This window comes from Streptomyces sp. NPDC088747 (genome assembly GCF_044751025.1).
GTDB lineage: Bacteria > Actinomycetota > Actinomycetes > Streptomycetales > Streptomycetaceae > Streptomyces.
In genome coordinates this window covers 172,043-213,162 of the sequence record NZ_JBIVKZ010000019.1, presented here as the reverse complement: position 1 = coordinate 213,162, position 41,120 = coordinate 172,043, and the positions used below count along the sequence as shown (strand labels likewise).

General features: G+C 71.4%; 32 protein-coding genes (1 of these 32 cut by a window edge). 12 read left to right on the top strand and 20 right to left on the bottom strand.

Annotation, left to right across the window (positions count from 1 at the left end; genetic code table 11):
- Positions 1 to 417 precede the first annotated feature (417 nt).
- Both ACIP79_RS35110 and ACIP79_RS35105 read left to right on the top strand, forming a co-directional pair.
- Positions 418 to 2,469 (top strand): phosphocholine-specific phospholipase C, encoded by a 2,052-nt coding sequence (locus tag ACIP79_RS35110; protein ID WP_401230066.1) that lies wholly within the window; start codon positions 418 to 420, stop codon positions 2,467 to 2,469.
- Positions 2,470 to 2,558: 89 nt separating this feature from the next.
- Complete coding sequence (locus ACIP79_RS35105; RefSeq protein WP_401230063.1) at positions 2,559 to 3,311, top strand: LURP-one-related/scramblase family protein; 753 nt, start codon at positions 2,559 to 2,561, stop codon at positions 3,309 to 3,311.
- A gap of 62 nt (positions 3,312 to 3,373) precedes the next feature.
- On the opposite strand, the gene ACIP79_RS35100 is transcribed toward ACIP79_RS35105, so the two are convergent.
- Positions 3,374 to 4,324 (bottom strand): DMT family transporter, encoded by a 951-nt coding sequence (locus ACIP79_RS35100; RefSeq protein ID WP_401230061.1) that lies wholly within the window; start codon positions 4,322 to 4,324, stop codon positions 3,374 to 3,376.
- Positions 4,321 to 5,130, bottom strand: a complete 810-nt coding sequence (locus tag ACIP79_RS35095; protein ID WP_401230058.1) for a phosphatase PAP2 family protein — start codon at positions 5,128 to 5,130, stop codon at positions 4,321 to 4,323. Before ACIP79_RS35095 ends, ACIP79_RS35100 begins: the two co-directional genes overlap by 4 nt.
- A 240-nt stretch (positions 5,131 to 5,370) precedes the next feature.
- Here ACIP79_RS35095 and ACIP79_RS35090 point away from each other — a divergent pair, with 240 nt between their 5' ends.
- Complete coding sequence (locus tag ACIP79_RS35090; protein WP_401230056.1) at positions 5,371 to 5,985, top strand: TetR/AcrR family transcriptional regulator C-terminal ligand-binding domain-containing protein; 615 nt, start codon at positions 5,371 to 5,373, stop codon at positions 5,983 to 5,985.
- A 242-nt stretch (positions 5,986 to 6,227) separates the two neighbouring features.
- Here ACIP79_RS35090 and ACIP79_RS35085 read toward each other — a convergent pair whose 3' ends face one another.
- The 3 genes from ACIP79_RS35085 to ACIP79_RS35075 are packed head-to-tail and all read right to left on the bottom strand — an operon-like array spanning position 6,228 to position 9,769.
- On the bottom strand, positions 6,228 to 7,220 hold the full coding sequence (locus ACIP79_RS35085; protein WP_401230053.1) for a DUF2510 domain-containing protein: 993 nt from the start codon (positions 7,218 to 7,220) through the stop codon (positions 6,228 to 6,230).
- Positions 7,221 to 7,275: 55 nt separating this feature from the next.
- Entirely contained in the window at positions 7,276 to 8,430 is a 1,155-nt protein-coding gene (locus tag ACIP79_RS35080; RefSeq protein ID WP_401230051.1) for an anhydro-N-acetylmuramic acid kinase, read from the bottom strand.
- A gap of 4 nt (positions 8,431 to 8,434) precedes the next feature.
- Entirely contained in the window at positions 8,435 to 9,769 is a 1,335-nt protein-coding gene (locus ACIP79_RS35075; protein ID WP_401230048.1) for an MFS transporter, read from the bottom strand.
- A 259-nt stretch (positions 9,770 to 10,028) separates the two neighbouring features.
- Here ACIP79_RS35075 and ACIP79_RS35070 point away from each other — a divergent pair, with 259 nt between their 5' ends.
- On the top strand, positions 10,029 to 12,698 hold the full coding sequence (locus ACIP79_RS35070; RefSeq protein ID WP_401230045.1) for an ATP-binding protein: 2,670 nt from the start codon (positions 10,029 to 10,031) through the stop codon (positions 12,696 to 12,698).
- Positions 12,699 to 12,785: 87 nt separating this feature from the next.
- Here ACIP79_RS35070 and pcaD read toward each other — a convergent pair whose 3' ends face one another.
- The 7 genes from pcaD to ACIP79_RS35035 are packed head-to-tail and all read right to left on the bottom strand — an operon-like array spanning position 12,786 to position 19,243.
- The gene (pcaD, locus tag ACIP79_RS35065) at positions 12,786 to 13,934 is read right to left on the bottom strand and encodes a 3-oxoadipate enol-lactonase (protein ID WP_401230043.1); all 1,149 of its coding nucleotides are present in this window, start codon (positions 13,932 to 13,934) and stop codon (positions 12,786 to 12,788) included.
- The gene (gene pcaB, locus ACIP79_RS35060) at positions 13,931 to 15,259 is read right to left on the bottom strand and encodes a 3-carboxy-cis,cis-muconate cycloisomerase (RefSeq protein ID WP_401230040.1); all 1,329 of its coding nucleotides are present in this window, start codon (positions 15,257 to 15,259) and stop codon (positions 13,931 to 13,933) included. Before pcaB ends, pcaD begins: the two co-directional genes overlap by 4 nt.
- Positions 15,256 to 15,819: a protocatechuate 3,4-dioxygenase subunit alpha gene (gene pcaG, locus ACIP79_RS35055; RefSeq protein WP_387187264.1), complete on the bottom strand. Its 564-nt coding sequence runs from the start codon at positions 15,817 to 15,819 to the stop codon at positions 15,256 to 15,258. Before pcaG ends, pcaB begins: the two co-directional genes overlap by 4 nt.
- Before the next feature lie 2 nt (positions 15,820 to 15,821).
- Positions 15,822 to 16,592, bottom strand: a complete 771-nt coding sequence (gene pcaH, locus ACIP79_RS35050; RefSeq protein ID WP_401230037.1) for a protocatechuate 3,4-dioxygenase subunit beta — start codon at positions 16,590 to 16,592, stop codon at positions 15,822 to 15,824.
- Positions 16,593 to 16,602: 10 nt separating this feature from the next.
- On the bottom strand, positions 16,603 to 17,805 hold the full coding sequence (locus ACIP79_RS35045) for a thiolase family protein (RefSeq protein WP_401230035.1): 1,203 nt from the start codon (positions 17,803 to 17,805) through the stop codon (positions 16,603 to 16,605).
- Positions 17,802 to 18,461, bottom strand: a complete 660-nt coding sequence (locus tag ACIP79_RS35040; RefSeq protein WP_387187261.1) for a CoA transferase subunit B — start codon at positions 18,459 to 18,461, stop codon at positions 17,802 to 17,804. The genes ACIP79_RS35045 and ACIP79_RS35040 overlap by 4 nt, the downstream gene beginning before the upstream one ends.
- Positions 18,461 to 19,243 carry a CoA transferase subunit A gene (locus tag ACIP79_RS35035; protein ID WP_401230031.1) on the bottom strand — a complete coding sequence of 261 codons (783 nt, stop codon included), beginning with the start codon at positions 19,241 to 19,243 and terminating at the stop codon, positions 18,461 to 18,463. Before ACIP79_RS35035 ends, ACIP79_RS35040 begins: the two co-directional genes overlap by 1 nt.
- Before the next feature lie 250 nt (positions 19,244 to 19,493).
- Between ACIP79_RS35035 and ACIP79_RS35030 the strand changes: the two genes are divergently transcribed.
- Positions 19,494 to 19,958, top strand: coding sequence for a MarR family winged helix-turn-helix transcriptional regulator (locus ACIP79_RS35030; protein WP_401230029.1), 465 nt, complete (start codon positions 19,494 to 19,496; stop codon positions 19,956 to 19,958).
- A gap of 110 nt (positions 19,959 to 20,068) precedes the next feature.
- Here the strand turns inward: ACIP79_RS35030 and ACIP79_RS35025 are convergent, their stop codons facing one another.
- Entirely contained in the window at positions 20,069 to 21,070 is a 1,002-nt protein-coding gene (locus ACIP79_RS35025; protein WP_401230027.1) for a DUF3048 domain-containing protein, read from the bottom strand.
- Between the two features lie 169 nt (positions 21,071 to 21,239).
- The gene (locus ACIP79_RS35020; RefSeq protein ID WP_401230024.1) at positions 21,240 to 22,310 is read right to left on the bottom strand and encodes an ATP-dependent DNA ligase; all 1,071 of its coding nucleotides are present in this window, start codon (positions 22,308 to 22,310) and stop codon (positions 21,240 to 21,242) included.
- Between the two features lie 74 nt (positions 22,311 to 22,384).
- Here ACIP79_RS35020 and ligD point away from each other — a divergent pair, with 74 nt between their 5' ends.
- Positions 22,385 to 23,401 (top strand): non-homologous end-joining DNA ligase, encoded by a 1,017-nt coding sequence (gene ligD, locus ACIP79_RS35015; RefSeq protein ID WP_401230022.1) that lies wholly within the window; start codon positions 22,385 to 22,387, stop codon positions 23,399 to 23,401.
- Between the two features lie 143 nt (positions 23,402 to 23,544).
- Here ligD and ACIP79_RS35010 read toward each other — a convergent pair whose 3' ends face one another.
- Positions 23,545 to 25,761, bottom strand: coding sequence for an OmpL47-type beta-barrel domain-containing protein (locus ACIP79_RS35010; protein ID WP_401230019.1), 2,217 nt, complete (start codon positions 25,759 to 25,761; stop codon positions 23,545 to 23,547).
- The gene (locus tag ACIP79_RS35005; RefSeq protein WP_401230016.1) at positions 25,761 to 28,280 is read right to left on the bottom strand and encodes a ThuA domain-containing protein; all 2,520 of its coding nucleotides are present in this window, start codon (positions 28,278 to 28,280) and stop codon (positions 25,761 to 25,763) included. The genes ACIP79_RS35010 and ACIP79_RS35005 overlap by 1 nt, the downstream gene beginning before the upstream one ends.
- 186 nt (positions 28,281 to 28,466) lie before the next feature.
- Here ACIP79_RS35005 and ACIP79_RS35000 point away from each other — a divergent pair, with 186 nt between their 5' ends.
- The gene (locus tag ACIP79_RS35000; RefSeq protein ID WP_401230013.1) at positions 28,467 to 29,432 is read left to right on the top strand and encodes a multicopper oxidase domain-containing protein; all 966 of its coding nucleotides are present in this window, start codon (positions 28,467 to 28,469) and stop codon (positions 29,430 to 29,432) included.
- On the opposite strand, the gene ACIP79_RS34995 is transcribed toward ACIP79_RS35000, so the two are convergent.
- Positions 29,429 to 30,238, bottom strand: coding sequence for a hypothetical protein (locus ACIP79_RS34995; protein ID WP_401230010.1), 810 nt, complete (start codon positions 30,236 to 30,238; stop codon positions 29,429 to 29,431). The genes ACIP79_RS35000 and ACIP79_RS34995 overlap by 4 nt on opposite strands.
- 214 nt (positions 30,239 to 30,452) lie before the next feature.
- Here ACIP79_RS34995 and ACIP79_RS34990 point away from each other — a divergent pair, with 214 nt between their 5' ends.
- The 4 genes from ACIP79_RS34990 (at position 30,453) to ACIP79_RS34975 (ending at position 36,753) form a co-directional block, all read left to right on the top strand.
- Positions 30,453 to 31,499 carry a LacI family DNA-binding transcriptional regulator gene (locus ACIP79_RS34990; protein WP_401230007.1) on the top strand — a complete coding sequence of 349 codons (1,047 nt, stop codon included), beginning with the start codon at positions 30,453 to 30,455 and terminating at the stop codon, positions 31,497 to 31,499.
- A gap of 293 nt (positions 31,500 to 31,792) precedes the next feature.
- Positions 31,793 to 32,584 (top strand): VOC family protein, encoded by a 792-nt coding sequence (locus ACIP79_RS34985; RefSeq protein WP_401230004.1) that lies wholly within the window; start codon positions 31,793 to 31,795, stop codon positions 32,582 to 32,584.
- A 224-nt stretch (positions 32,585 to 32,808) separates the two neighbouring features.
- Positions 32,809 to 33,075, top strand: a complete 267-nt coding sequence (locus tag ACIP79_RS34980) for a WhiB family transcriptional regulator (protein WP_401230003.1) — start codon at positions 32,809 to 32,811, stop codon at positions 33,073 to 33,075.
- A gap of 96 nt (positions 33,076 to 33,171) precedes the next feature.
- Positions 33,172 to 36,753 carry a hypothetical protein gene (locus tag ACIP79_RS34975; RefSeq protein WP_401230000.1) on the top strand — a complete coding sequence of 1,194 codons (3,582 nt, stop codon included), beginning with the start codon at positions 33,172 to 33,174 and terminating at the stop codon, positions 36,751 to 36,753.
- A 155-nt stretch (positions 36,754 to 36,908) separates the two neighbouring features.
- Here ACIP79_RS34975 and ACIP79_RS34970 read toward each other — a convergent pair whose 3' ends face one another.
- The 3 genes from ACIP79_RS34970 to ACIP79_RS34960 form a co-directional block, all read right to left on the bottom strand.
- Positions 36,909 to 37,886, bottom strand: coding sequence for an acyl-ACP desaturase (locus tag ACIP79_RS34970; protein WP_401229997.1), 978 nt, complete (start codon positions 37,884 to 37,886; stop codon positions 36,909 to 36,911).
- Positions 37,887 to 38,129: 243 nt separating this feature from the next.
- Positions 38,130 to 38,906: a dimethylargininase gene (gene ddaH, locus ACIP79_RS34965; RefSeq protein WP_401229994.1), complete on the bottom strand. Its 777-nt coding sequence runs from the start codon at positions 38,904 to 38,906 to the stop codon at positions 38,130 to 38,132.
- A 152-nt stretch (positions 38,907 to 39,058) separates the two neighbouring features.
- The gene (locus ACIP79_RS34960; RefSeq protein ID WP_401229992.1) at positions 39,059 to 40,693 is read right to left on the bottom strand and encodes an ABC-F family ATP-binding cassette domain-containing protein; all 1,635 of its coding nucleotides are present in this window, start codon (positions 40,691 to 40,693) and stop codon (positions 39,059 to 39,061) included.
- A 374-nt stretch (positions 40,694 to 41,067) separates the two neighbouring features.
- Between ACIP79_RS34960 and ACIP79_RS34955 the strand changes: the two genes are divergently transcribed.
- A protein-coding gene (locus ACIP79_RS34955; protein WP_401229989.1) for a GPP34 family phosphoprotein crosses the window boundary here: on the top strand, positions 41,068 to 41,120 show its 5' portion. Its footprint extends 628 nt past the window's final position; only the first 53 of its 681 coding nucleotides appear in the window; the start codon lies at positions 41,068 to 41,070; the stop codon falls past the right edge of the window.

Here is a 41,120-nt window from a genome sequence, read left to right as displayed (position 1 = left end):
GACCGCAAACCACCAGCCCCGTCACCGCCCAAGCCACAATCCGAAACAGAACACGACTCAAGTGGCGACGGGAGAACTCAAAACCAGCTCACTAGAGGGCCGCGCGCGGTCGCGGGGAACATCGCCCGGATGCCGGACCGTGGGATCGGACACCCGCGGTGACCGGGGCGGAATCCGGCGCGCGGCCCGAGCCCGCGTGACGGGCTTTTTTGCCCGGCGTTGGTTGCGGGAGCGGGGGTCGGCGTTCCGTTCACGGCCGTTCGCCGCACGTACCGCCGAGATTCACACGGGGGTCTCGGGACCCTTCCTTGCCGTTCGGTGCACTTGGAACACTCCAGTCGCACGTCCAGTGGTATCCGGCCCGCCCGGTCATTCCGTACTTCCGTTGCTTTCGTCAGGACAAGAGGTCACCCAGCCATGCCCCAAGTGAATCGGCGCCGCTTCCTCCAGCTCGCCGGCGGTACCGCGGCGATCACCGCGCTGAACAGCAGCATCGAGCGGGCCGCGGCACTGCCCGCGAACCACCGCTCCGGGACCATCGACGACGTCGAGCACATCGTCGTCCTGATGCAGGAGAACCGTTCTTTCGACCACTACTTCGGCTCGCTCAGGGGTGTCCGCGGTTTCGGTGACCCGGTTCCGGCCAAGCCGGCGGGCGACAAGTCGGTCTGGTACCAGTCGGACGGCACCAAGGACGTGCTCCCCTTCCGTCCCGACGCCGACGACCTGGGCATGCAGTTCATCCAGGACCTCCCGCACGGCTGGAGCGACGGCCACGCCGCCTTCAACAAGGGCAAGTACGACAAGTGGGTGCCCAACAAGTCGTCGACGACGATGGCGTACCTGACGCGTGAGGACATCCCGTTCCACTACGCGCTGGCCGACGCGTTCACCATCTGCGACGCCTACCACTGTTCGTTCATCGGCTCGACCGACCCGAACCGCTATTACATGTGGACGGGCTACACGGGCAACGACGGTGTCGGCGGCGGCCCGGTCCTCGGCAACGACGAGGTCGGCTACGACTGGACGACGTACCCCGAGCGCCTCGAAGCGGCCGGTGTCTCCTGGAAGATCTACCAGGACGTCGGCGACGGTCTGGACGCGAACGGCTCCTGGGGCTGGATCTCGGACGCCTATCGCGGCAACTACGGCGACAACTCCCTGCTGTACTTCAACAAGTACCGGAACGCGAGGCCCGGCGACCCGCTCTACGACAAGGCCCGCACCGGCACCGACGCCCGCAAGGGCGAGGGCTTCTTCGACCAGCTGAAGGCCGACGTCAAGGCGAAGAAGCTGCCGAAGATCTCCTGGATCGTCGCGCCCGAGGCCTTCACCGAGCACCCCAACTGGCCCGCGAACTACGGCGCCTGGTACATCTCCCAGGTCCTGGACGCGCTCACCTCGAACCCGGAGGTGTGGGGAAAGACCGCCCTGTTCATCACGTACGACGAGAATGACGGCTTCTTCGACCACCTCGTACCGCCGTTCCCGCCGCAGTCCGCCGCCCAGGGCAGGTCCACGGTCGACGTCGGCCCGGACCTCTACGCGGGCGACGCGAGCCGCACGGCCGGACCGTACGGATTCGGCCAGCGGGTGCCGATGCTCGTCGTCTCGCCCTGGAGCAAGGGCGGTTACGTCTGCTCCGAGACGCTCGACCACACCTCGATCGTCCGGTTCATGGAGCGCCGCTTCGGCGTGCACGAGCCCAACATCTCGCCCTGGCGGCGTGCGATCAGCGGCGACCTCAGCTCGGCCTTCGACTTCGCCCGCAAGGACACCAGGCCGGTCGCGCTGCCGGACACCGACGGCTACGAGCCGCAGGACGGCGACCGCCACCCCGACTACGTGCCGACGCCGCCCGCGAACCCCGCGCTGCCCAAGCAGGAGCGCGGCACGCGTCCGGCCCGTCCGCTCAAGTACAAGCCGCTCGTGGACGGTTCGGCGGACCCGGCGGCCGGAAAGTTCACGCTCACCTTCGGCTCGGGTGCCAAGGTCGGCGCCGCCTTCCTCGTCACGTCCGGCAACCGCACCGACGGCCCCTGGACCTACACGACCGAGGCGGGCCGCAAGGTCTCGGACACCTGGAACTCGGCGTACTCCAACGGCTCGTACGACCTGACGGTGCACGGCCCGAACGGCTTCCTGCGCACCTTCAAGGGCCCCGGCAAGAAGGCCGGACCCGAGGTCACCGCGCGGCACACCGGGGGTGACATCGAGCTGACCTTCACCAACGAGGGCCACGGCACGGTCGAGTTGAAGGTGAGCGACGGCTACGGCGGCCGGCCGAAGTCGTTCAGGGTGCGGCCGGGGGCTACCGTGCGGCACACCTTCGCACTGCGGGCCAGCAAGCGGTGGTACGACCTGACCGTCGTCTCCGACGCGGACGCGGGCTTCCTCCGCCGGTTCGCCGGACACGTGGAGAACGGCGAGCCCGGCGTCAGCGACCCGGCGATCGTGACCCACTGACGGACCGGTGGCCAGGCCTGCCCGCGGGACCCGCGAAGGCCTGGCCGACCGCCGGTTGATTTCCGGCCATCTCACGATAGTGTGCCTCGGTGAACACACATTCGAACACTCCCGCAGGCGGGCCCTCGGGCCCGAACGGGACGCCGCAGACGTACGCCCAGCAGCCCGCCGCGGGTGCCGACCCGCGCGTGCAGCGCCAGGTACAGCGGCAGGCAGGGGTCACGGCGGGCGGCGCGGGCGGCGGCACCCTGTTCACCGAGCCGGTGCTCGTGGTGAACCAGAAGGCCAAGCTCATCGAGCTGACCAACGAGTACAAGGTCATGGACCAGCAGGGCAACCAGCTCGGCTCGGTCGTCCAGGTCGGACAGAGCGCGCTGAGGAAGATCCTGCGCTTCGTCGCCAGCTTCGACCAGTTCATGACCCACAAGCTGGAGATCCGTGACGCCGGCGGTCAGCCGCAGCTCCTGCTGACCCGCCCCCGGAAGTTCCTGAAGTCGCGGGTCCTGGTGGCGCGTCCGGACGGCTCACCGGTCGGCGAGATCGTGCAGCAGAACATGGTCGGGAAGATCAACTTCGCGATCAACGCCGGTGGTCAGCAGGTCGGCGCGATCAAGGCGGAGAACTGGCGCGCCTGGAACTTCGCGATCGTCGACCAGTCAGGCAACGAGGTCGCACGGATCACCAAGACCTGGGAGGGCCTCGCCAAGACGATGTTCACCAGTGCGGACAACTACGTCCTCCAGATCCACTTCCAGCTCCCCGAGCCGCTGTTGAGCCTGGTCGTCGCGACGGCACTGACCGTCGACACGGCCCTCAAGCAGGACTCCCGCGGACTGGGCTGACGCGAGGCGACGGGAAAGGGCGGCCGCGGACAACTCCGCGGCCGCCCTTTCCCGTGACCGCCCTACAGGGCCGTGAGATGACCCGGGTTCGGCTGCTGCGGCAGCAACGAGGGTTCGTACGCCGCCGATTCGGGGGTGAGTGCCAGTACCGCTGCGACCGGATGCTCCTCGTGGTCGTCGGCCAGGAGCGGGATTTCCGGCACCGAGCGCGACAGCGTCACCACGCCCCACGCCGCGATCGCCGCTCCCGCCGCCGCGAGGAGCACGCCCGCCGCGCCGCCCTGAAGACGTTCGCCGAGCAGGGACAGGCCGACCACCGCCGCGGCCAGCGGATTGGCGAGCGTCACGACGGCCAGTGGCGCGCCGAGCCCGCCCCGGTACGCGGTCTGCGACAGCAGCAGGCCGCCCATCGCGAAGGCCGCCACCAACAGGGCCACCACGATCACCTGCGCGCTCAGCAGCGAGTCCGAGCGGTCGGTCGCGGCCACCGTCACCGTCTGGGTGAGCGCCGAGGCGACCCCGGAGGCGAAACCGGAGGCGGTCGCGTGCCGCAGCCCTGGCCGGGTGCCCCGCCGCGCGAGAGCGCCGATCAGCACGGCCGTCGCACCGGCCACGCCCACCGCCTGCGGCACGCTCAGCACCGTCTCGGGCGCCGGCCCGGACGCCGTGACGAGCAGCGCCGCCAGGCCGGCCAGGGTGAGCGCGGTGCCGCGCCACTCGACCGCGCTGACCCGCCGCCCGGCGACCCGCGCCCCCAGCGGCACCGCCGCCACCAGGGTCAGCGCGCCGAGCGGCTGCACCAGCGTGAGGGGCCCGTACTTGAGCGCGGCGACGTGCAGCAGCGCGGCACCCGCGTTCAGCGCGACCGACCACCACCAGGCCCCGCTGCCGAGCAGTCGCAGCGCGCCCGACTCCGAACCCCGGGACGCCAGCCGTTCCTGCGCCACGGCCGCGGCGGCGTACGCGACGGCCGAGAACAGCGACAGGACGACGGCGAGGACGGTGGCGTTCATCGGCCGGCTCCGACCAGCTCGGGTATGTCCCGTACGGAGTCGTCGGCGCGTTCGTGGGCGCGCCCCGCCGTCGTCGTGGTCCGGTGCGGCAGGTGGATCACCGCGAGGGCGATCCCGAGCAGCGCGGCGGCCACGATCGCGTCGAGCCAGTAGTGGTTCGCCGTGCCGACGATCACCAGCAGGGTGACCAGCGGATGCAGCAGCCACAGCACGCGCCAGCGGGAGCGGGTGGCGGCGATCAGGCCGATCGCGACCATCAGGGCCCAGCCGAAGTGCAGCGAGGGCATCGCCGCGAACTGGTTCGCCACCGCGTCGGTCGCCGGGTGGGCCCCGTACACCGTGGGGCCGTACGCCTGTCCGGTGTCCACCAGACCCGCCGCCTTCAGCAGGCGCGGCGGCGCGAGCGGGAAGAAGAGGTGCCCCACCAGGGCGGCGCCGGTGACCACCGCGAGCACCCGGCGCGCCCACACGTAGTGGGCCGGACGCTTGAGGTACAGCCAGATCAGGAAGGCCACGGTGGCCGGGAAGTGGACGGTCGCGTAATAGGTGTTGGCGACGTGCACGAGGGTGTCGCTGTGCAGCAGCGCGCCCTGTACGGCGCCCTCGCCCGGCAGGTGGAGGGTGCGCTCCCAGTCCCACACCCGGTCCGCGTTGCGGAAGGCCTCGGCGGTGTGGCCCGCGGCCAGCTGCCGGCCGATCTTGTAGATGAGGAAGAGCCCGACGACGAGCAGGAGCTCGCGCAGCAGCGGCGGGCGGGCGGTCTTCGGTTCGGTCTCTGGTTCTGCAGGCTCGGTACGGGAATCCATCCCCCGGCCCCCTTGCTGACGGTCTCGCGTGGGGTGGTGCGTGGTGAGCCCAGGACAAGGTCCACTCCGTGCCTGTCCACTCGACGGGGGAGTGGGTCCTGTCCAAGGCTCATCGATACGCCAGTGTACCGATACGCTGCCGTACCGGTACACTGGCGTATCGATTAGACTGTGTGAGGCGGACCACCGAATCCTGCTGGACGCCGAACCGTGCCGAACCGATCGAGCGAGGAGAAGAGCATGACGTCGCAGGCCGCGGACGGACCGGAGACGGTCGTCGCCTCGCGCCGCTCCAAGATCACGCCCGAGCGTGAGCGGGAGTTCTACGACGCCGTGATCGAACAGCTACGCGAGTGCGGCTACGACGCCTTCACCATGGAGGGCGTGGCGGCGAGCACCCGGTGCAGCAAGTCCACGCTCTACCGGCAGTGGAAGACGAAGCCCCAGTTCGTGGCGGCGGCGCTGCGCGCCAACCGCTGCCCGCGGTTCATGGGCATCGACACCGGCTCGCTCGCCGGTGACCTCCGCGCGGCGGCGCACGCCGCGGGCGTCTGGTCGGGCCGGGACACACAACTGCTCCAGGCGCTCGGCCACACGGTGATGGCGGACAAGGAGCTCCAGCAGGCGCTGCGCGAAGCGCTCATCGAGCCCGAGGTCGCCGCGCTCAAGGGGATGATCGAGCGCGCGGTCGACCGGGGCGAGATCGCGGCCGATCACCCGGCGCTCGAGTTCATTCCGGCGCAGGTCATCGGCGTGATGCGGGTCCGCCCCGTACTGGAGGGGCGGTACGCCGACTCGGCGTATCTCACACAGTTCGTGGAGGCCGTGGTGATTCCGGCCCTCGGCCTCACCTGAGACTCAGGCCGCCGTCCGTGGGATGACCGGACGTCGGCCTGCGCGCGCCGCACCGTGGGGACGGGGGCGGCGCGAACCCTCGGCCGGGTGAGGTGCCTCTTGAGCGGAGAGGCACCTCACCCGGCCGAACAGTTTCCGTTCCGTGTCCGGCGCGATCCGCCGGACCCCACGGACTGGCCGTCGCCCGGAGCGCGGCGGACGGGAGTGTGACGACACCCCCCTGGACACCCCCCGGACGGCCCCTAGACGCCTTGTCCGCTGCCGCTCCCCGAGGCCACCTTGATGCCCTTGGTGATCTCGTCGATCACGTCCTGCTTCTCGCTGGCGTCGACGCCGAAACGGATCACGACGAGCTGCCCGGTGTTGAGCGGGGAGGGGAAGGCGAGCGACTCGACGTAGCCGTCCTCGCCCTTGCTGGTGACGGCCTTCCAGCGGACCAGGTAGCCCTTCTGCCCGGCCACCGTGACCGCCTTGGAGGCGAGCACCTCGTGCGAGGTGATCTCGCCGTAGGACTTGCCGCCGTAGGACTCCTCCGCGTTCTTGGAGATGTCCTCCTTCGCCGCCGCCTCGGCCGTGGTGGCCTTCAGTTCGAGCGCCAGCGCCGGGGCGGAGTACAGCCCGCCCGCGGTGCAGGTCGCCGTGGTGTCGCCGGGGCACTTGTAGGAGTCGTCCGAGGTCACCGCCGCGCCCACCGAGATGGACGAGCCGGTCCAGCCGTCGGGCACCGGGATGCTGATGCCGTTGACAGGGTCGGTGGCGAAACCGTCCTCGGTCTCCGGCTGCCCGGACTGACCCGGCGCCGGTGTCTGCCCGCCGGAGTCGCCGCCCGAACCACCGCCGGGGCCTCCGCTGGGGGCACCGGACGGACCGCCCTGGAACCCGCCGGGGCCCTGGGAGTTGGCGGTGTCGTCGCTCGCGCCGTCGTCCTTGGTCAGCGCGTACACCCCGCCTCCGATGCCCGCCAGGACCGCGATCGCCACGGCGACGGCTATGCCCGTGCGCAGCCCGCGCCGCGGCGGAGCCATCGGGTGGGCCGGATACGGTCCGTAGGCCGGCGGATAGGCCGGATACGGTCCTGAGTCCGTCGGGTGCCCCGGGGGACCCCACACGGCGGCCTGCCCGACGGGCCGGGTCTGGTCCGTCCAGGTCTTGCCGTCCCACCAGCGCTCGGCTGCGGGACTGTCATCTGTCTGCCCGGGGTCGGGATACCAGCCGGGAGGAGTCACCTGCGTCATGGTGCCCACCGTATGAGGCCCGGGTGAAAGACGGATGAGAGGGGGCGGGGAAGGTTCATTCCAGCAGGAGGCGATGAGGTGCTCGGTCGGCGCGCGATGGCAGTCGCAGACCGTCCCGGCCCGGGGTGACCGACCCGAGCACGCTGGGATGCCGGGCGCCGGTGCTCGCCGGTTCGGTGCCCGCGAGCCCGTGCAGGGTCAGGAACCCCAGCACGGCGAAGGCGTACGCCTCCTTGGCGGCCGAGGGCAGGCCCAGCGCGTCGGAGGTGCGCAGGGTGACGCCGGGGAGCTCCGCGGCGAGCATCGCCATGAGCGCCGGATTGCGGGTGCCGCCGCCGGAGGCGATCACCTCGGTGGCCGCGACCGTGCGTACGGCGTCGGCGACCGTGCGGGCGCTCAGCGCGGTGAGCGTCGCGATGACGTCCTCGGCGGTCAGCGTCCCGAACCCGGCCAGCGCGTCGCGCAGATAGCCGAGGTGGAACAGCTCCTTGCCGGTGGTCCTGGGGACGGGCAGCCGGTAGTACGGCTCCGCGAGCAGCCGGCCCAGCAGCGGGCCGTGGACGGTGCCACGGGCGGCGAGGGCGCCGTCCACGTCGTGGTCGAGGCGGCCACCGCTGAAGCCCCGCGCCGCCGCGTCCAGGAGCGCGCACGCCGGGCCCGTGTCGAAGGCGGTGCCGTCAGGCGCGGTGAGGTTGGCGATCCCTCCCAGGTTCAGCGCCACCGGTGTCCCCGGTCTGCCACGCAGCCACAGCAGGTCGAACAGGCTGACCAGGGGCGCGCCCTGGCCTCCGGCGGCGATGTCACGCGGGCGGAAGTCGGCGACCACGGGCAGCCCCGTCGCCTCGGCGATCCAGGCGGGCTGCCCGAGCTGGAGGGTCCCGTGCACCTGTCCGTCCGTCACCCAGTGGTAGACGGTCTGGCCGTGAGAGGCGACCAACTCGCCTTTCGCATCGCACAGTTCATGGTCCGCCCGGACGGCCGCCGCCGCGAAGGACTGCCCGATCCGGGTGTCGAGGCGGCACACCTCCGCCAGGCTCGTCGCGGCCGGAGGCATGGCCGCCGCCAGCGTCTCGCGCAGTTCGGGGGCGTACGGCGCACTGACGAGCCCCAACGGCCGCAGTACGAGGGTCTCCTCGTCGAGGGTCAGGTCGGCCGCCGCCGCGTCGATGGCGTCGTACGACGTGCCGGACATCAGGCCGATCACCCGCACGATCTCAACTCCTCTGTGCCTGTCGCCCTTCGGGGGGCCCGTGGGTCTGTCGTCCGTTGGGGAGCGTGGCCAGCGCGAGGGCGCTGACGGCGCAGGTCGCCGCCGCGTAGTACGCGGGGATGTCCACGCTGCCCGTCCGTTCGATCGTCTCGGTGATGATGAGCCCCGCGCAGCCCGAGAACACCGCATTGGACAGGGCGTAGGCGAGTCCCAGGCCTGTGTGGCGGACGCTCGTGGGGAACATCTCCGAGAGCATCGCGGGACCGGGCCCCGCCATCAGGCCGACCACGGCGCCCGCCAGGAACACGGCGGCCCCTTTCGTCGCCGTCGAAGTCCCGCTGTCCTGAACGGTGTTGAGCAGCGGGACCGCCAGTACGGCGACCAGGACGGCCCCCGCCAGCATCACCGGGCGCCGTCCGATCCGGTCGCTGAGCAGCCCCGCCGGGATGATCGTGGCCGCGAAGCCGAGGTTGGCGACGACCGTGGCCAGCAGCGCCTGCTGGAAGGTCGCGCCCAGGCTGTTCTGGAGATACGCGGGGAGCACGACGAGGAAGGTGTACCCGGCCGCCGCCCAGCCCATGACGCGTCCGGCGCCGAGGGTGATCGCCCGCGTCAACTCCCGTGCGCTCGGCCGCACTTGCTCCTGTTCTCGCCCTCGCTCCCTCTCGAAGGCGGGTGTCTCGTCCAGCCGCATCCGCAGCCACAGGGCGCCCAGGCCGAGCGGCAGGGTCAGCAGGAAGGGGAGCCGCCAGCCCCACTCGTGCAGCTGGTGTGCGCTGAGCGCCGTGGCCAGCAGCGCCGCCACCCCCGCTCCGGCCAGCAGTCCGAGCGCCACGGTGAACGACTGCCAGGACCCGTAGAGGCCGCGCCGGCCCGGTGGCGCGAACTCCGTCATCACCGAGACCGCGCCGCCGAACTCCCCGCCCGCGGAGAGCCCTTGGAGCACCCGGAGAAAGGTGAGCAGCCACGGGGCGAGGGCGCCGACGGTGGCGTACGTGGGCAGCAGGCCGATCAGGGTCGTGGCGGCGGTCATCAGGACGATCACCAGGACCAGCACCGGACGGCGTCCGATCCGGTCGCCGAGCCGGCCGAACAGCGCGGCGCCCACGGGCCGGAAGAAGAACGCGAGTGCGAAGGACGCATACGTCTTCACCAGAGCCTCGGCCTCGCCGCCGCCCTCCGGAGTGAAGAACCGCGCCGCGATGACGGTCGCGAAATAGCCGTAGACCCCGAACTCGTACCACTCGATGAAGTTGCCCACCGAGCCGGCCGCCAGAGCTCTCCGGGACTGGCGGGGAGGGGAGGCGCGCAGGTCAAGGTCGTGCGCGGGGGCGCTCATGCCGGTTCCTCCTGGGGGGTGCCGGGGCGGGACCTGCCCGGCCGGCGGCGGAAGCCGATGTTGGAAAGTTAGTTTCAGTTCGTGGGTGCTTGGGTGTCAATAACTTTCACCCGGGCTGGTGGGAGCACCGGCGCGTCGCCTCCGGAACCGCGCCGTCACCCGTCTCGGCAACAGCTGCCCGGACCCGCCGACATGGCGGCTTCAGGAGGGCTAGGCTCGTTACCTGTACGTCGTTTGGGCGACCTGGGGAGGTAGCGGGATGACGGAGGCGCGGCCAGGAGTGGCCGCCTCGGCTCCCCTGTGGGAGCGCGACGCGGAAGTCGCCACGCTCGAACGGGCGATCGGCGCCCTGCGCGCCGACTCCGCTTCCTCGGGAAACCTGCTGATGTTCAGCGGCGACGCGGGCCTCGGCAAGACCGCGCTCCTCGCGGAAGCGCGCCGGATCGCGGAGAGCACCGGCTGCGCGGTGTGGTCGGCACGGGGCGGCGAGACCGTCACCTCCGTGCCCTTCAACGTCGTACGGCAGCTCCTGCAACCCGTCCTGGTCTCGCTGCTGCCCGAGGAGGCGCGCGAGTACCTGGGCGACTGGTACGACATCGCCGGACCCGCGCTCGGCATAACGGACCCCGGCGACCGGCAGCCCGACCCGCAGGGCGTCTGCGACGGCCTGGTCGCGGCCGTGCGGCGGCTGGCCAAGCGCGAGTGGCCGCTCGTGCTCCTCATCGACGACGCGCACTGGGCCGACCAGGAAACCCTGCGCTGGCTGGCCGCGTTCGCCGAGCGCCTCGACGACCTGTCCGTCCTCGTCGTGGTGGCCCGGCGCATCGGCGGACTGAGCGGACCGAGCGCCGGCTACCTCGACACCATCGCCGCCGCGGGCCGCCCGATCGCCACCCTGAGCGCGCTGACCCCGGCGGCGGCCGAGGGACTCACCCGCGCCACCATCGGGGAGCACGCCGACGCGCCGTTCTGCCGCGAGGTGTGGGCGGTCACCGGCGGCAACCCGTACGAGACTGTCGAACTGCTCGCCAAGGTGCAGGACAGCGGCCTCGACCCGGTCGAGGCGTCGGCCGCCGAACTGCGCGCCCTGAACCGCTCGGCCCGCGGCCGCGGACTCGTCGCCCGCCTCGAAGGACTCGGCATCGACGCGACGCGGTTCGCCTGGGCGGCGGCGATCCTCGGCACGGGGATCTCCCTCGACCTCGCGGCCCACCTCGCCGGGATGCCCGTCGAGGAGGCACAGGGCTGCGCCGAACTCCTCGGCCAGGCCCGCATCCTGACCAGGACCCCGCAGGTCAACGGCCGGGTGGGCGAGGGCGACCTGGAGTTCGTGCACCCGCTCATCGCCAGCGCCGTCTACCGCTCGATCCCGGACGCCCTGCGCACCGCGATGCACGGCCAGGCCGCCTGGGCGGTCACCGACTCCGGGCGCGGCGCCGCGGCAGCCTCCCGGCACCTCCTCGAAGTGCACCCGGACGACGACCCCGAACTCGTCGAGCAGATGCGCGAGGCCGCCCGCGAACACCTCGCCGTCGGCGCCCCCGACGCCGCCAGGCGCTGCCTGGAACGCGCGCTGGCCGAACCCCCGCTTCCCGACGTCCACGCGCGCGTGCTCTACGAACTGGGCTGCGCCACCCTCCTGACCGCGCCCGCCACGACGATCAGTCATCTGCGGGCCGCGCTCGACAGGACCGGCCTCGAAGGCGACCTGCGCGTGGACGCGGTCTTCCGTCTCTCCCAGGCGCTCCTGCACAACAACCAGCTGGAAGAGGCCGTCCGCACCGTCGACCGCGAGGCGGCGCGGCTCGACGCGGGCCCCGCCCGGATGCGGCTCCAGGCCGTGCACTACATGTGGGAGGGCATCCACGCCGGCGAGGAGGAGACCGCGGGACGCTCCAACGGTCTCGCCGAACTCGTCAAGACCTGCACGGGCCGCGACAACTCCGAGCGGGCGCTGCTCATACTGCGCGGCTTCGACGCGATGACCCGCGGCGAGAGCGCCGAGGAGGTCGCGGAACTCTGCGACCGGGCGCTCGTCAACGGCCGCCTCGCACCGGGACTGGGCTGGACCGACACCGAGTGGGGCGTCGAACTCCTCCTGATGCTGGGCAGCGCGTACACCTACGCCGACCGGCTCGACCGCGCCGAGAGCCTCTTCAGCGAGGCCCTGCACGCCTACACGAAGGCCGGCTGGAGCGGCGGCCACCTCGCCCTGGCCAACGCCTACCTCGGACTCGCGCACCGCAGACGCGGCCGCCTCACCGACGCGGAGACCTACCAGCGCGAATCACTGCGCCTCGCCGAGCGGGTCGGGCGCGGGCTGCCCCTGTACTGGTCCGCGACCTGCGGGCTCATCGACACGCTGCTCGCCCGCGGTCATGTCGTGGAGGCCGAGGAGATCGCCGACCAGTACGGCTTCGCCCCGCCCTACCCGTCCACGATCGTCCTCCCCGACACCCGCTCCGTACGCGGCCGTCTGCTGCTCGCCGCCGGCCGTACGAAGGAGGGCATCAACGAACTGGAGGCGGCGGAGAAGGCCGCCGCCACCCGCGGTCACCACAACACGGTGCTCGCTCCCTGGGCCGTCGACCTCGCGCGCGCCCTCGCCACGGAGGATCCGGCACGCGCCGCGGCGCTGGCCGCCGACGCCCGCCGTCAGGCCGAGCGGTTCGGCACGGACACCGCCATCGGTGAGGCTCTGCGCTGCGCGGCGGCCCTGGAGTCGGGCCAGCGCGCGGTACGGCTCGCCGCCCAGGCGGTCGCCTATCTGGAGGCCTCCCCCTGCCAGTACGAACACGCGGCGGCCCGCGTCGAGTACGGCATCGCCTCCCGTTCGGTGGCCGAGCTCAACAAGGGCCTGACGCTGGCCCGTTCGTGCGGCGCCGACGGGGTGGTGGCACAGGCGGAGCGGGCGCTGGGCGGCTTCTAGGCCCTCTGCCCGGCCGCCCCGTGCCGCTCGGGCCCGGCCCGCGCTCGGGCTCCCGTCCACGGCCCCCGCCTGCGCTCGGGCTCCCGCCTACGAGCCGGTCTCGTCCTCCTCGGTCAGTACGCGCTGGGCCACCGCGAAGGCCGAGTTGGCCGCCGGGACGCCGCAGTACACGGCGGTCTGGAGCAGCACCGCGCCGATCTCCTCGGGGGTGAGTCCGTTGCGGCGGGCGGCGCGGATGTGCATGGCGAGTTCGTCGTAGTGGCCGTGGGCGACCAGGGCGGTGAGTGTGATCATGCTGCGCTCACGGCGGGCGAGTGTCGGGTCCGTCCAGATCTCGCCCCAGGCGTAGCGGGAGATGAAGTCCTGGAAGCGCGCGGTGAAGGGCGTCTGGCGGGCCTGCGCGCGGTCCACATGGGCGTCGCCGAGCACCTGGCGGCGTGCCTCCATGCCGCGTGGCGCGTACCCGTCGAAGTGGGCGCGCAGCGCCGTGAGTACGGCCTCCGGGCGCTCGGCCGGCGCCAGGTGCGAGGCTCCGGCGAGTTCGGTGAGCGTGGCGCCGGGCACCGCGTCCGCGATCTCCCGCAGATGCGCGGGCGGTGTCGCGGGATCCTCCCGGCCGGCGATCAGCAGGGTCGGCGCGCCGATGGCGGACAGCCGGTCGCGGAGGTCGAACGCGGCCAGCGCGTCGCAACAGGCCGCATACCCCTCCGGGTCGGCGGTCCGGTGGTCCTCGACGAGCTCCGGCACGGTGAAACCGGGCGTGAACCAGCGGGAGTTCGCGCTGTCGGCGAGCGCGCCGAGACCCTCGCGGCGTACGGTGGCGGCCCGCTCCTCCCACGGCTTGGAGCCGTTGAAGTGGGCCGAGGAACAGATGACGGCAAGGGACGACACCCGCTCCGGGTGGTGCACGGCCAGGTGCAGACCCACCGCGCCGCCCAACGAGACGCCCGCGTAGGCGAATTGGTCGATCCCGAGCGAGTCGGCGAGGGCCAGGACCAGGGTCGCCAGGTCGGCGACGGTGGCGCCGGGTCCGATCAGGTCCGCCGGGGAGCCGCCGTGGCCCGGCAGGTCCCAGCGGATCACCCGGTGTGTCACGGACAGTTCGGGGGCGATCTTGTCCCACAGCGCGGTCGACGTGCCGAGCGAGGGACCGAGCAGCAGCGGGGGAGCGGTGACCGGCCCTTCGGCCCGGTGGTGCGGCAGTTTGCCGGTGGGAAAGGTCGGCTGGGTGGTCAACGTCGCTCCAGGGCACGGTCGGTGAGGGCTCCGGCGGAGCCCGTGTAGTGGGCGGGGTCGGTGAGATCCACGAGGTCGAGATCCTTGAGCTCCGGCTCGGCACGGAGCAGCTCCAGGAGCGGCCGGTTCTCGGCGACCGCCCGTTTCGCGGCGGCCGTCAGCAACTCCTTGGCGCGGGCCCGCCCGAGCACGGGAGTGAGCGCGGCGGCCAGCCGCTCGGAGACGATCAGCCCATGGGTGAGGCCGAGATGCCCGCGCATCGCGTCGGCGTCCACCCGCAGCCCCTCGGCCAGTTCCGCGGCGTCCCGGGCGGCCCCGCCGACGAGCCGCAGCAGCTCCCGCAATGGCTCCCACTCGGCGTGCCAGGCCCCGGCCGGCCGCTCGTCCTCGGCCGCCATCGACCCGTACAGCGTGGCCGCGAGAAACGGCGCGCGCCGGGCGGCAGCCGCGACGAGGGTGGCCCGTACGGGGTTGGCCTTGTGCGGCATCGCGGACGAACCGCCGCCCGTGCCCTCCGCGACCTCCGCGATCTCGGTACGGGCGAGGGTGAGCACGTCCACCGCCGTCTTCCCCAGCGCCCCCGCGGTGAAGGCCAGCGCACCGGCCAGGTCACCGACCGGCGTACGCAGGGTGTGCCAGGGCAACCCGGGCTCGGCGAGGCCGAGTTCACGCGCGTACGCCGCGACGAGAGCCTGGGGGTCCCGCGCGCCGAAGGCGGTGAACGCCGCCAAGGTGCCCGCGGCGCCGCCCAGTTGAGCGGGCAGCGTGCCCCGTACGGCCGCGATCCGGTCCCTGGCGTCCAGTACCAGCGACCGCCATCCGGCCGCCTTCAGCCCGAAGGTCGTCGGCACGGCGTGCTGGGTCAGCGTCCGGCCCGGCATCACGGTGCCCCGGTGCTCCGCCGCGAGCCGGGCCAACGCCCGCGCCGTACGGTCGAGTTCCTCCAGGACCAGGTCCAGCGTGCGGGCGGCGACCAGCATGGTGGCCGAGTCCATGATGTCCTGGCTGGTCGCACCCCGGTGGACGTACGCCCCGTGCTCCTCGCCGACCGCCTTCGTCAGGTCCGCGACCAGCGGGATCACCGGATTGCCGCCGTCACGGGCGCGCAGCGCGATCGACCCGAGGTCGAAGCCGGCGATGTCGGCGGCAGCGTCCACCGCCGCGGCCGCCTGAGCCGGAGCCAGCCCGAGCGACGCCTGGGCGCGGGTCAGCGCGGCCTCCGCGTCGAGCAGCGCGTGCAGATACGCGGTGTCGCTCGTCGCGGCGGACGCCGGGGAGCTTGCCCACCCGGGGGCGAGCAGGGCTTCGGATTCACCGAATGTCACTGGAACTCCAGGAAGACCGTTTCGCCTTCGCCCTGAAGGCGGATGTCGAAACGGTACGTCCGGTTCGTCCCCTCGGCGGCGATCAGCGTGGCGCGCCGGTCGGCCGGAAGCGAGTCGAGCAGCGGGTCGGCGCCGTCGCCGAGGTACGCGCGGGTGAAGAGGTGGTCGGTCAGGCCGCGGGCGAACACGCACACGCTGATGTACGGCCGGCCGGAGCCGCCCGGCGGCAGGGTCGAGAGCGTGTAGTGCCCGTCGGCGTCGGTGGGCACCCGCCCGAAACCGGTGAAGTCGGTGCCGTTGCGGCCGAGGAAGCCGCCCGTGGACGGATCGCGGCGCATCGAGCCCGGGGCGCCCTGGAGGGAACCGTCAGGCGCCGCCTGCCAGAAGTCCAGCAGGGCGTCGGGGACCGGCACACCGGCGCCGTCGAACACGTACCCGTGCAGGGTGATCGTGTCGGGGTGGCCCGGCGGCGCGATCCGCCCGCCCTCGGGGAACGGCAGCGCGTGCCCGTAGAAGGGTCCGATCGTGTGGGACGGGGTGGGGAGCAACCGCTCGGTCATGCTCAACGGCCTTCCTCGATCCAGGTGGCGGAGGGACCGTCAAGGACGATGTCCCACGCGTAGCCGAGCGAGAACTCGGGTGCCGAGAGGTCGTGGCGGTAGGTGGCGATCAGCCGGTCGCGGGCCGCCGTGTCCGTCACGGAGTTCAGGATCGGGTCGTAGGGGAACAGTGGGTCGCTCGGGAAGTACATCTGCGTCACCAGCCGCTGGGTGAAGGCCGTGCCGAAGACCGAGAAGTGGATGTGTGCGGGCCGCCACGCGTTGGCGTGGTTCCCCCAGGGGTAGGGGCCTGGTTTGATCGTGGTGAACGTGTAGCGGCCCTGATCGTCCGTCAGGGTCCGTCCCACGCCGGTGAAGTTGGGGTCGAGCGGCGCGGGGTGCTGCTCGCGGAGATGGGCGTAGCGGCCGGCCGCGTTCGCCTGCCAGACCTCGACCAGCTGACCGCGCACCGGCCGGCCGTCGCGGTCGAGCAGCCGGCCCGAGACGGTCATGCGCTCGCCGATCGGCTCGCCCCGGTGGTGGCGGGTGAGGTCGTTGTCGATCTCGGTGATGTCGGTGGCGCCGAAGACCGGACCGGACAGCTCGACCGTCTCCGGGTCGCCGCCGCTCACGGCGACCAGCGGCTGCTTGGGGTGGCGCAGCACCGAACTGCGGTACGGGGGGTAGTCGCGCTGCGCGTGGTGCAGGACCTGGCCGCCGCCGGCGACCGCCTTGTCGTACGCGTCCTGGCGGTCCCTGATCTCGAGGTCGATGTCCGACTGGGTGAGAATCATGGCCGACTTCCTATCGTTCGAGGACGAGGGCGAGGCCCTGGCCCACGCCGATGCAGAGGGTGGCGACGCCGGTGCCGGAACCGGCGGCCTTGAGCTGGTGGGCGACGGTGCCCGCGAGGCGGGCTCCGGAGGCGCCGAGGGGGTGGCCGAGGGCGATGGCACCGCCCCGCGGGTTGAGGATCGCCGGGTCGAACTCGGGCCACTCGGCCACACAGCCGAGCACCTGCGCGGCGAAGGCCTCGTTCAGCTCCAGAGTCGACAGGTCGTCAAATGCCTTGCCCGCCTTGGCCAGTGCGCGGTTGACGGCCTCGACGGGGGCGAGGCCGAAGTAGTGCGGATCGATCGCGGAGACGCCGGTCGCCGACACCCGGGCGAGGGGCTCGCGGCCGGTGGCCTTCAGACCCTCCTCGTCCACCAGGAGCAGCGCGGCGGCGCCGTCGTTGAGCGGTGAGGCGTTGCCCGCCGTCACCGTGCCGTTCTCGGTGCGGAAGGACGGCTTGAGCCCGGCCATGGCTTCGAGGGACGCCGAGGCGCGCACGGACTCGTCGGCGGTGAAGAGGACCGGCTCGCCCTTGCGCTGCGGGACGGAGACGGGAGCGATCTCCGCGTCGAACAGACCGTCCGCCTGCGCGCGCGCCGCCTTCTGGTGGCTGGCGAGCGCGAACTCGTCCTGCTGCGTCCGCGTGATTTTGTGCTTCTCGGCGATGAGTTCGGCCGACTCGCCGAGCGGGACGGTCCACTGCGGGTCCATCCGCGGGTTGACCATGCGCCAGCCGAGGGTGGTGGAGTACAGCTCGGCGTGCCCGGCCGGGAAGGGCTTGTCGTTCTTGGGCAGGACGTAGGGGGCGCGGGTCATCGACTCGACCCCACCGGCCAGGGCGATGGAGGCGTCGCCGACCGCGATGGCCCGCGCGGCCTGGATGACGGCTTCGAGCCCGGACGCGCAGAGCCGGTTGACGGTCACGCCGGGCACGGAGGTGGGCAGACCGGCCAGCAGCGCGGCCATCCGGCCCACGTTGCGGTTCTCCTCACCGGCGCCGTTGGCGTTGCCGAAGTAGACGTCCTCGATCCGGGAAGGGTCCAAGTCCGGTGTACGGGCGAGGAGTTCACGGATGGCGTGCGCGGCCAGGTCGTCCGGGCGGACGGCGGCCAGCGAACCGTTGTACCTGCCGACCGGGGTCCGAACGGCATCGACGATGTAGACGTCCTTCACGACTGGATCTCCTCGGCGGGTTCTTCCGCGACGCGGAACTTCGCGGCGGTCTTGGCGGCGATCTCCTCGACGTCGACCCCGGGCGCGGTCTCGACCAGCACCAGCCCCTCGGCGGTGACGTCGAGAACACCGAGATCGGTGATGATCCGGTTCACGCACGCCTTGCCGGTGAGCGGCAGCGCGCACTCGTCCAGGATCTTGGGGGAGCCGTCCTTGGCGGTGTGCGTCATGACGACGATGACCGTGCGGGCGCCGTGCACGAGGTCCATCGCCCCGCCGATGCCGGTGATCAGCTTGCCGGGGATGGCCCAGTTGGCGAGGTCGCCGTTCGCGGAGACCTGCATGGCACCGAGTACGGCGACGTCGATGTGTCCGCCGCGGATCATCCCGAAGGACAGCGCGGAGTCGAAGTAGGAGGCGCCGGGCAGGACCGTGACGGTCTCCTTGCCGGCGTTGATCAGGTCGGGGTCGACCTGGTCCTCGGTCGGGTAGGGGCCGGTGCCCAGGATGCCGTTCTCCGACTCCAGGATCACCTCGACGCCCGGCGGGAGGTAGTTGGGGATGAGCGTCGGCAGGCCGATGCCGAGGTTCACGTACTGGCCGTCGGCCAGCTCGCGGGCGGCGCGGGCCGCCATCTGCTCACGTGTCCAGGCCATCAGCCGCTCACCTCGTTGTTCGCCGGGGGCGCCGAAACGGTCCGCTGCTCGATCATCTTCGCCCGCGCCTGCTCGGGGGTGAGGGCGAGGACCCGCTGTACGAAGATGCCCGGCAGGTGCACCGCGTCCGGGTCGATCTCCCCGGGCTCCACGAGCTCCTCCACCTCGGCGATCGTGACACGGCCTGCCATGGCGGAGAGGGGGTTGAAGTTGCGGGTGGACTTGTTGAAGACCAGGTTCCCGTGCCGGTCGCCCCTCGCGGCCCGTACGAGCGCGAAGTCGGTGCGGATGCCGTGTTCGAGGACGTACTCGGTGCCCTCGAACTCCCGCACCTCCTTGGGCGGCGAGGAGAGCGCCACGCCGCCCTGACCGTCGTAGCGCCAGGGCAGTCCGCCGTCGGCGACCTGGGTGCCGACCCCGGCGGGGGTGTAGAAGGCGGGGATGCCCGCGCCGCCCGCCCGCAGCCGCTCGGCGAGCGTGCCCTGCGGGATCATCTCGACCTCCAGCTCACCGGCCAGGTACTGGCGGGCGAACTCCTTGTTGGCGCCGATGTACGAGCCGGTGACCCGCGCGATCCGGCCGGCCGCGAGGAGCACCGCGAGGCCGGACTCCATGGCCCCGCAGTTGTTGGAGACCACGCCGAGCCCGCCGACACCACGCTCGTACAGGGCCTCGATCAGCACGTTCGGTACGCCGCTGAGGCCGAACCCGCCTACCGCGAGAGTCGCGCCGTGCGGTACATCGGCCACCGCCTCCGCGGCCGTGGCGACCACCTTGTCCATCCGGGGAGCCCCATCTCTCGCGAGGGTCCAGCGCCTCGATTAGTCAGGGCACTGATTATTTCTTCGACGTTTCGAACACGCTGCCACCCTGACCTTCCGCCGTCAAGACCTCGTAGGAATCAGCAGGTGGGAGTCTTGGAGCGGAGCGAGACAGCGGGCTGTGCGAGTGGGTATCGTTCAGTGCACCAACGAATTCGATCCCATGAGCAGCGCCGACGCGGCGTTGTCCGGGCCGAGCCGAGGAGCGCACATGGCCGCGGTGGATCTCACCACCCACCCCGGGCACCTGGCCCGGAGGCTGCAGCAGGCGCACTACCTGTTGTGGAACACGATGGTCTCCGAGGAGATCACCTCCCCGCAGTTCGCGGTACTGAACGCACTCGTCGCGGAGCCGGGCATGGACCAGCGCACCGTGGGGGAGCGGGTGGGCCTGGACCGGTCCACCATCGCCGAGGTCATCAGCCGGCTCGGGCGCCGCGGACTGCTCGACAAGGTGCGTGACCCGCACGACGGCCGCCGCTTCCTGCTCCGCCTCACGGAAGACGGGACGCGGACACACAAGAAGCTGACCGTCCGCACCGCCCGGATGAACCAGATCTTCCTGGCCCCGCTCTCCGCCTCCGAGCAGACCGTGTTCTTCGACCTCATCCAGCGCGTCTCGGACGCGGCGGAAGGACTCCGCAACCCGTCGGACCCACTGGTCGCCCAGGGCTAGACGGTCGCGCGGCCGGGGGCCCCGCCCGGCGCGGTCCGCCGGTCACCGGGTGGGCCCGCTCCGGTCACCGGGTGGGCCCACCCGGTGACCGGGCGAGTCGGGGCCCGCCGTCACGCCTTGGCGAAGACCACCCAGACCTGGCCCTTCGCGAAGTTCATCGGCGCGCCGTTCGGCGTCGTGAACTCCGTGCCGTCGGCGGCGGTGGGACGCGCCCAGTTCGCCTCGAAGACGCGGCCGTCGCGCAGCACCTTCGCCGTCCCCGAGCCGACGGTCTGGGTGAACGGCGTGTTGTTGCCGAGGACGTCGTGGAACCTGGACTCGCGGATCCTCACGTACTGCACGACGACGGTCGGGGGAGCGATCGTCCTGTCGTCGGTGCTCACGGTGCGCGTCCCGTCCATGTCGACCAGCCAGCCGGCCCGGTCCGCGGACCAGGAGAACGTGAACCGGGCGGAGGGGAAGCGGACGGTCCGCGAGGTCTCCGGGCTGCCTCCCGCGGGCGCCGGGCCGAAGCGGAAGCCCGTGGTGAGGGCGGCGGAACCCGGCGCCTTCGCCACCAGTTTCCGGGGGCGCAGGTACAGGTTGTGCGGGGAGGGTTTCCGGGCGCCCCGGTAGTAGGCGTCGCCGGACGCCTCCTCGGGCGACCGCGCGTGCAGCGGGGCCTTGTCGATCAGCGGCAGCAGCTTGTGCTGCGCTCCCGAGAAGGCGAGGGTCGGCTCGTCGAACTGGCGCAGCAGCTCCAGGTCCGACTCGCGCGCGCTGCGCACCGGGCCGACGGTTTCGGGCAGCCTGGTCGCGTAGACCGCCATCAGCCGGCTCAGACCGCCCTCGACCTGCTCCGCGTACACGATGTCCGCCGCTTCGAGCCCTGTCTGGGGGCGGGCCGCGGGCACGTTGTCGATCTTCACGGCCAGTACCGAACCGGCGCTCGCGGGGCTCGGAGCCGGACTCTCCTCGTCCCCGTGTGAGGCGCTCGCGCTCGGGCTCTGGCGGCCCCCGCGCCCGTCGTCGACGCCGCCCACGGTGCAGCCCGCCACCAGGGAGCCTGTCACCGCGGCGGCCAGCAGCGCCGCCGTCGTCGCGCCGCGCCGCATTCGCGCCATCTGTCGCATGCCCACCGTGCCACCCTGTCCGTTGTCATTGATTGTCCGCTTATACGTTCAACGGGGGACATACCCGTTCGGTTCTGATCGCGCGCGCTCAGTGGGCCGATCGGCTCAGTGAGAAGCCTCGGAGGTGGGGGCGGAGGGAGACGCGGGAGCTGAAAGGGTGCCGGGCAGGTCAGTCCTGCGGGCCGAAGATCTCCGCGAGGTCGTACCCCACCGGCTCCTCCAGCTGGCCGTAGGTGCAGCTCTCGGCGGTGCGGTCCGGGCGCCAGCGACGGAAGCGGGCCGTGTGGCGGAACCGTACGCCGTTCTCCATGTGGTCGTACGCCACCTCGGCCACCCGATCGGGCCGCAGCGGCACCCAGGAGAGGTCCTTCTTGGACGACCACCGGCTGGGCGCGCCCGGCAGCCGTGCCGTCTCGTGCGCAGACTCCTCCGCCCAGGCGGCCCACGGATGCTCTCCGACGTCCGCGAGCCGCAGTGGCTCCAGCTCCTCCACCAGTTCCTCGCGCCGTTTCATCGTGAACGCGGCGCTCACCCCCACGTGCTGGAGGGTGCCCTGGTCGTCGTACAGCCCCAGCAGCAGCGATCCGACGATCGGCCCGCTCTTGTGGAAGCGGTAACCGGCGACGACGACATCCGCCGTCCGCTCGTGCTTGATCTTGAACATGGCGCGTTCGTCCGGCCGGTAGAGCAGGTTCAGGGGCTTGGCGATCACCCCGTCCAGGCCCGCGCCCTCGTACTGCTCGAACCACTGGCGCGCCACGTCGATGTCCGTCGTCGCGGGGGCGACGTGCACCGGGGCGGTGGCCCCGGACAAGGCCATCACCAGCAGCGCGCGCCGGTCGCCCAGCTCGACGTCGAGAACCGCCCGGTCGGCCAGCGCCAGCAGGTCGAAGGCGACGAAGGAAGCGGGTGTCCGCTCCGCCAGCGTGCGCACCCGTGAGGCCGCCGGATGGATCCGCTCGGTGAGCGCGTCGAAGTCGAGCCGCCCGTCCCTGGCGATCACGATCTCGCCGTCCATCACACAGCGCGCCGGCAGCCGCTCCCGCAGCGCCTCGACCAGCTCGGGAAAGTACCTGGTCAGCGTCTTCCCGGTGCGGCTGCCGATCTCGACCTCGTCGCCGTCGCGGAACACGATCGCCCGGAAGCCGTCCCACTTCGCCTCGTAGTGCATGTCGGGCGGGATCCTCGCCACGGCCTTGGCGAGCATCGGCTTCACGGGCGGCATCACCGGCAGGTCCATGCTCCGATTCTGCGCGGTTCCCGGGCCGTCCGCCCGGTGTGCGCGGCAACCTTCGGGGGCCTACCGTGGCTCGCATGGGCGAAGCGGTGGAACTGGAAGCAGCCGGGAGGACCGTACGTCTGTCCAGCCCGAGCAAGATCTTCTTTCCGGAGCGCGGCTTCACGAAGCTCGACCTCGCCCAGTACTACCTCGCCGTCGGCGACGGCATCCTCCGCGCGCTGCGCGACCGCCCCACCACCCTGGAGCGGTACCCCGACGGCGTGACCGGCGAGTCGTTCTTCCAGAAGCGGGCGCCGAAGAACATGCCCGACTGGATTCCCACCGCCCACATCACCTTCCCCAGCGGGCGCAGCGCCGACGAGATGTGTCCCACCGAGCCCGCCGCCGTCCTGTGGGCGGCCCAGTTCGGCACGCTCACCTTCCACCCGTGGCCGGTGCGCCGCGGGGACGTCGACCGTCCCGACGAACTCCGCATCGACCTCGACCCGCAGCCCGGCACCGACTACGCCGACGCCGTCCGCGCCGCCCACGAACTGCGCGACGTGCTGGCCGAGTTCGGCGGTCTGCGCGGCTGGCCCAAGACCTCCGGCGGCCGGGGCCTGCACGTCTTCGTGCCGATCGAGCCTCGTTGGACGTTCACGCAGGTCCGCCGGGCGGCCATCGCCGCCGGGCGTGAACTGGAACGACGGATGCCCGAGCACGTGACCACCAAGTGGTGGAAGGAGGAGCGCGGGGAGCGGATCTTCGTCGACTACAACCAGACCGCCCGCGACCGCACGATCGCCTCCGCCTACTCCGTACGGCCCCGCTCGCACGCCCCGGTCTCCGCGCCGCTGCGCTGGGAGGAGGTGGACGACGCCGTGCCCCGCGACTTCGACATCGCGACGATGCCGGCGCGCTTCGCCGAACTGGGCGACGTGCACGCCGACATGGACGACCACGCCTTCTCGCTCGAAGCCCTTCTGGACCTCGCCCACCGCGACGAGCAGGACCACGGCCTGGGCGACCTGCCCTACCCGCCGGAGTACCCGAAGATGCCGGGCGAGCCCAAGCGCGTACAGCCGAGCCGGGCCAGGCACGAGGAGAGCTAGCCGGGTGTGCGGGGGAGACGCCCGGAGTGCCCGTGCGGGAGGCTCCGCAGACGCGCACACCGGAAGGCTCCGGAGACGCGCACACCGGAAGGCTCCGGGGCGCCTCTGCGGCGTCCCCGGAGCCTCCCTGCCGTCGGAGCGGGTTACAGCTCCCTGATCCGGATGTCCCGGTAGGAGACCACATCCGTCGTGCCGTGTACCTGAAGCCCGACGTAGCCGGAGGCGAACCGCCGCCCGTCCGTGCCCGGGTCGTCCGAGCGCGGCGGGGTGAAGTCCTGACCGCCGGTGTTGTCGAACTCGTTGATCAGTACGCCGTTCCGGTAGACCGAGTAGTGCTGGTCCACCACGCGGATCTCGTAGTCGTTCCAGGTGCCCTTCTGGGTGACGCCCGCACCGGCGAGGCCCACCCGGTCGAAGCCGTAGAGCGAACCGGTCTTGTACATGTCGCCGGTGGGGCTGTCGAACACCTGCACCTCGTGCCCGTACTTGATGGCGACCCACTCGGGGCGCGACTCCTCCGGGTGGTCGTGGACCCACGGGAACCGCACGAACACACCGGAGTTGGCGTTCCCGGTGCCCGGCGCGTCGTCACGCCACTGGAGCTTCAGCGAGAAATCGCCGTACTTGCGCTGCGGGTACCACAGCATGCCAAGCCCCTGGACCGTGGTGCCGCTGGTGATCGATCCGTCGGCGTTCAGCCCGAACGAACCACCGCCCACCTGCGCCCACTTGGCGAAGGACTCGGGTGAGCCGTCGAAGATCGTGCTGTAGCCCTCGGTCTGGCCCGGCTTGCCGATGCCCGACTGCCTGGCGGCCCTGGTGACCGTGTTGAACTCGCGCTGGTCGATCACACCCTCCGCGAGGAGCCTGTCCAGCACGGTCTTCACGTGCTTGAGGAAGAGGGCGTGCGAGGTCCAGTCCTTCTCGTCCTCGATCAACTCGTTGATCCGGCAACGGTTGTTGGTCACCCGGTTGGGGACGCCCGAGTCGACCGTGCCGACGATGACCGTCAACCGCTCGTCGTACTCGGGGCAGTTGGGCGCCGGTACCCCGCCGCCCGCCGCGACCGTGAAGCTCACCGACCGCGCCGCGGACGTGTTGCCCGCCTTGTCCCTCGCCCGGTACGCCACGGTGTGCGCACCGGCCCGGTCGACCAGCACCGGTGCGGTGTAGGCGAGATAGGGCCCCGCGTCGAGCGAGTACTCGATCGCCTCGACCCCCGAGCCGCCCTCGTCGGTGGCGCTCACCGTCACCTTGGCGTTCTTGACGTACGCGCCGTCCGAGTTCCTCGTCCCGTCGACGGTCACGCCCGTCACCGGCGGTGTCGTGTCCGAGGCGGGCGGGGTGACCACCGTGAACTCGACGGTCTTCTCGGCGGCGGCGTTCCCCGCCTTGTCCGTCGCGCGGTAGCGGACCTGGTGGGTGCCGACGGCGTGCACCATCACGGGGGCGGTGTACGTCTGCCAGGCGCCCGAACCGACCGCGTACTCGATGGTGTTGACGCCGGAACCGGTGTCGGAGGCGGACACGGTGACCGTCGCCATGTCGAGGTAGTCACCGTCGGCGTTGCGCTCGCCGCTCACCGTCGCCGAGGTCTCCGGCGGTGTCGTGTCGTCCGTCGGCGGCGCCACCACGGTGAACGCGGTGTTCTTCTCGGCCGCCGTGTTGCCCGCCTTGTCGACGGCGCGGTAGCGGACCTTGTGATCACCGACCTGGTCGACGACGACGGGCGTGGTGTACGGCTGCCAGGCGCCGGCGTCGCCGATGGCGTACTCGATCCGCTCGACGCCGGACTCCGCGTCACTCGCGCTGACGGTGACCGTCGCCGAACCGACGTACGCGCCCTGCGAGTTCTGCGAACCGGTGACGGCGGCCGACGTCTCGGGTGCCGTGGTGTCCTCGCCGCTGCCCTCGGTCACCACGAGGATGCCCTGCATCGAACCATGGCCGGGAATCGTGCAGTGGTAGAAGTACCGGCCCGGCGTGAGGGTGACCTCGGCGGTGTGCCGGCCGCCCTGGTCGTCGAACGGGTTGGCCAGGATGTTGAGTTGGACGTCGTTGTTGAACTCGGGGTCGGAGGTCACGAACGTCAGGGTGTGCGGCATCCCGGTCGTGTTGCCGGTCGCCGCACTGTTCTCGAAGACGATCGTGGTCGGTCCGGCCACCGCCGTCGCCGGCGCGGAGACGTACTTGGTGATGTCGTCGCCGGCCGTCCAGGTGAGTGTCTGGGCGGCCGCGGTGGCCGGGGGAGCGTCGTCCGTCCGGCCGAACGCGGACGTCGACGTCAGCCCGAGCACCATCAGCAGGGACGCCAGCAGGGCCGTCCAGAGCCGTTCTGTTCTTCGCCTTCGTACCCGCATCACTCCGCCTTCCTGGCGAGCAGGCCTGCGGCCGGGGTCGGTCCGCCGCCCGTGTAGGTCACCTTCCACAGCGCGGACTTGGCGTCCGAGGTGAAGAAGCCACGGCCGTAGTCGAGGACGTACAGCGCCCCGTCCGGCCCGAACTTCCAGTCCATGAGGTTCTTGATGCCGTCGTTGCCGATGGGCACGATCTTCTTCAGGGACTCCGCGTGGACCGGGAGGCTGCCCTGTCCGGCGGTCTTCTGGTCGGTGATCACGGCGTGGCGCGGCTGGTCGGCGTCGTAGAAGTCACCGACGAACCACTTGCCGTCCCAGTAGGCGGGCCAGTTGGCCCCGCCCGTGACCGACGCGTCGTACCGGTAGACCGGGCCGTTCATCGTCGCCTGACCGCCGCCCTTGAGCCACGGCAGCAGGTAGGTGGCCTCCTCCTGCTTGTACGAGGGGACGCCGTTCGCGTCGCGCGGGTAGTCCGGGGCACCGCCCTGCGGCGAGTACCAGATGTTGTTGCCGGTGACCGGCGGGAGGTTGACGAGACCGTCGTTGTTCGGCGACTCGTTCTTGGGGTGGTCGCAGTCGTACCAGCCCAGCGGCTTCGTCGGGTCCGGCAGGTTGCGGTCGCGGTAGGGCTGCTTGTTGCCCATGCAGTACGGCCAACCCCGGTTGCCCGCCTCGGTGATGGCGGCGAAGGTGTCGTACTTGGCCGGGCCCCAGGTCGTCGAGGGCGCGCCCGCGTCGGGGCCGACCCATCCGGCGTAGAGCGTGTCGGTGGTCTTGTCGACGGAGATGCGCGCGGGGTTCCTGACGCCCATCACATAGATCTCGCCGCGGGTCTTGCCGCCGCCCTCGTCGGGTTCCCTGCCCGTGAAGAGGTTGCCCGCCGGCAGCGTGTACGTGCCGTCGGCCTCCGGGTGGATGCGCAGGATCTTGCCGTTGAGGTTGTTGGTGTTGCCCGCGGTGCGGCGCGCGTCGGCGAAGGAGACGCCCTTGTAGTTGGGCTGCGGGTTGTTGCCCGAGTAACCGTCACTGAAGCCGCTGGAGTTGTTGTCGCCGGTCGCGATGTACAGGTTGCCCTTCGAGTCCCAGGCCAGCCCGCCGCCCGCGTGGCAGCAACTGTGGATCTGCACCGGCCAGTTGAGGAGCACCTTCTCGCTGCTCAGGTCCAGCTTGTTCGTGGCCTGGTCGAGCGTGAAGCGGGAGACGCGGCGCTCGGCCATGCGGGTGTCGCGGTTGATCCGGGAGTGCGGGGTGTAGTGGAGGTACACCCAGCCGTTCCGCGCGAAGTCCGGGTCCAGCTCGATGCCGAGCAGGCCCTCCTCGACCTTGACCAGCTCGTCGCCGCCGCCCTTGTTGCCGAAGACGGTGAGCGCGCCGGCCAGGGTGACCTTCTTGGTCCGCGGGTCGTAGACGTGGATCTCGCCCCTGCCCTTTCCGATGTCCGGGTTGCTCCAGTCGGTGATCACGGGCTGCGAGGAGTCCGCACCGCCGCGCCCGATGTAGAAGACCCGTCCGTCGGGGGCGGTCACCAGGCCGTGCGGTTCGCCGATCTGGTCGTTCTGGCCCGGCTGGTTGGGCTGGGTCAGGCGCTCCGCCTTGTAGTTGGCGTTGATCGCCGCCTTGCAGTCGGCCTGTGTGAGCCGGGTCGTCCAGAGCAGCGCGCCGCGCAGATGCGCACGGAAGTCGCTCTCGTCGTACGAGGAGACCGTGCCGCCCATACCGGTGTAGAAGGAACGTCCGCCGTCGTAGTCACGGCACCAACTGACCGGGTGGTCCGCGCCGTTCTTGCTCGCACCCGGCTGGTACGTCGACTCGCGCACGCGCGCCACGGTGTGGACGTCGCCCGAGGGGTTCTTCACCCAGTTGAGCCACTGGTCGGGGCGCTTCCACTGGACGGGGAGGTCCTTGGTGGCGGGGTGCCGGCGGTCGCCCACCTCAACGGTCGCCCGCTGTACGGCTGTCGGGCTGGTGCTCGCCGGGCGGGCGCCGACGAGTCCGGTGAACCAGTCCGAGTAGGGCTCGGCGCGGGCCGCGTCATGGACGCCGACGAATCCGCCGCCCGCCTCCATGTAGGCCTCGAGACCGGCCTCCTGCTCCGGGTCCAGGACGTCTCCGCCGCCGGTCAGGAAGACGATGGCGTTGAAGCGGCCGAGCCTCGTCTCGTTGGTGAAGACCGACGCGTCGTCCGTCGCCTCGACCCTGAACCGCTGGGCGGTCGGCCCCGACAGGCCGATCTTCTCGATCGCCTCGATCCCGGCGTTGACCACCGGCGACTCGTCCCCGGCCGCGGCGGATCCGTGGAAGAGCAGCACCCGCGCGTTGGCGCCGCCCGGTGGCGACGTGATGGACATCGTTGTCAGCGTCGGATCCGGAGCAGGGCGCGCACTCGCGGACGGTGCCGAGAGCGCTCCGGTGGTGACGGCTCCGGCGGCCAGGGCGGCAGCCCAGGCCCGGCGGTGCCTCCCACGTCTCCTCGCGCTCAACTCTCGTAAGGCTGATGGCTCTTGATGCGATGCGAGCCGCATGTGGTCATCCACTCCTCGTCGGTCACAGCAACGGCGCCACGGAAGCTAGACCTCTTTTCGCGGCTAGCCAATAGGTATGACCGTCCTGGAACGAACTTTGTCCTGAGTGTGGATAAACGAGAGAGACGCGGCTACCGTCTCACAGGTTCGTCCCAGTAAATTCCGTACCAGGGTGGGGAGTTCGCCATGGACAGGCGCGGGTTCAACCGGCGGATGCTGCTGGGCGGGGCGGCGGTGGCGGCCGGGGCGACATCGTTGTCGTCCGCCACTCAGGCCGTGAGCGCGGGTGTCCCGGCCCGGACCGCGCCGGCCGGCGGAGCGGTCCGCCACCTCAAGCTGTACGCCGAGAAGTTCGCCGACGGGCAGATGGGCTACGGCTTCGAGAAGGGCAAGGCCTCGATCCCCGGGCCGCTGATCGAGCTCAACGAGGGCGACACGCTGCACATCGAGTTCGAGAACACCATGGACGTGACGGCGAGTCTGCACGTGCACGGGCTCGACTACGAGATCTCCAGCGACGGAACGAAGCTGAGCGGGAGCGACGTCGAGCCGGGCGGTACCCGCACCTACACCTGGCGTACCCACGCGCCCGGCCGGCGGGCGGACGGCACCTGGCGCGCGGGCAGCGCGGGTTACTGGCACTACCACGACCACGTCGTCGGCACCGAACACGGCACGGGTGGCATCCGCAAGGGCCTCTACGGTCCGGTGATCGTCCGTCGCAAGGGCGACGTCCTCCCCGACAAGACCGTCACGATCGTCTTCAACGACATGACCATCAACAACAAGGCCGCCCACGAGGGCTTCAACTTCGAGGCCACGGTGGGCGATCGCGTCGAGATCGAGATGATCACGCACGGTGAGTACTACCACACGTTCCACATGCACGGTCACCGCTGGGCCGACAACCGCACGGGTTCACTGACCGGCCCCGACGACCCGAGCCAGGTCATCGACAACAAGATCGTCGGGCCCGCCGACTCGTTCGGTTTCCAGGTGATCGCGGGGGAGGGGGTCGGCGCGGGCGCGTGGATGTACCACTGCCACGTCCAGAGCCACTCCGACATGGGGATGGTCGGACTGTTCCTGGTGAAGAAGACGGACGGGACGATTCCGGGGTACGAGCCGCATGAGCACGAGCACGTCCACTAGAACTCCCTGATGTCCAGCACGCCCCAGCCCAGGTACGGCTTCTCCTGGACGTAGATCAGGGGCCTTCGGCAGACCAGGCGCCGACGCCGGAGTTCCCGGCCGTCGGGGCGGACCAGGCGTCCGTACCCGACGGGCCGCACGGCCTCCGGCGTGATCAGGCAGTCGACGATCCGGTCGTGGTCCCCGTACGGGCCCAGGAACACCCCACGGTCGCCGTACACAGCGAACCCGCCGGCTCCTCGCACCGGATTCTCCCGTACCCGCACGACACGGCCGTGGCGGATCTCCAGCAGCGGGAAGTCCTGGTAGGGGCAGGCCCATACGGCTCGGGTGTCGACGTTCAGGGCGTAGCTCTGGTAAATCGGGCTGTGGCCGGGCCCGGGCCTGTACTGCCAGAGCGGATCGCCGTCGCTGCTCCAGTGCCGCAGACCCGGCCGGCTCAACTCGTCGTCGCCGCAGATCCCTTCGTCGAAGTAGCCGATCCAGAGGTCGCCCGCCTCGTCGACCAGCAGCTCCTCGATGCCGTCGCCCACGCGGAAGGACCCCGTGGGGCGGCCGAGCGCGTCGAAGACCTGGACCTGCTCCTGGCCGCGCCGACTCCGGGAGGCGGCCAGGACGAATCCCCCGAAGGGCAGTACGCCGAGCCTGGGACTCCGCAGGCGCACCCCGGTGAGCCGTGTCTCGTGGGACCGGCCGGCATCCACCGTGACGACCGAGACGTCGAGGGGCTCGTCGAGGTGGCTACGGGGCCGTCGCGGGCTGAGCAGCCAGTGGGCTCGTCCGTAGGCGTCGACCGTGCTGTCCACGACTTGGAGACCTCGGTACGCGCGCGGGAGATGGGCGAACCGCGCCAGGGGCGTCGCCGGGCGGTCAGGCCGCATGGACCTTTCTCGTCGTCATACGGTGATCGTCGCAGCGCGCGGTTCCCGCCGCAGCGGGATTCGGGCAACCGAGAGCGCTCTCACCCGTGGACGGCGACGCGGCTATCCTGATCCGCAACCGTCCAGGAGGTGCCCAGAGGTGACCGACACAGCGTCGCGCCCCACGCTGGAGGCCGTGGCCGCGCTGGCCGGGGTCTCGCGTGCCACCGTGTCGCGCGTCGTGAACGGGGGCGACGGGGTGCGCGAACCACTGGTCGAGCGGGTCAGACGGGCCGTCGAGGAACTGGGTTACGTCCCCAACCAGGCGGCGCGCAGTCTCGTCACCCGGCGCCACGACGCGGTGGCAGTCGTGGTCGCCGAACCGGAGGCCAGGGTCTTCGCCGATCCCTTCTTCGCCCTCCAACTCCGTGGAATCAGCAAGGAGTTGACCGCGCACGACTCGCAACTCGTCCTGCTGCTCACGGAGGGCCGCGACGACCATGTCCGGGTCGGCCGCTACCTCGCCGGTGGTCATGTCGACGGCGCGCTGGTCTTCTCGCTGCACCTCGACGACCCGCTGCCCGGCCTTATCCACGGCGCGGGCGTGCCGACCGTCTTCGGCGGACGCCCCGGCTGGGGCGACGGCCCCCGCAGCGCGGTGTCCGCCGTGTACGTCGACTCCGACAACCGGGGCGGCGCCCGTGAGGCCGTACGTCACCTCGTCGGGCTGGGGCGCCGGCGCATCGCCCACATCACCGGGGCGCTCGACCAGACGTCCGCGGTCGACCGGCTCGACGGGTTCCGCGACGTCATGGTCGACGGCGACCCGAGTCTCATCGCCGAGGGCGACTTCACGCCCGCGGGCGGCGAGCGCGCGATGCGGGAACTCCTGGAGCGGCACCCCGACATCGACGCGGTGTTCGTGGCCAACGACCTGGCGGCCTCCGGAGTCCTGCGTGTCCTGCGCGAACTGGGGCGGCGGGTGCCCGAGGACATCGCCGTGATCGGTTTCGACGACATGCTGCCGGTCGCCGAGCAGACCGACCCGCCGCTGACGACGGTCCGTCAGGACATAGAGGAGATGGGCCGGTTGATGGCACGGCTCCTGCTGCGCGGCCTCGACCGCCGGGGCGACGAGGAGGGACTGCGCGGGGCGCCGTCCAGTGTGGTGCTGCCGACGACGTTGGTGCGGCGGGTCTCGGCCTAGGGGCCGTGGCATTGGTCTTCTTTCGGTGCCTGTTCGGTGGGTGCGGGCGGGTGCGATCGCGTCCGGGGAGCCCGGTCGGTCGGTGCGATCGTCCGCACGAGCCCGGGGGGTCTGGTCTGTCCGGACGGACCCGCCGGACCCGCCGGACCCGCCGGACCCGCCGGACCCGGTGTGGTCCGTAGGTGTGCGCCGCGTGCATACGAGGGCTACTCGTCGCGGCTACCACGCCGATTGTCGGTGGGCGGTGGGAGACTCGGCGGTGCAGGCAACGGGACCCCTCAGAGGAGGGCGTCATGCTCACCACCCGGTTTGTCACGGGCGCTCCGAACTGGCTCGATCTCGGCACATCCGACATCGAGGGCGCCACCTCCTTCTACGGAGGCCTCTTCGGCTGGCAGTTCCAGACCGCGGGGCCCGACGCCGGCGGCTACGGCTTCTTCCAGCTCGCCGGAGAGACCGCCGCAGGCGGTATGCAGACCACCACGGACCAGGGCCCGCCGTCCTGGACGGTGTACTTCCAGACACCGGACGCGGATGCCACGGTCAAGGCCGTCGAGCAGGCCAAGGGCTCCGTGCTCATGCAGCCCATGGACGTGATGAGCGAAGGCCGGATGGCGATCATCGCCGACGAGGCGGGGGTGTCCTTCGGCATCTGGCAGCCGGGCGGGCTCAAGGGGATCGACGTGGCCGGTGCCCCCGGCTCGCTGTGCTGGGTCGAGCTCTGCACGGCGGACGTCCCCGCGGCCGCCGCTTTCTACCACGCGGTGTTCCGCTGGGAGACCTCGGCCATGACCTTCCCGGGCGGCACCTACACCTGCGTCAACCCGGCGGATGCCGGGGAGGCGGACGTCTTCGGCGGCCTCGTCGCCCTGGCCGACGACCCGGTCGAGGCCGAGTCCGGGGCGTACTGGCTGCCGTACTTCGAGGTCGACGACACCGACGCCGCGGTCGACAAGGCCAGGGAACTGGGCGGCAAGGTCCGTATGGCCGCCACGGACGTGGAGGGCGTGGGCCGCGTCGCGAAACTCGCCGACCCGTACGGGGCACGCTTCGCGGTCATCAAGAGTGTGCCGAGGCAGGACTGACGGCTGCGCGGCGGTTCGGGGCGGCTTCGGCGTTCCCCGCTCACGGAGTCGGCGCGCGGCACGATCGTCGGCGAAATACGGCGACCGTGCCGCGCGCCGCCGTGCGGGGCCGGTGCCGAGCGGGCCATCATCACGGAGGTCACCGGGGCTGTGCGCCGCCGTGCGGGCATGGCGTTGATGAAGCGTTGATCGAACGTTTTTCGCCGACCGGCACGATCCTCGCCATGCATACAGACACCGATACAGACACCGTCACCGACGCCTCGCCGGACATCGACTGGCAGGATCAGGCGCTGTGCGCGCAGACCGGGGCCGAGTTCTTCTTCCCCGAGCCGGGCAGCTCCGTCCGCGAGGCGAAGCGCATCTGCGGAATGTGCGCGATGCGTCCCGCCTGCCTCGACTACGCCCTCGACAACGACGAGCGCTTCGGCGTCTGGGGCGGCCTCTCCGAGAAGGAACGACTCAGCCTCCGGCGCGCGGAACGAAACTGACCCGATACCTCATCAGGGCGCACCCCCGGCCCGACGTATACCCGCGGATCGGAAATCGGTCCGCGCCGCGCGTACCGAGCAGGCACAATCCCCGGCATGACCCGCAGCCCGCAGCAGCACGCCGAAAGTTTGCTGAACGCGCTCGAACCCCTCGACCACCCGCGTCGCATGCGTGAACTGGCCCTGTGGGCACGGGAGTCGGACCAGCTGCGGCCGGTGCTGGACACCCTCGAAACCCGGGGTCCCTACGAACGCGGGATCGCCGTCGTCGCCGCGTCCGCCGGGCGGGACGCCGAGTGGATCGCGCGCCGTCTGGCCGACCCGGACGCCTTCGTGCGCGGACACGCGCTGCGTGTCGCCGAGAGCCTCCGGCTACCCGACTCCGCCTTCGAGTCGGCGCTCGACGAGGCGCCGGAGAGGGTACGCCGAGAACTGCTGCGCGCGATCGTCGCGGGGCGGCGCACCTCGCTCGCCGACCGGCTGGTGGACACGCTGCGCGCCAACTGGGGCGAGGCGGAGGCCGCACGGCTGCTGCCCGGCTGCACCGCGGAGACGGTCGTCCGTCTGCTGCCCGAACTCTTCCACGCCGTCACCGGCTGGAAAACACTGGGCAGACGGCATCCGGGCACTCTTCTCGACACCGCGGAGCGGGAGTTGAGCGCGCTGCCCGAGGCGATGCGTGACACCTGGTGGGAGCGGTACACCCGCGGCGTGGCCTCCGCGGTCGCCGCCGAGCCGCTCCGCGTACTCGAACTGCTGGAACGCTACGGGCCACCCGCGGCCCTGCCGAGCGGACTCCGCGACCGGTTGGCCCAGTTCGCGTCAGCCGACCCGGGCCGGCTGCTGAGATTCCTGCTGACTCCGCCCGGACTGACCGCGCTGCGCAACCGCACTCCGAGCCCCGCCGTGATGCGCCGGCTGGCCCGCTCCGGAGCACCCGAACTCGCCCTGTACGCACAGGTGCTGGCCGAGCGGGGCGAGCTGGCGCCCCTGCTGGAAGCGCTGCCACCCGGCCGGCGCCACGCCTGCTACCGGGCCGCGCACGAAGGCCGGGGAGCAGCAGGACGTGCCACCGCCTGGGGAGTCGGACAGGACGGCGTGGACGGCGTCGCACCCGCGACCGTCGACGCGGTCGTCCTCGAAGCCCTGCCGCGCAGCTGTGTCGCCGAGGAGGCCCGGCGGATGGCCGCCGTCGCCCGTGAAAGCGGCGCCCCGTGGAACACCCTTCTGCTCGCCGAATCCTTCCTGCCGGTCGATGAGGTGCGCGAGCGGCTCACCGAGGCAACCCGCCGCCCCGCTGCCGAAGACCGCGCCCAGGCCTGGGCGTTGCTCGTCGCCAACGCGGCCCGCTCCGGAGACCCCGCGGCCGTCACCTTCGTACTGGAGGAGATGGAGCGACTGCGCAACGAACAGGACCCGGTGCGCTCGGCCGCCCTGCACGCACTGTCCGCGGTCCGGCCCACGCTGTTCACCGAGGACGCCGAGCCGTACCTCGACCGGATCACCGCGGACGCCGTCGAGGCCCCCGACTCCTCGCCCGCGACCCGGCAGAACCTCAGCCGGCTCGCCGTACTCGTCCTGCGCGAGCACGCGGCGGGCGGACAACGTGACCTGGTGAACTGGGCGTTGCGCACCCTGGTCCGGATCACCGGCAACACCGGGGGCGCCGACCTCGGCCGGCTCGACGCCACGCTGCGCCGCGGTCAGGAGCACCAGGTGTACGAGGCGCTGCGCCCGTGGATCGAGGCGGGCGCCGAACGGATGGACTTCAGCCTCGCCTTCGCGCTCGCCCGAGCCGTGGGTCGTCGCGCCGCGGGAATGCCCGAGTTGCAGCAACTCCTTTGGCAGGCCGTCCGTTACGGCGGCGACGGCACCGCGCGAACGGCGATCGGCCTGTGGCTCGACCCGCCTGCGTCACGGGACGAGCGGGTCGCGCGGATTCTGGCGCGGGAGCCCTCCGCCGCCGCGCTGTGGCCGGTCCGCGAGATCCTCACCCGGCGCCGCACCGACCTCCTCGACCCGCTGCTCGCGCAGAGCCCGCCGTACGGTCGCTTCCTCACCAAGGACACGGTCTGGACCGCACCGGTCGGCCCGGACGCCCGGCGCTGGACCTCGCGGCAACACCTGGCCGCGGCACGGCAGTTGGCCTCGGTTGCTGACGACGTGGGACTTCCCTCGTACCAACGGGCTGCCGCCGTCGCGCAAGGCGCGTTCGTGCCCGGTGGGGGCCCGGAACTCGTACGCCGCTGGACCGGTTCCGAGGAGGTGGTGCTCGCCGAGGCGGCCCTCGCCGCGCTGGCCCGCACCGACCGGCCGGCCGACGCGCTGCCCGAACTGCTGGCGCACGCGGGCGGCGACCGCGCCCGGGTCGCCGTCTACGCGGCGAAGGAGGCGTCCCGGTACGAGGCGCCGTCGCGGCTGGCCGAGCGGTTGCGGGCCGTGCTGCTCGGGCCGGGCGCCAAGGTGACCAGCCGGAAGGAGGCCGTGCGGCTGGCCGCCGTACGGCTGCCGTTGCCGTGGGCGGCGCGGCTGGTGACCGAGGTGTACGCGGCGCCGGGCGCCCACGTCGACGTCCGCGCCGCCTGTGTGGGCGGCGCGGTCAGACTGCTCTCCGAGGAACCGGTCTGGGATCTGCTGCGTGACGCCGCGGGTGCCGAGTCCGTCCTGCGTACCGCCGTCCTGCGCACCTCGCCCCTCGAACTGCCCGAGTCCCTCCGCGAACGCTACGCCCGCCTCATCCGCGACGTCTGCTCCACCGACGACCCCCACACGGCCGCCCTCGCCTTCGACGCGCTGGCCCGCTGGGCACCCTGGTCCCCGGACGCCCCGGGCGTCCTCGCCGACGCGACCACCGACCTGACGGAACGCGCCAGCTGGCGAGCCGCGGCGAACGGCCTGGTGACCGCGTCGGCCGGTTCGGCGCGGGGTGCCCAGGGGCTTCGGCGGGCGCTGAGAACACTCGCCGAGGCGGACGGCCGGTGCGCGGCCGTCGCCGGGCATGCGGGGAACGGTCCCGGCGGAAGCGCTGGAGCGGCCGGCTCGAACGAGGCCGGAGAACGCCTCTACCGACCCGCGTGGGAACACTCGGAGGCCGCCGCAGCGACCGTCAGGCGCCCCGCTGCCGGTCCGGAGGCCGACACCAGCGCCGACGCCGGCGAACGCCGGGACCGTCCCGCTCGCCGACGTGTCGAGTACCTCGTCGCCCGCCTCGCAGAGCACGCGTGCGCGGCACCGGGGCCGATCCGCCCCGCGGCTCTCGCCGCGGGCGACCTGCTCGCCGGATACGACGCGTTCGTGCCCCAGGCGGCTGCGATCACCGCGGCCCACCTGGACCTGGACCTGGACCCGGACCTGGACGCCGAGCCGGGGCAACTGGACAGCCTGGCCGCCCTCACCACCGGCCGCCCGGCCCTCGCCGCCCGTACGGCGGCGGAACTCGGCGAGCGACTGAGGGCGCACCCGCACGAGGGTGACCCCGAGGCACTGCTCGGCGCGGCCCGGCGCCTGACCGCACACGGCGGCCACAGCGAGGGCCTGCTCGCCGCCGCCCTCACCGACGCACTCGGCACCCGCACCGGCTGGTCCGCCCCCTGGCGCCAACAGCTGAGAACGCTTCGCCACCATCCGCTGGCCGACGTACGGGACGCGGCACTGGACCTGGTGACGGCGCACGAGTGACGTGAACTCGGGGAAAAGTTCGAGCGGGCGGCACCTGTCTCCCGGGCCGCTGAAAGCGCCGCGCCGCCATCCGGTGGCCGACGTGAAGGACGTGGCGGTGGGCCGGATGGCGGCGTACGGGCGAGGTGGGGACCGCGGGGTGCGGGTGTGGTGGGTCAGCCGGCGGCGCGGGCCGCCATGCGGGCCTTGCGGGCCGCGAGCTTCTCGTCGAACTTGGAGGCTTCGGAGTTGAGACCGCCCATGTAGAGGCCGAGCTCCTCCTGGGCCTGGAGGCCCAGCGGGTTGAGGCCGTCGATGTCCAGGACCTTCAGGTGGCGCAGCACCGGCTGGAGCACGTCGTCGTGGTGGATGCGCATGTTGTAGACCTCGCCGATGGCCATCTGCGCGGCGGCACGCTCGAAGCCGGGCATGCCGTGGCCGGGCATCCGGAAGTTGACGACGACGTCGCGCACGGCCTGCATCGTCAGGTCGGGGGCGAGCTCGAACGCGGCCTTCAGGAGGTTGCGGTAGAAGACCATGTGCAGGTTCTCGTCGGTCGCGATGCGCGCCAGCATGCGGTCGCAGACCGGGTCGCCCGACTGGTGGCCGGTGTTGCGGTGCGAGACCCGGGTCGCCAGCTCCTGGAAGGCGACGTACGCCACGGAGTGCAGCATCGAGTGGCGGTTGTCCGACTCGAAGCCCTCGCTCATGTGCATCATCCGGAACGCCTCGAGCTGGTCGGGGTCCACGGCGCGCGAGGCGAGGAGGTAGTCGCGCATCACGATGCCGTGCCGGCCCTCCTCCGCGGTCCAGCGGTGCACCCAGGTGCCCCAGGCGCCGTCACGGCCGAAGAGCGAGGCGATCTCGTGGTGGTAGCTGGGGAGGTTGTCCTCGGTGAGGAGGTTGACGACCAGCGCGATCCGGCCGAGTTCGGTGACCTTGGACTGCTCCTTGCCCCAGGCCTCGCCGTCCTCGAAGAAGCCGGGGAAGTTACGGGCGTCGCCCCACGGCACGTACTCGTGCGGCATCCAGTCCTTCGCCACTTTCAGGTGGCGGTTGAGCTCGGTCTCGACCACTTCCTCCAGCGCGTACAGCAGCCGAGCGTCGGTCCAGTCGGAGGACGGGCTGGACAGGTGGGGAGAAGTGATCGTCACTGGTGCTCCAGGGGGACGGGGCGGGAACGCAGAGAATACTGAGCGGAGATTCGCAACCTACGGCATCGTAGGCTACGTATCCGTAGGTTACGAAACCGTAGGTTAAGAGCAGTGTAAAGAGTCCCTGATCAGCAGGGGTGTGCGAGCAAGGTTCAGCCCTTTTCGGTGCTCGCCCGACCTCATTCGGCCTCGGCCAGGGAGGCCCAGGTCGCAGGGCCGTACGGGTGTCCCGTTCGCGCTCGTTCAGCCGTACAGCTCCCGAAGTCGGACCGAGAGGCATGTCACACAGCCTTCGAGCTTCTCGAACTCGCCGATGTCCACGAGCACGGGGTCGTGGCCGAGGTCCGCCAGCAGCTCCGCGGTCTTCGGAGCACTGGACGCCATCAGCAGCCGCCCGCCCCCGAGGTCCACGACATGGGCCCCGGACTCCTCCGGCACCGGGAGGAAGCGCGGGAACAGCGACGGCGTGTCCACCTCGGGGATGTGGCCGATCACCGTCCCGTCCGGCAGCGCGGTGACCGCCGACTTCAGGTGCAGCACCTTGCTCACGGGTACGGCGACGACCCGGGCCCCGAGCGGTTCGAGCACCGCCCGCAGCTGCTGGATCCCGGCGGCGTTGGTGCGTCCGCCCCGGCCCACGTACACGGTGTCGCCCACCTTCAGGATGTCACCGCCGTCCAGGGTGCCCGGCTCCCAGATCCAGTTCACCGAGCAGCCCAGCCGTGCCACGGCCTCCTCGACCCCGGGGGTCTCACCGCGCCGGGACTCGGCGCCGGGGCGGGCGATCAGCGCGACGTTGCGGAAGACGACCACCGCGTCCTCGACGAACACGGAGTCCGGGCAGTCGTCGGCCGGATCCACCTCGACGGTCTCCCAGCCGTGCGTGCGCAGGGCCTCCGCGTACGCCTCCCACTGCTCGACCGCGAGATCGACATCCACCTTCTCGCGGTCGAGGTGCGTCACCAGCCCCTCGGCTAGGCGGGGGCTGGGCCGGCGTATGAGGGCTTTCTGGCTGGGCACTTGCGGGTCTCCGAATCGGCAGGGGGCGTCGGCGCACATCATGCAGCGCCGGTCCGCGCCGACAACAGCCCCCAAGGCCCACGCGAGACGATCCCGGGTGCCGCGCGGGGCGGCCCCTGTGATCGAAGCTATGCGGTTCCCCTTACCCGGCGCTATGAGGGATACCCGACAGCTTCCCGCCCGATTTCTTTCAGTTCTCCTCCTTCCATGAGCAGCCGGCGCGTGATTCCGACGGATTCCAGGAACGGCATGTCGTGGCTGGCGATGATCAGCGCTCCTTCGTACGACTCCAGTGCCGAGGTGAGCTGCCGGACGCTCGCCATGTCGAGGTTGTTCGTCGGCTCGTCGAGCAGCAGGAGCTGGGGCGCGGGCTCGGCCAGCATCAGCGCCGCGAGCGCCGCGCGGAAACGCTCGCCGCCGGAGAGCGTCGCCGTGAGTTGGTCGGCCTTGGCCCCCTTGAACAGGAAGCGGGCCAGCCGCGCCCGGACCCGGTTGTTGGTGGCGCCGGGAGCGAAGCGGGCGACGTTGCCGACGACACTCAGTCCGTCGTCGAGGACGTCCAGCCGCTGCGGAAGGAAGCGCAGCGGCACATGGGTCCGCGCCTCGCCGGACACGGCCTCCAGCTCCCCGGCGATCGTGCGCAGCAGTGTCGTCTTGCCCGCGCCGTTGCGCCCGATCAGTGCGACCCGCTCGGGCCCGCGCAGGTCGAACCCGCCGGCCACCCGCGCGCCGTACCTCAACTCCAGGTCCAGGAGGGTGAGTACGGTACGGCCGGGCGGCACCGCCGTGTACGGCAGGTCGACGCGGATCTCGTCGTCGTCGCGTACGGCGTCCACCGCCTCGTCGAGCCGTTCCCTGGCGTCGGCGAGCCGCTCCTCGTGCAGGATGCGGTGTTTGCCCGCGGACTCCTGGGCGGCGCGTTTGCGGGCGCCCATGACGATCTTCGGCTCGCGCTTCTGCTCGAACATCTTCTGGCCGTACTTCTTGCGGCGGGCCAACTTCACCTGCGCGTCGACCAGTTCGCGCTTCTGCTTCTTCAGGTCGGCCTCGGCGACGCGCACCATCCGTTCGGCCGCGTCCTGTTCGCCGGCGAGCGCCTCCTCGTACGCGGAGAAGTTGCCGCCGTACCAGGTGACCTCACCGGAGCGCAGATCGGCGATCTGGTCGACCAGGTCGAGGAGTTCACGGTCGTGGCTGACCACGACCATGACGCCGGACCAGGCCTCGACGGCCGCGTACAGCCGTCGGCGCGCGTACAGGTCGAGGTTGTTGGTCGGTTCGTCGAGCAGGAGTACGTCGGGACGGCGCAGCAGGAGCGCCGCCAGCCGCAGCAGGACCGACTCGCCGCCCGAGACCTCGCCGATGGTGCGGTCAAGGCCGATCCGGCCGAGTCCGAGTTCGCCGAGGGTGGCGAGCGCCCGTTCCTCGACGTCCCAGTCGTCACCCACGACGTCGAAGTGCTCTTCGGACGCGTCACCCGCCTCGATGGCGTGCAGCGCGGTCCGTGTCGCGGCGATGCCGAGCACTTCGTCGACCCGCAGGCCGGTGTCGAGCGTGACGCTCTGCGGGAGGTAGCCGACCTCGCCGGCCACGCGGATCGTGCCGTCGGCCGGGGTGAGTTCGTTGGCGATCAGTCTCAGCAGGGTCGACTTTCCGGAGCCGTTGACGCCGACGAGCCCGGTCCTGCCGGGGCCGAAGGCGACCTGGAGGTCGTCGAAGACGGCGGTGCCGTCCGGCCAGGCGAAGGAGACGGCGGTGCAGGTGACGGCGGTGTGAGTGGTTGACAAGGAGGCCTCGCGGTTTGCCGGATGCGGTCAGGGGCACGTGTGGGAGACACCGCGAGGTGACGACGATCAGGGTACGAGGCGGATCACGGTCCGAGGACGGATGCGGTTCCGAGGACGGTCGCGGGTCCGAGGACGGGTCCGGGTCCGAGGGCCGCGAAAAGGCCCTGTACCGGAGGATGGCTCGTATGCCGAGGTCGCACGCTGCGCACACATGGGCCAGTCAGAACTGGCTGTGTGTGACGCGGTGTCTCAGACCTCAGACGAGCAACGTCCTTCTCCAATCGGCGGCAACAGGACCACGTAACACGGTAGGAGCGGTCCTGACCTCTGTCAAAGGAATTAGCGTGCCCCTCAGACGACACGAAGGAGACCCCGTGCCCGACGGCTCGCTCTCGCTGCCAGCCCGGCTCTACCTGCTCTCCTGGGA

What these genes read in the sequence shown, in the direction of transcription:
- ACIP79_RS35110 (WP_401230066.1), top strand. Translation starts at nt 418, where the DNA reads ATGCCCCAAGTGAATCGGCGCCGCTTCCTCCAGCTCGCCGGCGGTACC.
- ACIP79_RS35100 (WP_401230061.1), bottom strand. Translation starts at nt 4,324, where the DNA reads ATGAACGCCACCGTCCTCGCCGTCGTCCTGTCGCTGTTCTCGGCCGTC.
- ACIP79_RS35095 (WP_401230058.1), bottom strand. Translation starts at nt 5,130, where the DNA reads ATGGATTCCCGTACCGAGCCTGCAGAACCAGAGACCGAACCGAAGACC.
- ACIP79_RS35090 (WP_401230056.1), top strand. Translation starts at nt 5,371, where the DNA reads ATGACGTCGCAGGCCGCGGACGGACCGGAGACGGTCGTCGCCTCGCGC.
- ACIP79_RS35085 (WP_401230053.1), bottom strand. Translation starts at nt 7,220, where the DNA reads ATGACGCAGGTGACTCCTCCCGGCTGGTATCCCGACCCCGGGCAGACA.
- ACIP79_RS35075 (WP_401230048.1), bottom strand. Translation starts at nt 9,769, where the DNA reads ATGAGCGCCCCCGCGCACGACCTTGACCTGCGCGCCTCCCCTCCCCGC.
- ACIP79_RS35070 (WP_401230045.1), top strand. Translation starts at nt 10,029, where the DNA reads ATGACGGAGGCGCGGCCAGGAGTGGCCGCCTCGGCTCCCCTGTGGGAG.
- pcaG (WP_387187264.1), bottom strand. Translation starts at nt 15,819, where the DNA reads ATGACCGAGCGGTTGCTCCCCACCCCGTCCCACACGATCGGACCCTTC.
- pcaH (WP_401230037.1), bottom strand. Translation starts at nt 16,592, where the DNA reads ATGATTCTCACCCAGTCGGACATCGACCTCGAGATCAGGGACCGCCAG.
- ACIP79_RS35040 (WP_387187261.1), bottom strand. Translation starts at nt 18,461, where the DNA reads ATGGCCTGGACACGTGAGCAGATGGCGGCCCGCGCCGCCCGCGAGCTG.
- ACIP79_RS35035 (WP_401230031.1), bottom strand. Translation starts at nt 19,243, where the DNA reads ATGGACAAGGTGGTCGCCACGGCCGCGGAGGCGGTGGCCGATGTACCG.
- ACIP79_RS35030 (WP_401230029.1), top strand. Translation starts at nt 19,494, where the DNA reads ATGGCCGCGGTGGATCTCACCACCCACCCCGGGCACCTGGCCCGGAGG.
- ACIP79_RS35025 (WP_401230027.1), bottom strand. Translation starts at nt 21,070, where the DNA reads ATGCGACAGATGGCGCGAATGCGGCGCGGCGCGACGACGGCGGCGCTG.
- ACIP79_RS35020 (WP_401230024.1), bottom strand. Translation starts at nt 22,310, where the DNA reads ATGGACCTGCCGGTGATGCCGCCCGTGAAGCCGATGCTCGCCAAGGCC.
- ligD (WP_401230022.1), top strand. Translation starts at nt 22,385, where the DNA reads ATGGGCGAAGCGGTGGAACTGGAAGCAGCCGGGAGGACCGTACGTCTG.
- ACIP79_RS35010 (WP_401230019.1), bottom strand. Translation starts at nt 25,761, where the DNA reads ATGCGGGTACGAAGGCGAAGAACAGAACGGCTCTGGACGGCCCTGCTG.
- ACIP79_RS35005 (WP_401230016.1), bottom strand. Translation starts at nt 28,280, where the DNA reads ATGCGGCTCGCATCGCATCAAGAGCCATCAGCCTTACGAGAGTTGAGC.
- ACIP79_RS35000 (WP_401230013.1), top strand. Translation starts at nt 28,467, where the DNA reads ATGGACAGGCGCGGGTTCAACCGGCGGATGCTGCTGGGCGGGGCGGCG.
- ACIP79_RS34985 (WP_401230004.1), top strand. Translation starts at nt 31,793, where the DNA reads ATGCTCACCACCCGGTTTGTCACGGGCGCTCCGAACTGGCTCGATCTC.
- ACIP79_RS34980 (WP_401230003.1), top strand. Translation starts at nt 32,809, where the DNA reads ATGCATACAGACACCGATACAGACACCGTCACCGACGCCTCGCCGGAC.
- ACIP79_RS34975 (WP_401230000.1), top strand. Translation starts at nt 33,172, where the DNA reads ATGACCCGCAGCCCGCAGCAGCACGCCGAAAGTTTGCTGAACGCGCTC.